Raw genomic sequence first — 56947 nt, 5'->3', positions numbered from 1 at the left:
GCTGTTCTTCGGTCGCGGCGACCGCAACGAGCTGTGGTCGCTGATCGGCGTCGGCGTGCTGGTGCTGGTGTCGCTGTGGCGCTATTTCACTTATCGCTACGGCATCGGCGGCGACAGCGTGGTGGTGCGCAGCGGCCTGTTGAACCGCAGCCTGCGGGTGATCCCGTTCGTGCGCATCCAGAACGTGGCCCTGCATCAGAACGTCCTGCATCGTTTGTTCGGCGTGGCCGAAGTGCGGCTGGAATCGGCCGGCAGCAAGGAGGCCGAAGCGCATATGCGCGTGCTCAAGCTCGACGACGCGCTGGCGCTGGAATCGCTGGTGCGCCGCCGCGGCGCGAGCGCGGCCGAAGCGATCGAGGAGCGCGCCGATGTCCTGTTGCGGCTCAGCACCGCCGACGTGCTGCGGCTCGGGCTGGTCTCCAACGGCGGGCTGGTGCTGGTCGGCGCGGGCCTGGCCGCGCTGTCGCAGATGGTGCCCGACGTCAACGGCCGCATTCCCGAACGCGCGCTGCGCCAGGGCCTGCGCTGGGTCTCGGGCCATGTCGACGTGCATCACTTCGACACGGCCGGTTATGCCTTGCTGGCGATCGGCGTGATCGGCGCGACCGCGGTCGCGCTGAAGACCTTGTCGATCGCGCTGGCGCTGCTGCGTTATCACGGTTTCGAACTGAGCGAACAAGGCCGGCGGCTGACCGCCGAACGCGGCCTGCTCGGGCGTTGGCGCACCACCGTGCCGCGCCGGCGGATACAGGCATGGACCTTGGAAGAAGGCCTGATGCATCGTCTGCTCGGCCGTCGCCGGCTGGCGGTGGACACGGTCGGCGCGGACGAGGGCGACGAGGGCCGCGCGCTCAAGGACCTGGCGCCGATCGCGACGCCGGCGGCCTGCGATGCGCTGGTCGAACACCTGCTGCCGCGCGCGCATTGGGATCGGCTGCAGTGGCAGGCGCTGCCCGGCGCGACCTGGTGGCGGCTGTTCCTGCCGGACGTGCCGTGGACCGTGCTGGCGACGGTCGCGTTGTACTGGCACCTGGGCGCGTGGGGCCTGCTCGCCCTACTGTGGCTGCCGTGGACTGCGTTCAAGGCGCGCCGGCGCGCGCAGCGGATCGGTTATGCCTACAGCGAGGATCTGATCGCGGTGCGCGAAGGCTGGTGGCATCGTTACTGGCGTTTCGCCGAACTCGACAAGCTGCAGGCGCTGCAGATCAAGCGCTCGCCGATCGACCGGCGCTGCGGCACCGCGACCTTGTGGCTGGACACCGCCGGCGCCGGCACCCTGGCGCCGCCGCTGCGGATTCGTTTTCTGCCGGAAGCCGACGCCCGGCGCCTCTACGAGACGCTGGCCGCGACGCTGTCGAAACGGCCGTTGCGCTGGTAACGCGCGGCCGGCACCAGTCCACGATGCCGCCCATCGCGGCGAGCGTGGATGCAGCAAACCCCCGCGCGAATTGCGCGGGCCGCCTACCCGATCAGCGCGCCGAACCCCAGTAACCGATGCGGCGGCGGAGCTTCAGCTTGCGCCACCAGTTGCGCGGCTTGCGCTTGCGGTTGACGCCGCCACGGGCGATGAACGCGTCGATCGCTTCGAGCACGCGTTCGCTGGAACGTCCGTCGTGATACGGATGAATCGCCTGACCGTATTCACGGATCGCCTGCATCAACTCCGCCGGCCGTGACAAGGCGCGCTCGATCGCCGGCTCGAACTGGTCGACTTCCTGGATGTCGATCAGCTGCGGGCCGGGACGGCGGTTGCGGAAGGTCACCACCGGTTTGCCGGTGAGCAGGAATTCGTTGAGCGCCGAGGAGGTGTCCGAACACATCATGTCGACCTGGGCGAACAGTTCGAAGATGTTGTCGTTCTCGGCGAAGGTCAGGTGTTCGTTCTGCAGCGCCTTGTAGCGCGCCACGGTGTCGGGATTCATTTTCGGATGGAAGGTCACGATCCAGCGTTTGCTGCCGTCGCGCGACATCCGCTTGACCTCTTCGTACAGCGTCTCGGCGGCGCTCCACGACGGCGAGAAGGTCGAGTGGTACAGGATCGTCGGCGGCTGGCGCAGCGGTTCGGGCTGGCCGGACAACTGATCGGCGAACGGGTCGAGCTTGGGCCAGCCGGTTTCGACAACGCTGAAGTGGCCGACGCGGTCGGCGATCTCGCCGAACTTGGCGGTGTCGCGCGGCCCGGTGGTGCAGTACAGGTCGAAGAAACCGCGGATGTAGATATGCCGCGGCTTGCCGGCATCGAAGCCGTGGAAGGTTTCGACCTTCACACCGGGAAAGAAATGCGGCACGGCGTTGCTGGAGGTGATGACCGCTTCGGGCCGCCAGCGCCGCACTTCGGCAACGCTGAGCAGGCGCTCGCCTTCGACCAGGTCTTCCGCGCCGGGGCCGTCGAAGAACCACGCGGCCTCGTCGCCGCGCGCGCGGATCGCGCGCTGCAGCGGCCGCAGGATCGCCAGCGCGTAACGCTCGGAACCGTAGAGCAGATAGTGTTTTGGCATGGTCAGCGATCAAGTCCGTGGCGCCGCAGCACCGTGCGCGCCTGTTCGATCGACGCGGGATTGCGCCGCATTTCGTAATAGCGGATGCGTTTGTACACCGCGTAGGCCGCGGCGACATGCGACACGATCAGGCCGCGCCATCCGTCGAGGATCGCCAGCCGCATCACGTAGTCGCGCAGGAACGCCGACAGATACACCAGCGGCGTCTGCCACATCCGCACCGGGCGGTTCTTGTCGTTCCAGTCCAGGCATTTGAGCTCGGCGTAGCGCAGCACCTTGAGGTGCTTGTGCGCCAGGGTCGGGTTGTGCGCGTGATCGAACGGCGCCTTGAAATCGACCGATTCGCCGTCCCAGCGCAGCGACTCGTGCACGCGCGCGTCGGTCCAGCGGGCGCGGCCGCGGTGATACAGCCGCGCCAGGCGCTCGCCGCGCATTGGCCGGTACCAGCGCATCGGCGCGCCCATGTAGGAGGTGCGTCGGCGCAGGATCGCGACCGCGGCCTGCGAGCTCAGCAACTCGGGCAGGCGCTCGCGCAGTTCTGCGCTCAACTCCGGCGTCAGCGATTCGTCGGCGTCGAGAAACAGGATCCAGTCGTGACGCGAATGCGAGGCGGCGGCGTTGCGTTGCGGGCCGAAGCCCAGCCAGTCCTGATGCACCACCCGCGCGCCGTGCGCCTGGGCGATGGCGACGGTGTCGTCGTCGCTGCCGCTGTCGATCACCAGCTTCTCGGCCGCGAACGGAACACTGTCGAGACAGGCCGCGATATTGGCCGCCTCGTTGTGAGTGATGACGATCAGGGAAAACGGCAGTTCAACCATGCCCGAATCATACCCGATGGGCGCAGGCCGCCAATCTCGACCCGGCCTCGTTACCGCGCCGGAATGCGCGGCGATTCAGGCCTGTGATCGCCTTTTGCAGCGGCCGATGCAGAACCGGGGCGCGGCGTTCAATGCAGCGCCAACGGCATGGCAGCGGCGGACTCACTCTCGATCGACACCGGCGAGGCAGGTCGGTAAAGCGTCACGCAAGCGCCGACTTGTGCCCCATCGCGACTTTGGCATCGCGGGCTTCGCGCAAGGCGAAACCGTACAGCGTGCCGATCGCCACCGCGTAGAACGACGCAATCAGCTGGTGCGCGAACATCGATTGAGTCAGGCCGCAGGCGAGATAGACCAGCACCAGCACCAGGCCGGCCAGCGCCGCGCTGCGCGCGCGTCCTGTCGGCAGCTCGCGCAGGCGCCGCGCGAACAAGAACAGCGGCAACAGATAAACGCCCAGGATCGCCAGCAGCCCCGGCACGCCCATGGTCGCCGCCCATTCGGGCACATCGCTGTGGGCATGACCGAGCCTGCACAGTCCGGGACGCGGCGTCGGCGGCTGGCATTGCGGCAGATCGCGCACCGCGCGGCCGAAACTGCCCACGCCGATGCCGGTGACCGGGTGCTCGGCGAAGGTTTCGCCGGCCAGCGACAGCAGCACCAGGCGTTCGCCCAGCGAAGATGCGGCGTCGCCTTCCATGTAGCGGTCGACGTCCGAGCGCAATTCCTCGATTCGGGTCTGCTCGGCCAGTGGCGGGATCCACCACGACGCGATCACCGCCAGCGCCAGCACCGCCAGCAAGCTCAGCAACAACTTGCGGGCGCGGCCGGCGCTGACCAGCAGGCCGATCACCAGCACCAGCGCCAGACCCGGCCAGATGCCGCGGCTGCCGCTCAGGGCCACCGCGCCGATACCGATCGCGCAGGCGACGGTCGTCCACAGCAACTCGCCCGGCGGACGGCAGAACACCGCCAGCACGATCAATGCGATCAAGGCGTCGGCGAACATGATCGCGTTGTCGGTCCAGCCCAGCGCGCGATCCACGCCGTTGCCCACCTGCCAGGCCGCGACCGCGAACGCGCCGACCAGCCCGGCCAGCGCCCCGGCCCACAGCCAGCGCCGCGAAGGCCGGTAGGCATAGACCATCAACGCGAAGAACGGCAGGGTCAGCAGGCGCAGCCGGTTGTCGACCTCGCGCCAGCGCACGTCGAAGACGAATTTCGAAAGCACCACCACCACCGTCACCGCCAGCACCAGCGCCAGCAACAGCCGCAGCGAACGGCCGATCTCGCGTTTGCCGCGCGCCAGCTGATCGGGCGCCATCAGCAGCGCGGCCAGGGCGAACGCGGTGAACGGGGTCAGCCCCCAGGGCGTGGAGATCAGCAGCGCCGGCAGGCAGAACAAGCCGATCTCGAGTACCCGCCGCGCCCTGCGCACGCGTGGCGATTCGGCGCTGGCGACAGCGGCCTCGGCGTGGGCGGTCGGATCGGGGCGCGATTCGGGCAAAGGCATTGGCGATGCGGGCACGGACTCAGTCCAGATCTGCTTTGTCTATCCCGCTGATCGCCGGCGCAGCGGAACAGGTGACCCGCGCCGAATACGGCACCAGCCACCAGTTGCGCCGGTTGGAAACGCCGACCTTGGCCTGGCTGCGATCGACGCAGTCGGGCACCGCCGGCTCCTGGATCAGCAGCCAGCGCCGCTGCGGCGACTGCGCCTGCCACGCCAGGCCCATCGCCAATTGCCGGTTCCACGGCACCGAGTAGCCGAAGTCCTTGGTCCCGGGCGGGCTCATCAGCATGTTCTGCACCCGCCACCCCACCAGGCCGAGCTCCGCGTCCGGCCCGATCGTGCGCGCGACCCGGGTCATCACGCCGCGAGCCGACGAGGCGTCGTTGAGAATCGGCGGAATCAGCAGGCCGTACAGCACCCACAGCCCGGCCAGGGTCGCGATCAGGCCGTGGTACGGCCGCTTCCAACCCGCCCACAGCAGGGCCGCCGTGCCCCACGCGCCGATCGCCAGCACCGCGACGGTCAGCTGGTGCGCGCCGTCGGTCAACTGACGCTCGACGATGAGACGCCGCTCGAAGCCCGGATCGCCGAACCACATCGCCAGGCCGACGCCGAGCGCGGTCAGGGTCAACGCGGCGGCGAAGGCGATCGCCAGCACCCGCAACGCGCGTCGGCGGATCAGCCCCGGCAACAGCGGCGCCAGCGCCAGGCACACCATCGGCAGCGCCGGCATGATGTAGACGTCGCGCTTGCCGGCGGGAATCGAGAAGAACACGATCACCAGCGCCCACCACACCAACGGCAGCAGATAGCGGCCGTCGAGCCGGCGCAGGCGCCTGCGCCAGGCCGGGATCGCCCACGGCAGCGCGAACATGGTCGGCAACCACATCGTCGCCATGACGCCGAAGTGGTACCAGACCGGCTGATGGTGGTCCCAGGAGCGCGAATAGCGTCCGGCGGTCTGCCGGAACAGGATGTCGTTGAGATAGGCCTGATGGGCCGGATCGCCGCTGGACAACACGCCCGCGACCATCGGCACGATCCACAGCGATACCGCCACCAGGAACGCCAGCGGGCCCAGCCAGAAACGCGGATTGCCGATGCCGGCGCGCACCGGCAAGCGCGTCCACGCCAACAGCCGCGCGCCGACGCCGCCCGGCGCCAGCGCGCCGTGCACCGGCCGCAGCACCGCCGCCAGCGCCACCGGCGCCAGCATCAGCAGTGCGATCACGCCGACGCCCTTGGTGATGGTGCCGATACCGGCGGCGAACCAGCCCACCACCCACCAGCGCCAGCTCGGGCCGGTCAGCAGATGCCGCAACAGGCCGTAATTGGCCAGGGTGATCCAGAACACCACCGACGGATCGATCTGCGCCTTCTTGCCCTGGAAGACGAACTGCACGGTGATCAGCAAGGCCCAGCCCGCGTACAGGCCGACCCGCGGCGTCCACAGGCGCCGGCCCAGATCGACCACGCACCACAGCGTGCCCAGCGCCGCCAGCAGCGACGGCAGCAGAAACGCGATGCGCCAGTTGCCGGTCAGCAGGTAAGAGACCGCCTGGGTCCACATGAACAACGGCGGCTTGTCCGAATACAGCTCGATGCCGCGATGCGGGAACAGCCACACCCCGGTGTCGACCATCTGCTTGGCGACCAGGGCGAAGCGCGGTTCGTCGGTGGGCCACGGATCGCGCAGGCCCAGACCGGCGACGAGCACCAGCGAGGCGACGACCCAGAACAACCACAGATGTCGCTGGGTGGCTCGATTGAATGCGGTGATAGGCATGGCGCGGATGATACCCAACGAACTCGAAACCAGTGCGGGGCGGCGCCATCGACGGCGCCGGCTGCTTACGGTGCACTCATCCTGGGCGCGCGGCGCGGTCGAGCGGCGAACGGCGAAGGCGCGCGTAGAAAAATCCGTCGCCGTCGTCCTCGCCGGGCAGGCGCTGGCGGCCGACCTCGCGATCATGGCCGTAGCGCGCGTCGAGCGCCTCGCTGCGCGCATCCGGGGTGCGGGCGAGGAACGCGCGCACCTGGGCCTCGTTCTCCTCCTGCAGAATCGAGCAGGTCGCATAGACCAGCACGCCGTCGGGCGCGACGGTGTGCCACAACGCATCCAGCAGGCGTGCCTGCAGCACAGTAAGCGCAGCAATGTCGGATTCGCGTCGGTGCAGGACCACGTCGGGCTGACGACGCACGATGCCGGTCGCCGAGCACGGCGCGTCCAGCAGAACCGCATCGAACGGCCGGCCGTCCCACCACGCGTCCAGCTCGGCCGCGTCGGCGGCGAGCAGTTCGACCCGATCGACGAACCCCTGCCGGACCAGACCGCTGCGCACCCGCTGCAAGCGCTGCGCGTCGATGTCGAGCGCGGTCAGCCGCAACGAGGCGTCGCGTTCGAGCAGGTGCGCGCTCTTGCCGCCGGGCGCGGCGCAGGCGTCGAGCACGCGTGCGCCCGGCGCGGGCGACAGGGCGTCGGCGACCAGTTGCGCGGACAGGTCCTGGATCGAGACCAGACCCTCTGCGAAGCCCGGCAGCGTCGAGACCGGCACCGCCGCATCCAGTCGCAGCGCTTCGGCCGGCGCGGCCGGCGCCATGCTCTGAATGCCCGCCTCGGCGAGCTGGGCGCGATAGTCCTCGCGTCCGACCCGTGCGGCGTTGACCCGCAGCCACATCGGCGGCGCGATCGCGCTGTTGGCCAGGATCGCGTCGAAGTGCTCGGGCCATTGCTTACGCAGCAGGCCGCGCAACCAGCTGGGCCAATGCGAATGGCGCGGGTCGGTGGCCGGCAGGCCATCGCGCTGGGCGCGGCGCAGCAGCGCGTTGACCAGTCCGGCCTGATGCTTGCGGCCGAGAACGCGGGTCGCTTCGACCGTCGCGGCGAGCGCGGCGTGCGCGGGCAATTGCAGCGGATCGAGCTGGGCCAGCCCGGCGAACAGCAAGGCGCGCAGTTCGCCGTCGCGGCGCGACAGCGCGCGCGGCATCCACGCCTCGAGCGCGGCCTCGTACCGCAACGGCTGGCGCAGCACCGCGAAACACATCGCCTCGACCAGGGCGCGATCGCGCGGGTCGGGCAAGGTCGGCAGCGCGGTGGCGAGTTCGGCCTTCAGCGAGCGGCCGCGATGCAGCACCGCATCGAGCACGCGCGCGGCGACCGCGCGCGGCTGCGCGCCGGGCAGCAACGGCGGCGGCGCGGGCCGGGCGGGAACAGGTTTGCCGGCGTCGCCTTGCGCGCGGCGCGGCGGCGCGCTACGAGGCCGATCGCCGGCACGCGGGGCGGCGCCATATGGCGACTTAGCCGCCGCCGGCTTTCCGACAGCCTGCTGTCCGCCAGCCGACTTCGCCCGATAGGCCTTGGTGCCGCCGGGCTTGGCCGCACCCGCCGTCGCATCGGCCTCGCCGCGCGGGCCACGCGCGTCCGCCGGTCCATCGACGCCACGCCCGCCTTGCGGCCCACGTGGACCTTTCGGCGGCGGAGTCGATTCGCTCATGCGCCGCGCGCCGCGATCAGATCGCGCCGGCCGTTCAAGTAATCGGCCGCGGTGATCGCCTTGCCGCCGTCGCGCTGCAGCACGCGCACGCGCAAGGCGCCGACGCCGCAGGCGATGTCGATGCCGTCGCGACCGGCCAGCAGCACCGTGCCGGGCTCGGCGCGATGCTCCAGCGGCAACGCGATCGCGCCGTGGATGCGCACGCGCTCTCCGGCGATCAATGCATCGGCCATCGGCCAGGGATTGAATGCGCGCACCTTGTTGGCCAACGCGGTCGCGCTGTGGCTCCAGTCCAGCCGCGCCTCGGCCTTGTCGAGTTTATGCGCGTAGGTCACGCCGGCCTCGGGTTGAATCCACGGCCGCGGGAACAGCTCCGCGCGCGCCAGGCCCAGGCCGTCGCCGAGCACTTCCGCGCCGAGTTCGCTGAGCCGGTCGTGCAACTGCCCGCCGGTCTCGTTGTCTCCGATCGACAGCTTGGCCTGCAGCAGCACCGGGCCGCTATCGAGGCCCTTCTCCATCTGCATCAGGCACACGCCGGTCTCGGCGTCGCCGGCCTCGATCGCGCGCTGGATCGGCGCGGCGCCGCGCCAACGCGGCAGCAGCGAGGCATGCACGTTCCAGCAACCGTAGGTCGGAATATCGAGCACCGACTGCGGCAGGATCAAACCGTAGGCGACCACGATCATCAGGTCCGGCTGCAACGCGCGCAACGCCTCGCGCGCGGCGCGGGTCTTGAAGTTTTCCGGCTGAAACACCGGTATCCCGCGCAGCAGCGCCTCGCGCTTGACCGGCGAAATCGACAACTCGCGGCCGCGTCCGGCCGGACGATCGGGCTGGGTGTACACGCCCACCACCTCGCCGCGTTGCGCGGCCGCGCGCAGGCTCGGTACGGCGAAGTCGGGGGTACCGGCGAAGATCAGGCGCATAGGGGCGGGGATTCGGGATTGGAGATTCGGGATTCGCAAAAGCGCTGCGCGCAGTTTGCGGTCTCACAGCACAGACGTGGTCACAACGGCGATCCGAAAGAGACGAAAACCGACGCCACGACCCGACCGCGCCGAAACGCTCTTTCGAATCCCGAATCCCGATTCCCGAATCCCGGCCGTTAAGCCGACTGCCGCCGCTGCTTGGCCAGCTTCTTGCGCACCATCTCGCGCTTGAGCGGCGAGAGGTAGTCGACGAACAGCTTGCCGTCGAGGTGATCCATCTCGTGCTGGATGCACACCGCGAGCAGGCCGTCGGTGCTCAGCTCGAACGGCTGGCCGTCGCGGCCGATCGCCTGCACGGTGATTTCGTTGGCGCGGGTCACGTCGGCGAAGATGCCCGGCACCGACAGGCAGCCTTCCTGGTAGACCTGCTCGCCGGATTTAGCGACGATCTGCGGGTTGACGAACACCAGCGGCCGGTCTTTCTCTTCCGACACGTCGATGACCATGAACCGCTGATGCACGTCGACCTGGCTCGCCGCGAGGCCGATGCCGGGGCATTCGTACATGGTCTGGAACATATCGTCGAGCAACTGCTGGAATGCAGGCGACGTTACGTGAGAGGCTTCCACCGGCACCGCTTTGGTCCGCAGGCGGGGGTCGGGAAATTCGAGGATGGGGAGCAGGGCCATGGGCGTCAAAAATGGGGGCGTGGGTCACATACGCAAGCTTTGGTTGCATTGTACCCCCGTTATAGGCTGTAAATGCCTGCTAGTGTTCGCAACTCTTGGGCTATAGTCCGGGTGCCCGCAGAGGGCAAACCTGGAAGGGGAATCAGGTAGATGGCCGCCATGTTTAAACCTATCCGTGCGGTTTTTACCGCAGCGTTGCTGACTGTTGCCACATACGCCCTCGCGGCGGAAATGCGTGGCGACCACCCCAACACCTATACGGTGAAACGGGGTGACACCCTGTGGGACATTTCCGCGCGCTTCTTGAAGAAGCCGTGGCTGTGGCCGGAAATCTGGCAAGCCAACCCGCAGATCAAGAATCCACACCTCATCTATCCCGGTGACGTGATCTCGCTGGCCTACCTCGACCGCGTCGCCGCGGCCCAGGTCCAGCCCGGTCCGCGCCAGGAAGCGCCGCTCACCGGCGTGCCGTTGTCGGAAATCGAGCCGTTCCTGAAGAACCTGCGCGTGGTCGACGACTTCGAACAGCTGCCCTATGTGGTCGGCCTCGAGGAAGACCGCCTGCGGGTGACCCAGGGCCAGGCCGCCTACGTCAAGGGCCTGACCGACCAGAGCCCGGGCACCCGTTACGCCGTGGTCCGTCCGACCCAGCGCTACACCCGCCTGGACCGCGTCGCCTGCTGCGACATCATGCGCGCGGCCGACCTCGACTACCGCGGCAAGCGCACGGTCGACTTCGACGCGATCTGGACCGACGTGGTGGTGCCCGACAAGGGCCGCGAACTGCTCGGCTACGAGCTGCTGCAGGTCGCCACCGGCACGCTCAGCCGCGGCGCCGTCGGCGGCATGCAGGCCTCGACCCTGGTGATCGACGACACCGGCCGCGAAATCCGCGTCGGCGACCGCCTGATTCCGGTCCAGGCCCAGCCCTACGACCTGCAGTTCTTCCCGCATCCGCCCAAGGCCCAGTTCGACTACGGTCGCGCCCAGGTGCTGTCGGTCGCCGATCTGGTCAAGAACGGCGGTCCGCGCGACGTAATCGCGCTGTCGGTCGGCTCCAAGGACGGCATCGACAACGGCACCGTGTTCTCGACCTGGCGCGTAGGCACCAGCCAGCCCGACCGGGTCAAGGTCGGTCCGGACCGCGCCGAGGACCTGTTCGGCAAGCATTCGCGGGTTCGCCTGCCCGACGAGTTCTCCGGCCACGCGATGGTGTTCCGCACCTTCGACAAGGTCAGCTACGCCTTGATCATGGACGGCGTGCGTCCGACCAAGGTCGGCTACGAGCTCAAGCACCCCGACTCGTCGTACTGAGTCCGGCGAAGTCGCGCGGCCACTGCCGCGGGCTTTTCCTACAGCACCACGCGACGGCGCCTTCGGGCGCCGTCGTCGTTTGCGGGCTAGGCTGGGGCATGAACCAGACCGATGCCGACATCACCGGCGAAAACGCCCTCGCCCTGCTGAGCCTGATCGACGCCGGCGGCGCGGCGGCGCCGCGACGGCTGCTGCTCGAGCAACACGGCAGCGCCGCGGCCGTGCTGGCGGCCGGGCCGCGCGCGTGGCGGGCGGCTGAACTGTCGGAAAAGCAGATCGACCGCCTGCGCACGCCGCAGGCCGAGACCCTGGACCGCGCCAGCCGCTGGCTGAGCGACCCCAATCACCACCTGATCGAGTGGAACCATCCCGACTACCCGCCGCTGCTGCGGCGCGTGTCCAGCCCACCGCTGGCGCTGTTCGTGGTCGGCGAACCGGCCTTGCTGTGGCATCCGTCGGTGGCCGTGGTCGGCAGCCGCTCGCCGACCCCGGCCGGCAGCGACAACGCCGCCGATTTCGCCCGCGCCCTGGCCCGCAGTGGCCTGGCGGTGATCAGCGGCCTGGCCGCGGGCATCGACACCGCCGCGCACCGCGCCGCCCTGGACGCCGGCGGGCTCACCGTGGCCGTGCTCGGCACCGGCCCCGATGTCGCCTACCCGCGCAGCAACGCCGAGTTGCTGGCGCGAATCGGCCAACTCGGCGCGGTGGTCAGCGAGCACCTGCCCGGCACTCAGGCCCGGCCCGAGCATTTCCCCAGCCGCAACCGGATCCTGGCCGGGCTCAGCCTGGGCACCCTGGTGATCGAGGCGGCCGAGCGCTCCGGCGCGCTGATCACCGCGCGCCTGGCCAGCGAATGCGGGCGCGAGGTGTTCGCGGTGCCCGGTTCGATCCACAACCCGCTCGCGCGCGGCTGCCACCGGCTGATCCGCGAGGGCGCCGGGCTGGTCGAAAGCGCCCACGAAGTGACCGCGGCCTTAGCGCCTTTGGCGGCCGAACTGGCCGACGGCTTGCGCAGGCGCCTGGGCGTCCCCACTACATCGGGCCATGCCAGCGACGAGGCGACGCCCCCGGCGGATTACGCCGGCCACGCGAGCGTCACACACGACGATCACGATGGCCGCGACAGCAGTTCCGGAGCGCCGCCGCACGCCGAATACGCCGATCCCGACTACCAGCGCTTGTGGAATGCGCTGGGTTACGACCCCACCGGTATGGATCGCCTGGTCGATCGCACCGGATTGACGATCGCCGAACTGTCCTCCATGCTGCTGGTCATGGAGCTTGAGGGTCGCGTCGCGGCGCTGCATGGCCGTTACTTCCGCAACCGCTGAATCCGAATCGGCATCGATCTGCCGGCGGGTCATTCGGTCAATCAGCAACTCCTGACCCACCGCGCCGCATGCGGCGCAGGCCGAGGGAAATGAAAGAGAGCATCCTGGACGTCCTGCTGTACCTGTTCGAGCATTACTTCACCGACGATGCGGACCTTGTCCGCGACCGCGATTCGCTCCGCAGCGGCCCCCTGTTCGATGAATTGGGTCAGGCCGGTTTCAGCCCCGCCGAGATCAACAAAGCCATCGAATGGCTCGATGCGCTGGCCCAGCAACGGCCCAGCGTCAACGCGCCGCGCGTGGGCGGACCGACCCGGATCTATTTCGGCCCGGAACTCGACAAGCTCGATGTCGAATGCCGCGGCTTCCTGCTGTTCCTGGAACAGCACGGCATCCTCGATGCCGATCAGCGCGAACTCGTGCTGGATCGGGCGATGGCGCTGGACCAGGAGGAACTCGACCTGGACGACCTGAAATGGGTCGTGCTGATGGTCCTGTTCAACCAGCCCGGCTCCGAGGCGGCGTACGCCTGGATGGAAACCCAGATGTTCGCCGACGAGCCCGAACCGGTGCATTGACCCCGCTCGCGCCGGCCGTCTGACGCCGGCGCGCAGCCCTCGCCGCGCCGGCCCTGCCGGCGTGGCGGCAGCGATCCGGCGCGCCTCGCGCCGCGCTTACCGAGCCTCCCAGACCTCCCCATCCGGCCCTCGCGTGCCGCCGTTCATCGCCGAGCGCGTACCGCCGCTGCGGTCTGCGTCACGTTTTCCCCTCTCCGTGCTAGTTTCTTGCGTCTCGCGCATGCCCCCGGGGCGGCGGCGCGGCAGCATGCCATCATCCGCGAGACCACCCCGCCGGGTCCGGTCCGCCGCCACGATGGCCTTCACCACACAGGGACGATCGCAAGATCAGGGGGAACGACATGACGAACTGGTACTACCACGACGCAGCCCAGGGCCGCGTCGGTCCGATCGACGCCGACGCGCTGCGCGGCCATTTCCGCGAAGGCCGCATCCAGCGCGACACCTTGCTGTGGCGCGAGGGCCTGCGCGAATGGCAGCCGCTGGAACGCTTGTCGGCCGAGTTGGGCCTGGACGGCGACCTGCTGTCCTCGACCCCGCGCCCGCCCGCGCCGCCGCCGTTGCCGCCCGGCGCCAACGACGCGCCGGCCTACTCGGCGCCCGCCTATTCGGCTGGCCCGGGCTCGAATGGCCCGGGGCCGTCCGTCGGCGCCAACCCCGCCGACGCCGCGGCCGCGGCCGCGCATTTCAACCGCCGCCCGGCCGCGCCGCCGCCGCGCAAGGGCCTGTCGGGCTGCATGATCGTGCTCATCGTGCTGGCCGTTCTGGCGATCCCGGTGATCGGCATACTGGCCGCGATCGCCCTGCCGGCCTACCAGGACTACACCTTCCGCACCAAGGTCGCTCAGGCCGTGGCGGTCGCCGGCAGCCACAAGATCGCGGTCGCCGAGTACGTGCAGTCCAACGAGGCCTGCCCGGGCAACGACAGCGAAGGCTTCCAGCCCGCCGCCGACTACGCCGACACCTACATCGCCGGGATCAGCTTCGGCCATCTCACCGAGAACGGTAATTGCGCGATCCAGGTCGAACTGCGCGGCATCGACGGCAGGATCGACGGCAAGCACATCGTGCAGTCGTACGACCCGTCCAGCCACGAATGGAGCTGCACTTCGGACATCGAAAAGCGCGCGGTCCTGCCGATGCAGTGCCGCGACTGAGCCCGGCGCCGGCGCGCGATCGCGCGCGCCGGCGCATCGCGACGGCAGTCGGTGGCATCATGCGGGGCATTGCGGCCCCGCAGCCGGGCCCACGACCGCCAGAGACTCGCGATGACCCAGTGGTACTACAGCGACAACGAACGTAACCGGCACGGACCGCTGGACGGCGCGCAGATGATCGAGCGCCACGGTCGCGGCGAGTTGGGTCCCGATACCCTGGTGTGGCGCGACGGCCTGCCGCAATGGCAGCCGTGGCGCGATCTGGCCGGCGAACTGGTCGCCGACCCCGGCTTCAACGCCGCGCCCGACCCGGCCCAGGTCCTGTCCGAGCGGGTCGACAGCGTGGTCGGTCATGCCGTCGCCGACGCCCATGAGCGCGCCGACGACGCGGTCGACGCGGCCGCTCCGCGCAACCCGGCCGGCACCGCCGCGCCGCTTCAGGACTCGCCCGCGGCGAGTTCCGCGCACGCTTTTCAGACCCAACCGACTTCGGCCAATCTCGGCGATAGCGCAGCGTTCACCCCGGTTTCGTCAGCGAAACTGAGCGACACCTACACCCCCGCGCGGGCCCTCGACGAACCCGATTCGCCGTACGCCGCGCCGCGCGCCGGCGTCGCCGAGGACATGTCGGTGGTGCTGGGCCATGAGGTGGTCTATGCCGGGTTCTGGAAGCGCCTGGCCGCGTACATGATCGACGGCCTGCTGGTCACCATCACTTATTACGCGGTCAACACCGTGCTGGTGCTCGGCGGCATGGTCGCGTTCGGCGCCGCCAGCGGGTTCGATTCGGCCAAGTGGCTGACCAGCGGCGCCGACAGCATGTTCATCCTGTACACGGTGCTGTCGTACGTGCTGATGGGCGCGATCAGCCTGAGCTACTACGCCGGGTTCGAGTCGTCCTCGATGCAGGCCACCCTGGGCAAGCTCGCGGTCGGGATCAAGGTGGTCGACGCGAACGGCCAGCGGCTCAGCCGCGGGCGCGCGATCGGCCGCTGGTTCGCGGCCATGCTGTCCTATCTGAGCCTGTACGTGGGCTACCTGATGATCGCCTTCACCGACCGCAAGCAGGGCCTGCACGACATGGTCGCCAAGACCCAGGTGGTCGACCGTTGGGCCTACACTGCGCGCCCGGAACTGCAGAACCGGACCCTGGGCACAGTGGCGCTGGTGATCCTGATCCTGGCCGGCCTGATCTGGGCCGCGGTGGTCGGCGTGCTGCTGGTCGCGGTGGGATTCGCTGCCTTCTCGAGCTGAGTCGCAACGCGCTGGCAGCTGAACAGGACACAATTCATCACACCTTCTTCAAGCAATTGAGTGCCACTTTATTGGCGGTTCCGAGGGGCCGAGCTTGACAGCTCCGCCCGGCTCGTGATTCCACTAGAAAGAGGAAACCTGAACGCCCGCCGCTGAACGCTGCGGGCGTCGCCTTCTTAAACCTTCGCAGCGCCGGGCCCGTTCCGACGCTGCCCGCCGCAACAGAACACGCTGTCGAGCAGGCGCCCCGCCCCGGGCCCTGCGGAGTACCAATGGCCAAGAACCTCCTCATCGTCGAGTCGCCCGCCAAGGCCAAGACGATCAACAAGTACCTCGGCAAGGACTTCACCGTCCTGGCCTCCTACGGCCATGTCCGCGACCTGGTGCCGAAAGAGGGCGCGGTCGATCCCGACAATCACTTCGCGATGGACTACGCCGTCATCGAGAAGAACGAAAAACACGTGGACGCGATCGCCAAGGCCGCCAAGAGCGCCGACAACGTGTTTCTGGCGACCGACCCGGACCGAGAGGGCGAAGCGATCAGCTGGCACATCGGCGAGATCCTGCGCGAGCGCGGCCTGCTGGAAGGCAAGCCGCTGCAGCGGGTGGTGTTCACCGAAATCACCCCGCGCGCGATCAAGGAGGCGATGAGCCATCCGCGCGAGATCGCCAGCGACCTGGTCGATGCGCAGCAGGCCCGCCGCGCGCTCGACTACCTGGTCGGCTTCAATCTGTCGCCGGTGTTGTGGCGCAAGGTCCAGCGCGGCCTGTCCGCCGGCCGCGTGCAGTCGCCGGCGCTGCGCATGATCGTCGAGCGCGAAGAGGAAATCGAAGCCTTCGTGGCCCGCGAGTACTGGTCGATCGAGGCCGAGTGCGCGCATCCGCAGCAGGCCTTCACCGCCAAGCTCAACAAGCTCGACGGCAAGAAGTTCGAGCAGTTCACCATCACCGAGGGCGACAGCGCCGAGGCCGCGCGCAAGCGCATCGTCGCCGCCGCCAACGGCGCGCTGCAGGTGACCGACGTCACCAGCAAGGAACGCAAGCGCCGCCCGGCCGCGCCGTTCACCACCTCGACCCTGCAGCAGGAAGCCTCGCGCAAGCTCGGCTTCACCACCTCGCGGACCATGCGCGTGGCGCAGAAGCTGTACGAGGGCATGGCGCTCGGCGACGAGGGCACGGTCGGCCTGATCAGCTACATGCGTACCGACTCGGTGAGCCTGTCGCAGGAAGCGGTGGCCGAAATCCGCGACGTGATCGCGCGCGACTTCGGCACCAAGGCGCTGCCGGACAAGCCCAACACCTACCAGACCAAGTCGAAGAACGCGCAGGAAGCGCACGAAGCGATCCGTCCGACCTCGGCGCTGCGCACGCCGGCGCAGGTCGCGCGTTTCCTCGACGACGACGGCCGCCGCCTGTACGAACTGATCTGGAAGCGCGCGGTCGCCTCGCAGATGGTGCCGGCCACGCTCAACACCGTCAGCGTCGATCTCGCCGCCGGTTCCGAACACAGCTTCCGCGCCTCGGGCACGACCGTGATCGATCCGGGCTTCCTCGCCGTGTACGAGGAAGGCAAGGACGCGAAGGCCGCCGAGGACGAAGACGAAGGCCGCAAGCTGCCGCTGATGAAGACCGGCGACCGCATCCCGGTCGACCGCATCCACGCCGACCAGCACTTCACCGAGCCGCCGCCGCGCTTCTCGGAAGCGTCCTTGGTCAAGACGCTCGAGGAATACGGCATCGGCCGTCCCTCGACCTACGCCTCGATCATCCAGACCTTGTTGTTCCGCAAGTACGTCGAACTCGACAGCCGCCGCTTCCGTCCCAGCGACGTCGGCCGCGCGGTGTCGAAGTTCCTGTCCGGCCATTTCACCCAGTACGTCGACTACGACTTCACCGCCAAGCTCGAGGACGAGCTCGATGCGGTGTCGCGCGGCGAAGAGGACTGGGTGCCGCTGATGGAGCGCTTCTGGGGCCCGTTCAAGCAATTGGTCGAGGACAAGAAGGAATCGGTCGATCGCAACGAAGCCACCGGCGCGCGCGAACTGGGCACCGATCCCAAGAGCGGCAAGCCGGTAAGCGTGCGCCTGGGCCGCTACGGGCCGTATGCGCAGATCGGCACCGCCGAGGACGAGGACAAGCCGACCTTCGCGTCGCTGCGTCCGGGCCAGAGCATGCACACGATTTCGCTCGAGGATTCGCTCGAGCTGTTCAAGCTGCCGCGCAAGCTGGGTCTGGACAAGGACGAGGAAGTCAGCGTCGGCGTCGGCCGTTTCGGCCCGTTCGCCAAGCGCGGCAGCGTGTACGCCTCGCTGAAGAAGGAAGACGATCCGTACACGATCGACCTGGCGCGCGCGGTGTTCCTGATCGAAGAGAAGGAAGAGATCGCGCGCAACCGGATCATCAAGGAATTCGACGGCAGCGACATCCAGGTGCTCAACGGCCGCTTCGGTCCGTACATCAGCGACGGCAAGCTCAACGGCCGCATCCCGAAGGATCGCGAACCCGCGTCGCTGACCCTGGAGGAAGTGGTCAAGCTGATGGAGGAAACCGGCAAGCCGATGCGCGGCCGTTTCGGCAAGAAGACCGCGGCCAAGAAAGAACCGGCCAAGAAGGCGGCGAAGAAAGCCGCCAAGAAGGTCGTGAGCGCCGACGGCGAGGCCAAGGCACCGGCGAAGAAGGCCGCGGCCAAGAAGGCGCCGGCGAAAAAGGCCACCAAGAAAGTCGCCAAGAAGACCGCGACCAAGAAAGCCGCGAAGAAGGTCGTCAAGAAGGCCGTGGCGAAAACCGCCTGATGGCTCGACCGCCGCGGTAAGCGGCGATAGAGGCCGACGAGTGAGGAACGGGCGCCGGTTTCGGCGCCCGTTTCGTTTGCGCGCAGGCCCGCGCGCCCGACGCGCCGCAGCAAACGCCAGCGACACGGTGTCGCAGCCACGCGGTCAAGCCGTGACGCCGCTTCCGCTTTCGCATCGCCGCCGCGACCACACGCCCGCGCATGTCGCCGCCAGCGACCGCTCGCACAGATTCAGCCTGCCCCGGCCACTAGGATCGGCCCACATCGCGGGCCGGTCCATGGATCGAAGCCCGACTCAGACGCGATCCAAATCGCGCGCGCATCACGACCAGCACGAAGACCTGTTCCCTGGGGGGTGTCTTTCACCTATCCCATCGACAGGAGTCGTCATGACCCGCGCCACTCGTATTTCCCTGCTCTCCGCCGCCGTCGCTTTGTGCGCGGCCGCCCTGCCGGTGTCCTCGGCCTTCGCCCACGGCACCTTCGTCAATCCGCAAAGCCGGATCTACAAGTGCTACCTGGGCAATAAAGAGAATCCCGCCGATCCGGCCTGCCGCGCCGCCTGGGCGGTCGCCGGTTCGCAGCTGTTCTACGACTGGAACGGCATCAACCAGGCCAACGCCAACAGCAACCATCGCGCCGTGGTGCCCGACGGCAAGCAGTGCAGCGGCAACAACCCGACTTTCCGCGGCCTGGATGTGATCCGCAGCGATTGGCAGACCAGCAACGTGCGTTCGGGATCGAGCTACACCTTCACCTTCTACGCGACCGCGCCGCACGCGACCAAGGACTGGACCTTCTTCGTCACCCCGCAGGGCTGGAACCCGAACACGGCGCTGCGCTGGAACGACCTGCAGCAGTTCTGCAAGACCGGCCCGGTGCCGCTGTCGAGCGGCAACAACTACCACATCACCTGCACCCTGCCGGCGCGCAGCGGCCGCCACGTGATCTACAACACCTGGCAGCGCTCGGATTCGACCGAAGCGTTCTACACCTGCATGGACGTCAACTTCACCAACTCGGTCGCCGATGCGAAGTCGCCGTGGCGCGAGTCGGGCAACGTCAACGTGGTCAACGACTACCCGGTCGGCACCGCGGTGACCCTGCGCGTGTTCAACCCCGACGGCAGCGACGCGGAGAAGATCGAAACCGTGCTGCGCGAAGGCGAAACCTCGATCGTCGCGTGGCCGCGGCGGGTCGCCGAACAGGTCAACGCGCGCGCCAGGTTCGCCCGCATCGGCGAGCAGCGCGGCGGCCAGGTGCAGGCGAAGGACGGCCCGGGCAATCGCGTGTACCTCAGCGGCAATCGTTCCTACGCCTTCGACGTGCGTCTGCCCGCGTCGGCCAAGCCGTTCGCCGACGAACACGCGCATCACGATCACTGAGATCGCGCTGAAGACCCATCGGCGTTGCGCGGCGGCTTGCCGTCTTGCAACGCTGAGTGGGTGAAACCGGTTCGCGGGCATGTCGATCTTGATCGTCATGCCCGCGTTCGGTGTGCGCGAGGTTCCTTGTCGATCCCGCGAGTTCGCCTTCGACCGCATCGATCAGTGCCGTCGAACGGAGCATTGCTGCCTGGCCCTGCAGCCGGCGGCATTCATCGAGCACGCACAATGCGTACTTGTCTGATTGTGCTCGCGCTGAGCGTGCCTACGCTGGCTTGTCCGGATGCCCCCGGACGCCATTCCCAGGAACGCTCATGACTCCGTTTCCCCCGATACGGTCCGCCCTCATCGCCCTCGCCGTGCTGACCGCGTTGCCGGTCGCGCACGTTCACGCCCACGGCTCGATGATCAAACCCAAGAGCCGCGTCGTCGCCTGCGCCGACGGCAACCGCGAAAACCCGACCGACCCGGCTTGCGCCGCCGCGCATCAGGTGTCGGGCTCGGCGATGTTCTACGACTGGATGAGCATCAATCAGGCCGCCGCCAACGGTAACCATCGCGCCGTGGTCGCCGACGGCAAGCTGTGCAGCGGCGGCAATCCCACCTTCGAGGGCCTGAACCTCGCCCGCGCCGACTGGCAGGCGCAGCCGATCGCCGCCGACGCCAACGGCCGCTACGAATTCCTGTTCAAGGGCACCGCGCCGCATGCCACCCGCGAGTGGACGTTCTATGTGACCCGCGACGGCTGGAACCCGAACCAGCCGCTGCGCTGGGCCGACCTGGAGCCGTTCTGCACGGTCGGCAATACCCCGCTCGCCGCCGACGGCAATTACCACTTGAACTGCCCGCTGCCCAAGCGCAGCGGCCGCCATGTGATCTACAACACCTGGCAACGCTCGGATTCGACCGAAGCGTTCTACACCTGCATGGACGTGGCGTTTTCCGGCGCGGGCACGCCGCCCTCGCCGACGACCTGGACCGACGCCGGCGCGCTGAGCGCGCCCACCGCGCTGCCGGTCGGCACCACCGTGAGCCTGCGGGTGTTCGAGGCCAACGGCAACGACGCCGAGCGCATCGAGGTCACGCTCAAGGCCGGCGAAACCGCGGCGACCGCCTGGCCGCTGCGCCTGGGCCGGCAGGTCAACGCGAGCGCCCGCTACGCCCGCATCGGCGTGCTCGGCAACGGCGTGATCACCCCGCAGCCTTCGGCCAGCGCCAACCGCGTGTTCCTCAGCGGCAGCGGTCGTCGCCATCAACTCGACATCAGGCAGCCCGCACCCAATCCGAACCCGAACCCGGGCACTCCGTCGGGTTACGACTACGTCTACCCAGACGGCATCGGCCGCTACGTGCCCGGCGTCACCGTGGTCAAGGGCAGCGACGGCAAGCGCTACGGCTGCCGGCCGTTCCCCGAAGGCGGCTGGTGCAACATCAACGCCGACGCCTACCGTCCCGGCACCGGCTACGCCTGGAAGGACGCCTGGGTGCCGTACTGAGTCCCGCCGTACCGCGTTCGAACCGGTCCCGGCTCGGGACCGGACCGGCCGATCCCGATGCCGCGACCGCCATGCGACACTGCGCCATCGCCCCCGCATCCGATCCGCATGCCTGAGCTGAGCCTCGAACACGCCGCCGCCGCGCTCATCCGCGGCGGCGTCGTCGTCTATCCGACCGAAGCGGTCTGGGGGATCGGCTGCGATCCGTTCGACCAGACCGCGGTGCTGCGCCTGCTGGCGATCAAGCAGCGGCCGGTCGACAAGGGCGTGATCCTGATCGCCGCCTCGGTCGAGCAGTTCGACGGCCTGATCGACTGGTCGGCATTGCCCGGCGAGCGCGCCGATGCGGTGCGCGCCAGCTGGCCCGGGCCGAACACCTGGGCGGTGCCCGCCACCGACGCGGTCCCCGCCTGGATCCGCGGCAGCCACGACAGCGTCGCCGTGCGCGTCACCGCGCATCCCCAGGCGCGCGCGCTGTGCCTGGCGCTCGGCCGCCCGCTCGTCTCCACCAGCGCCAACCTCGCCGGCCAACCGCCGGCGTTCCAGCGCGACCAGCTCGACCGCGCCCTGCTCGCGCTCGCCGACGGCGTGTGCGTCGGCGAAACCGGCGGCCTGTCCGCGCCAACCCCGATCCGCGTCGCCGCGACCGGCGAGGTGCTGCGGGGCTGACCGGGGTCCGACACGGCCGCGACCATGCTCGCGCGATCCCGCCCCTTGGTCCGGAGGTCCCGCCATGACCCTGCCCTCGCCCCATTCCCCGCCTGGGCGCTGTGGTCGGCTGTTGATGGTCGGCGGCGGCGTGCTGGTGCTGGTCTGGCGTCGCTGAACCGGCCGGCGCCACGCCGCGCTTGGCTAAACCCGCCCTCAACGCCCGCGATCCGCGCCCCGCTTCGACTTCCCCGTAACGCAGGCGAGGCGCAAGATGCGTGCATGAACGCCATCCACGCCCGCCGTCGAAGCCTGGTCCTGGCCGCCCTGCTGTCCACCGGCGCATCGCTGGGCACGGCGCAGGCCGCCGAGGTGCTCATCTACCGCTGCACCGACGATCGCGGTCAGCTCAGCCTGCGCGACACGCCCTGCGCCCAGGGCCAGCGTCAGCAGACCCTGAGCATGGCCCGTCCGGTCGATCCGCCGCCGCGGGTGATCGAAGCCTCGGCCGCGCCGGCCCCGGCCTCGCGTCCGGCGATCGACAGCAGGCCGCGTGTGCTGGTGGTGCGCAACCCGCAACCGATGTTCGACTGCGTGCGCCCCGACGGCAGCAGCTACACCAGCAGCAACGGCGACGGCAATCCGCGCATGGTGCCGATCGTCGACCTGGGCTACGGCGTGCCGGTCTACACCGGCAACCGCACCTCGCTGGGCGGCCGCATCGGCGCGCCGCGGCCGCGCCTGGGCGATCCGGCCGCCGTGCTCAATTCCCCGAGCGCCCGTTCCGCGGGCATCGGCTCGGCCGGCATCGCGGTGGCCGCCAACGGCCGCCACGGCAATGTCAGCTATGCGACCACCGCCTACTCGGGCGGGTATTATTCCGGCGGCTACAACTACGGCTCCGGCGTGTACTACGGCAGCCAGTTGATCCGCGACGAATGCGAGCAACTGCCCCAGGAAGAAGTGTGTTCGCGCCTGCGCGACAACTGCTACCAGGGCGATCGCCGCTACAACAGCGCGCTGCAGAGCGAGCGCGAACAGATCACCCGGGAACAGCGCATCATCGATGCGCGAATGAACGCCGATTGCGGAGCTTACTGATGCGTGTGTGGTGGTTGTCGGTTTTGTTGCTGGCCAGTGCCGGCACTCACGCGCAAGGCGGCAAGGTGGTGATCTACCGCTGCACCGATGCCCTCGGCCAGTTGACGGTGCAGAACAACACGCCGTGCCCGAAGGGTCAGCAGCAGGAAAAACGCGTGCTCGAAGGCGTGTCCAGCTCGTCCGCGCCGCCGACCTTCATCGGCTCGCCGGTGGCGCCGTACGCGCCGGCCAATGCCCCGCCGCCGCATCCGCCGGTGTCCTCGCAACTGCCGTCGGTCAAGACGCCCGCGGCGATCAAGCAAGCCCCCGTGCCGGCCGGCCCGCAGATCGCCGACGCCGACCGGCTGCCGCCGCCGGTGTTGTTCGAATGCCGCACCTACGACAACGGCCGCTACCTCAACGACGACGGCAACCCGCCGCAGCGTTGCGCGCAACTGCAGACCACCGGCCTGGGCGGCACCGCCAGCCCCGGGGTCGGCGTCGCCTGCCAGATGGTCACCGACCAATGCCAGCGCCTGCCCGACGAGGCCTTGTGCGAAAACTGGAAGCAGCGCCTGCGCGAAGCGCAATCGGCGCTGCGTTTCGGCCGCAGCGACAGCAAGGATGCGTCGGCCGCCGAGGTCGCGCGAATCCAGCGGATCGTGACCGAAAGCACCTGCGGCAAGAAATAGACCGCGGCGCGCTAGGCATCGCCCGCCGTCTCTCTCGTCAAGTGCTCACCGACATCACCATCGCCGCCACGCCTTGATGCGAGCAAGCGTCGCTCGCCTCTATCAACGCGGCGCGCGCGGCGCGGCGTCGTAATCCTCGACCGAGATACCGAAATACGAGCGCTTGCCGCGCAGTTCGATGCGTTCGCTGTCGCGCAAGGCGCCGAAGGTGTTGCGCGCAATACCGCACAGACGCCGGCGAAGCAGGAAACCGTCGTCGGGCAGCACCACCGAGGTGCGGCAACCGCGGAAGCCCGATTCGCGCAGGCGCACCGATTCGGTTTGCGTCGCCGGGCGCGGGCCGGCCAGGTGGTGCAACAGCACCGGCACGAAAAAACGCAGCCCGCTGTGCAGGAGGAAGAAGAACGCCACGCACAGCAGCACCTGGATGGCCCCGGCGCGCCGATCGGCCGACGGGTCCAGCCCCGGGGGCCAGCCGTAGAGCAACACGATCACGGCCATGGTCACCGCCGCGGTCAACGCCAGCACCGCCGGACCGAGCCAGGCGGCCTCCAGCGACGGCACGAACGGGTCCAGCAGGGTCGGGATTCCCATCGCCAACAAGGCCACACCGAACAAGATCCAGCCGGAACCCGACCTTCGCATATCGATGACGACCGGCGCTTTGTCGCGAGCGGGCATGGCGAGGCCCTCAGAATCCGTAACGCTGAAACCCGCCATCCACCGCGATGCATTCGCCGGTGATGTAGCCCGCCGCCGGCAGACACAAAAACGCGACCGCCGCGGCGACTTCCTCGGGTTCGCCGATGCGGCCGGCCGGCGTGCGCAGCAGCACCTCGTCTAGATAATCCGGATCGGCGAGTTTGTCGGAGGTGCGGCGGGTGCGGATGTACCACGGCGCGACCGCGTTGACGCGCACGCCGTCCTCGGCCCATTCCACCGCGAGGTTGCGGGTCATCTGGTGCATCGCCGCCTTGCTCATGCCGTAGGGCGAGCCGGTGCGCACGTGCAGATTGCCCGACACGCTGCCGACGTTGACGATGCTCGAGGCGGCGTGGCGGGTCAGCAATGCATGCGCGTAGCGCGACAGTTCGAACGCCGAGAACACGTTGATCTCGAAGATCTGCCGCCACTCGTCCTCGGTGTAGTCGTTGGTCGGCTTGCTCAGGTTGCCGCCGGCGTTGTTGACCAGGATGTGCAGGCCTTCACCGAAGTCCTCGACCCAGTCCAGCAGTTCGCGCCGCTGTTCGTCGTCGGCGACGTCGGCGACGAAGCCGTGGATGTCGCGGTCGGGGAAGTCTTCCAGCAGCTCGGCGCGCGCCGATTCCAGCGCGGTCGCGTCGCGCGCGGCCAGCAGCACGTCGGCGCCGAAGCCGAGCAGTTCGCGCGCGATCGCGCGGCCGATGCCGGCGCTGCCGCCGGTGACCAAGGCGAGCTGTCCGTCCAGTCGCCAGCGCTTGGGGTCCATGGCTTGTCTCCGGGTGTGCGGTGGATCGCCGCGCTGCGCGCGCGACCGGCGTAGCATAACGGCCGGACCGACCGAGGATGCCGCGATGAAACCACGCCGTATCGTATCGACCTTCGCCTGCGCCACGCTGCTGTGCGCGCTGGGCGCATGCTCCAAGCCCGAACCGCCGGAAAAAGAGCGACCGGTGGACCCGCAGGCGACGCAGATGCGCGACGCGATCCAACAACCGATCGAGCAGGCCAAGTCGGTCGAAGGCGCGGTCGATCAGGGCGCGGAGCAGACGCGCAATGCGATCGATGCCGCCGGCGGCTGAGTGATCGCGGTGCGATGCCGGACTGCGATGCGGCGCGGCCCGGTCACGTCGTTGCCGTCGTCGGCGTCGCTGCCCGAGTACTTTTCGTTGCCTCGGCACTTTTGTGGGAGGGGCTTCAGCCTCGACGCTGTTGTCTCAGTTCGCGCGGATGGTTCGTCGCGATCGGAATGAAAGGCGTCGGGGCTGAAGCCCCTTCCCCAAGAGCCGTCGCGCTGACGCCGCATCCACTCGCGGGCCGAAGTGCCTGCAGGGGATTGGGGCTTGGCACTCGACTCGCAGTAGCCCTCGGCTCCTGAAACGCCAACGGGCCGCGATGCGGCCCGTTGGCTTTTGATCCGTCGCCGGCGCTGCCTTCACCCCAACCCTCTCCCGCAAGCGGGAGAGGGAGCGGATCGTGGCGCTCTGCCGGGTTACGGCGGGCGCGTTACAACTCGCAGAAGCAATACGCCAGCGACTTCACCGGCACGCCGCTGGTCGGCTTGATCGAGCTTTCCAGGAAACGCAGGTCCGACGCGGTCTGCGGCAACGCCTTGGCCAGCAGGCCGCGGGCGAGGTCGGAACGGCCCAGCAGCGCGCTGCCGGCCTGGCTCTGGGCGATGCCGGCGAAGAAACGCTCGAACGGGGTCGGCATCTTCTCGACGTAACGCACGCGGTACTCGCCGGCCTTGCCGAGCTTGGCGCGCGCGGCGACGTCGGTGATCGCATCGGGCAGGCCGCCCAGCGCGTCGACCAGACCGCGTTCCTTGGCCTGCGCGCCGCTCCACACGCGACCGCGCGCGATCGCGTCGATCTCGGCGACCGGCTTCTTGCGCGCGTTGGCGACGCGGCCGGTGAAATCGGCATAGCCCTTGTTGATCACGGTCTGGATGACCTGGCCGACTTCCGGCGCCAGCGGCCGGGTGATGTCGAAGGAACCGGCGAAACGGGTGGTGCCCACGCCGTCGGTATGCACGCCGATCTTTTCCAGCGCGCGCGGCACGGTCGGGATCATGCCGAAGATGCCGATCGAACCGGTGATGGTCGAGGCGTCGGCGTAGATCTTGTCGGCGTTCATCGAGATCCAGTAGCCACCCGAAGCAGCCAGATCGCCCATCGACACCACCACCGGCTTGCCGGCGGCCTTCAGCGCGACGATCTCGCGACGGATCTGCTCGGAGGCGAACACTTCGCCGCCGGGCGAATCCACCCGCAGCACCACCGCCTTGACGTGCTCGTCGTCGCGCGCGTCGCGCAACAGCGCCGCGGTGCTGACGCCGCCGACCGAACCGGGCGGCTGCTCGCCGCCGGCGATTTCGCCCTCGGCGACCACGATCGCGACCTGCGGACGCTGATCGGCCGGATTGACCATGCGGTCCATGCCGGCGATGTAGGCGTCGAACGAAATCTGACGGAACCCGCCCTCGGCATCGGCATCGGCCGCGCCGCGCTTGGTCAGCAGGGTGTCGACTTCTTCGCGCGTCTTCAAACCATCGATCAGCTTGAGCTGCATCGCGTACTTGCCCAGGTCGCCCTGGACCGCGTCCAGGCGCTGCGGCAGTTCGTCGATCGCGGCGGTCAGGTCGGCGGCCTTGAGCTTGCGCGCCTTGGCCACGTCGTCGAGGTAGCGCGACCACAGGTCGTTCATCCAGAACAGATCGGCGGTCTTGGACTCTTCCGACGCGGCGTCGAGGATGTACGGCTCGGCCGCCGACTTGAACTCGCCGACGCGGAACAGGTGTACGTCCACGCCGAGCTTGTCCTGCAGGCCCTCACGATAGTATTGGCGGTAGCGGCCTAACCCTTCGAGCATCAACCCGCCCATTGGATCGAGGAAGATTTCGCTGGATTGCGAAGCGACCAGGTACTGCTTCTGATCCATGGTCTCGGCGAAGGTGATGACCTCCTTCTTGCTCGCGCGCACCCGCGCGACCGCCGCGGCGACTTCGCGCAGCGAGGCCATGCCCGCCGCCTGCAACTTGTCCAGACGCAGCACGACGCGCTCGATGCGCTTGTCGTCCTTGGCCGCGTCCAGCGCGCGGATCACGTCGCGCAGCTGCACTTCCGGGTTCTTGTCGCCGAACGCGCGGTTGAGCGCGCGCGAGGCCGGGTCGGAGCTGTACTGCTCGACCAGGTTGCCTTCCGGCGCGATCACCAGGGTGGTGCGCTCCTGCAACGGCTTGGCGCCGCCGCCGCTGAACAACAGCATGGCGAGGAACAGCAACAGGAAGCCGAAGAACAGCAGGTTGAAGATCAACCGGCGAGTGAAATTCATCGTGTCCCAGACGCCGACGAAGAATCGCATCAACGGCCCGCGACTTGGGGTGACTTGGTTCATTGCACAGACTCCATGTGTACCGGGTCAGACTAACCCGGCACGGGTTGCGGTTTCACCCGCCATTCGTACTGGGGCCGGGATCCGAGATTCGAGATGGGGGATTCGCAAAATCAAGGCAAGGGCCAGGGCCCTGGGCATTCACAAATCCCCAATCCCCAATCCCGAATCCCGGCGTTCAAGTACATCCGGTTTCGTGCGGATCGACCTCATGCGGCGACTCGGTCTGCATCCGCGCGGCCAGCCGCGCGGGTTCACTGGAACGCAGGAAACGCAGGCCCAGCAACACCGAGGCCACGGTCAGGCCGGCGATCAGGCCGATCCACATGCCCTTCGGCCCCCAGCCCAGGCCCAGGCCGAGCCCGGCGCCGACCGGCATGCCCACGCCCCAATAGGCCAGCGCGGCCAGGATCATCGGCATGCGGGTGTCCTTGAGGCCGCGCAGGGCGCCGGCCGACAGCACCTGAATGCCGTCGGGGAACTGGAACATCGCCGAATACAGCAGCAACGACGCGGCCAGGGTCGCGACCGCGGCGTCGGCGGTGTAGAAACTCACCAGCAGCTCGTTCGCGCTCAACAGCAGGATGCCCGAGCACAACTGGGTGGCGATCACGATCGCGTAGCCGGCGTAACCGGCCCGACGCACGCCGGCGTAGTCGCGCCGGCCCATCGCATGGCCGACCCGCACCGTGGTCGCTTCGGCCAGGCCCATCGGCACCATGAAGCACAGCGCCGACAGGTTGATCGCGATCTGATGCGCCGACGCCGGCACTTCGCCCAGGCGGCCGATCAGCAGCGCGGTGACGATGAACAGACTGCCCTCCATCAACACGGTCACGCCGATCGGCAGGCCGGTCGCGAGCAAACCGCGGATGGTCGGCCAATGCGGCTTGTCGAAGCGCTCGAACAGGCGCAGGTCGGCGAAGCGCTTGGCCCGGCTCAGCACCACGAAGAAACCGATCGCCTGCGCCCACAACATCGCCGCCGAGGCGATGCCCAGGCCGCCGGCGCCCATTTCCGGCAGGCCGAACTTGCCGAAGGTCAACACATAGCCCAGCGGCGCCAGGATCAGCAGGCCGCCGGCGCTGAGCAGCATCGTCGGCAAGGTCCAGTGCAGGCCCTCGCTGAGATAGCGCATGCAGAAGAACAGCGTCAGCGCCGGCACGCCCCAGCGGATGCCGTGCAGGAAATCGCGCGCGCCGGGAATGATGCCCGGCGCGATGCCCATCGCGCCCAGCGCATACGGGATCAGGGTCAGGAACGCGAACAGGAACACGCTCAGCAGCACCGCCATCCACAGCGCCTGGCGGAACAGCGCGCCGATTTCGCCGCGACGGCCGGCGCCTTCGAGTTGCGACACCGACGGCGGCACCGACAGCAACGTACCGATCGGCACCATCATCGGCAGCCACCACAGCGCGGTGCCGATGGTCACCGAGGCCAGCGTGGTGGTGCTGTGGTGACCGGCGAGGGTGTTGTCGACGAAGCCGATCAGGCCGGTGGACACGTGGCCGGCCACCAGGGGCGCGGCAAGAATCAAGGTGGTGCGGATCTCGCCCGCCAGGCCGGAACGGACGGCGGGGCGGGAATCGGTGGGGGATGACGCGGACATGGGAGAGGACCAACAGCACGACTGCGGCCGCGCATCCGGTCTAGGGCGCTGGCGCCGGGTCGCGGCGGACGGCTATCTTACCCGCTCGAAAGTGAAGGCCGGGGAGCCTCTTTTCTCGATTCCCAATGAGCGCAACCACTTCTTCAGGCGCCAGCCATGCTGGCGAGCACGAGCCAGGCCACGAGCAAGGCCATGCCCCCGACGATGGCCACGGCCATCCCAGTCATTGCGAAAACTGCAAGGCGCCGCTGCAGGGCCACTATTGCCACGTCTGCGGCCAGTCGGTCGTCAACCCGATCCGCCACGCCGGGCATGCGCTGGAGGAAGTGTTCGAGTCGTTCTGGCATCTCGACGGCCGCATTTTCCGGACTTTGCGCGATCTGCTGTCTCCCGGCCGGGTCGCCAAGAACTACATCGCCGGCCATCGCGTGCGCTACGTCGCGCCGCTGCGGCTGTTCGTGATCGTCTCGGTGCTGACCTTCTTCGTCGCCCAGTTCACCGTGCATTTCGACGAATCCAAGTCCGACGGATTCGAGGTCATCGACCTGCAAGGCACCACGGTGCGCATGGGCAACCGGCAGAAGCAGATCAAGAAAGCCAATTCGGTCGCCGAAGTCGAATCGCTGCGCGTGCAGACCATCAAGGAACTGCAGATTGCCCGCGCGGCGATACCGGCCTCCGCCCGCAGCGCCATCGACAAGTCGATCCAAGGCGTGCAGCTTCAGGCCGACTTGCGCATCGAGACCCTGCGCGGCGAGCAAAGCCTCGACGAAAGCGACATCGCCGAGGGCAAGGCCGAGGGCGCGCGCGAGGCCGCCGAAGCGCTGGTGCCGCCGAACAGCATCGCCGCGGCCAAGACCCTGGCCGAGGTCGAACAACGCCGCGACGCGCTGATCGCGCCGCTCAAGGCGCAACGCGCGGCCACGCCGGCCGGTTCCAAGCCGCGCGACGCGATCGATCGCGAAATCGCCGAGACCAATGCCGAAGCCGGTTGCCGCATCGCCGCGTTGCAGGTCGAACACGCCACCGTCAGCCAGGGCGCGCCGCCGCGTCCGCTCGACGCGCAGCGCTACGGCGAAACCGATTGCGACGACGGCAGCCCGCTGTCGTTCAACGGCCGGGCCTGGGACGCCAAGACCAATCCGCTGACGGTGAGCTGGTGGCCGCAATTCGCCAACGACTGGCTCAACCGCCAGGTCGGTCGCGGCGAAATCAACTTCAAGCGCGCCAGCAAGGAACCGTGGCTGTACATCCACTCGCTGATCGCCGCGGTGCCGTCGGCGCTGTTCCTGATGGTGCCGATCTTCGCGCTGCTGCTGAAGCTGACCTACCTGGGTTCGGGCCGCGGCTATCTCGAGCATCTGGTGGTGGCGTTGTACAGCCATGTCTACCTGTGCCTGTCGATCCTGGCGATGTTCGTGCTGGTCCTGCTCGGCAACGCGATCTCGCCGCACTGGGGCGGCTTCGCCTGGGTCAGCGGACTCGCCATGAGCGCGCTGTGGATATGGATGCCGATCTATCTGCTTCTGATGGAAAAACGCGTGTACGGCAACGGCTGGCTGCCGACCCTGGTGCGCTACGTGGTGATCGGCACGCTGTATTTCGTTCTACTGAGCTTCGTGGTGCTCGCGCTGGCGGTCGCCGCGCTGGTGCGCATGTGAGTGCGCCGCGCGCGGACGATGCCGACGCGGCGGCGGGCGTGATCTACGAGGTCAACCTCGACCTCGACGCCGCCATCGCCGACGACTACCTGGCCTGGCTGCGCGAACACATCGCGCAGATCTGCGCCCTGCCCGGGTTTCTCGGCGCGACGCTGCACGTCGTAGCCGATCCGGTCGCCGAATCCGGCCGTAGCGCGCTGTGCGTGCAATACCGATTGCGCGACCAGACCGCGCTGGACGATTACCTGTGCGATCACGCGCCGCGATTACGCGCCGACGGCATGGCCCGTTTCGGTGGAAAGTTCAATGCATCGCGGCGAATCCTGCATCCCATCGCAAACCGATCGCGGCCCCTGTAGGAGCGGCGCAAGCCGCGACCGCGACACTTCGCTTGCATCGAAACCCTCGCCGTAGCCGAAATACCGCGGTCGCGGCTCACGCCGCTCCTACACAGAGCATGCTCGACGATTACCTGAGCAACCCGCGCATCACGGCGAAACCTGCATCCCATCGCAAGCCGGTCGCAGCCCCTGTAGGAGCGGCGTGAGCCGCGACCGCGCCACTTCGCTCGCATCGAAACCCTCGCCGTAACCGAATGCCGCGGTCGCGGCTCGCGCCGCTCCTACAGGGGCTGCGGCGATATCGATCCTCAGAACAGCTGCGGGAATTCTTACGGATCGGCCTGGATATCGCGCAGCGATCGCGTCAGCAGATCAGCGAAATCCGTCGCGACATAAGCGATTTCGTCCGGATCGTGCACGTAGGCGATGATCTGCCCGATCCGGCCGCCCAGCGCCGGCGCGCAGTCCTGGATCAGCACCAAGCTCGCGCCGCCGAAGCTCGCGAACGGCAACCAGCCCTCGTGAAACCAGCCGGCCTGGATGCGCGGATCGCGCGGCTCCGGATCGGCACTGAGCGAAATCCGTATCGTGGCGTGCTTGGGTCTTGCAGGTTCAGTGCAGCAAAGCGTCCTGCAACCACGCGCCGCGTTGCGCCGCCGGCACCGCGAGCAGACCGCCGCGCAGACGCTCGCGATCCTGCGGCGCGGTGCGCTGCACCAGCACCGCGAGGTCCTTGCGCTGAGCCGGCGTCAGCGCGCGCAGCGCGCTCAACAGCGCGGCGTGCTGGGCCTGCGGCAGTTGCGCCAGCAACGGCTGCAGCCCGGGATAGTCCGCGCCGAGCGCGGGACCGAGCAGCCAGCCGCGCCGCTCGCTGCGATCGAGCGCGTCGAACTGCTCGCGCAAGGCCCGTTGCTGCTCCGGCGGCAAGGCGGCGTAGCGCGCGGCCGCGGCTTGCAGCTGCGCGCGTTCGTCCGCGCTCAGTGCCTGCCAGGCCTGAAAGCGTTCGCGGCGCTCGCCGCGCTGGGCGTCGCTGAGCTCGCCCCACTGCGCGGCGCGGCGGCCGAAGTCGCGGCGTTGATCTTCGTTCCAGCCGTCCCAGCGTCGGCCGTTGTCGCGCAGGCGGGCCTGGGCGTCGGCCGGCAGGCGCGACAAGGCCTGGTCCAGTTCCGGTGGCAATGCGCTGGCCGGAAGCAAAGCCGCGGCCAGCGCCAAAGCCAGTGCGACCGATCCAAGCGTCGCTCGGCGCGACCCAACGCGCGACGACGGTGCGGCATGACGACGCATCATTCGCCCTCCGAGGCGTCGGTTTCGGACGAGTGGGTTTCGCCACCCGGCGCGGCCGGCGCATCGGGCACGACCGGGGTCTCCAGCGGCACCGCGGCGACGGCCGTGATCGTGCCGGCATCGCGCGCGGCCAGCCAGCTGCGGAAATCCACGTCGGTCGCGGCGGCTTCGGCCTCGGGGTCGGCGAGCAGGGCGAAGTCGCGGTGGGCGATCAGCCCGGCCTCGCGGCCATAGCGCTCGGCCGGCGCGGACGCCTCCGGCAGCGCGCTGACCTGAACGCCGTCGGGCGCGCCGAGCCAGCCGCCGGCCAGACCGCCGCCGGGCCAGAACGTGGCCGCGAAGGCCAGCGCGCACAACGCCAGCAGGGTCCACAGCAACGGCATCAGCCAGCGCGGGCGCGACGGTACTGGCCGGTCCGCGCGTCCCGACGCGGACACCGGCGCGGTGTTCGCTGGTGCGCCGCTGAGCGCGAGTTCGCGCGCCTGGGCCAAGCGCTGCAGGCGCTCGGGCGGCAGGGTCTTGATCCGGCGATGGACCTGTTCGCGCAATTGCTGCCAGGCCTGCGGGTCGGCGCGGCCGTCGGCATGCCGCGGCAGGGCGCGCTGCAGGGCCAACCGGTAGGTCGCCGGGGCGACCCCGAGCACGGCCGCGGCCTCGCCTTCGCTGAGCCCGGCGGCCAACCGCAGCAATAGCGCCGCGCGCGGTCCGCTGCCCAGTTCGGCCAGTCGGTCGGTGGCCTCGACCGCGATCGCGACCGGGGTGCGATGGGCCAGACCGGGCTGGGTCAACAGCAGCGACCAGAACCGGCTTGGCCAGTCGCTGAGCGCGGCGTCGGCGGCGATCGCGCGGAAGGCGGCCATCGCCGCGGCCAGCGCGGCGTCGCCGGCGGCGGCGTCGCCGGCCTGTAATTCGGCCAGCACCGCGCCGCGTCGTTCGACGCCTCGCAGGAACGCGGACAGCGCCGCCGGAGCGGTCGAACGCAGTGCGGAAGGGCCCGTAGCGGGGGTCGTGGAACTCATCGGGACGGCTTCACCATACGGTGCATCATAGCGATGCAGGCGGCGCACAAAACCGCTTGACAAACCGTGCAGACGCGTTCGCACGAAGCAGGACGCGGCTTGCAGCCAAATCCGGTTGTGCACAGCAGTAATAGAACCGTCATCGGCCTCAGTTTAGGACCGCGCCGCGCCCGCATTACAACGATGTTTCACGAGCAAAGCCTTGATACGCAAGGGATTGGCGCGTCTGGCGATTTTTTCACCAACCTAACCCGAGGGCTTATTTCAACGCCCTCGCGCATAGCTGCGGACCCGCCATGCACAGATTTATCCACAGGCGGTGTGGATAAGGAGATTTTCCCTTCGAACTCGGCCACTTGCGTGAGTATTGTCACTTAACCCAGAGCAATGCCCCGCAACTGACGCGTCTGCCGCCGTTCGCTCCGGCTCGCTAGACTGAGGCATGCCCGAGGCCCTGTTTCCACCGCCGTCGACCGTCTGGCGGGTCGCTTTGCCGCTGCCGTTGCCGCGGCTGTTCGACTACCTGCCGCCCGCCGGACCGACCGCCGCGGGCGACCCGGTCGGCTGCCGGGTGCGGGTGCCGTTCGGGCGCCGCGAACTGATCGGAGTGGTGACCGAAGTCGGCCCGCCCGAGGCCGGCACCGACCCGGCCGCGCTCAAGGCGGTCGCCGCCCGGCTCGACCCCGAGCCGCTGCTGCAAGGCGAACTGCTCGACTCGTTGCGCTGGCTGGCCCGCTACACCCATGCCCCGCTCGGCGAAGTCCTGGCCACCGCCCTGCCCGGCCCGCTGCGCCACGGCGAGCCGCTGGCCGACACCCATGCCTGGGCCTGGCGCCTGACCGAAGCCGGCGCCACCGCCCGTGAGCGCCTGCGCGCCGGCAAGCCGCGCCGGCTCGCCGACCTGCTGGCCGAACACGGCACACTCGACGAGGACCGCCTCGACGACCTGTTCGAGGACTGGCGCAGCGCAGCGCGCGCCCTGGCCAAGCGCGAACACGCCGAACGGATCGCGGTGCCGGCCGCGCAGCGCGCGCCGGCGCCGCAGCCCGGCCCGGCGCTCAACGACGAACAGCAGGCGGCGACCGATTCGGTGCTGGCCGCGCGCGGCCGCTTCGCCGCGTTCCTGCTCGACGGGGTCACCGGCAGCGGCAAGACCGAGGTCTACCTGCACGCGATCGCCGACTGCCTGGCGCGCGGCAAGCAGGCGCTGATCCTGGTCCCCGAGATCGGCCTGACCCCGCAGACCCTGGCCCGCTTCCGCGCCCGCCTCGGCGTGCCGGTGCATGCGCTGCACTCGGGCCTGAGCGACGGCGAACGCGCGCGCACCTGGGCCGCGTTCGCGCGCGGGCAGGCGCGGGTCGCGGTCGGCACCCGCTCGGCGGTGTTTCTGCCGCTGCGCGAGCCGGGCCTGATCGTGATCGACGAAGAACACGACGGCAGCTTCAAGCAGCTCGACGGCATCCGTTACCACGCCCGCGATTTCGCCCTGGTCCGGGCCAAGGCGCTGGACGTGCCGGTGCTGCTCGGCAGCGCCACGCCGTCGCTGGAATCGCTGCGCAACGCCCAGGCCGGGCGCTACGGCCATCTGCAACTCAAGCGCCGCGCCGGCCAGGCGCAGCCGCCGCGGGTGCGGGTGCTGGACGTGCGCAAGCGCCCGCTCGAGGCCGGCCTGTCGCCGGAACTGATCGAGCGCATCGGCGGCGAACTGCGCGCCGGCGGCCAGGTGCTGGTGTTCAAGAACCGGCGCGGTTACGCCCCGGTGCTGCTGTGCCACGACTGCGGCTGGACCGCGCACTGCCCGCGCTGCTCGACCCCGCTCAAGGGCACGCCGATGACCGTGCACGGCGGCGGCCGGCGCCTGCAATGCCACCACTGCGGCACTCGCCGGCCGGCGCCGGACGCGTGTCCGGATTGCGGCGGGCTCGCGCTGCAATCGCAGGGCGCGGGCACCGAGCGGATCGAGGAATCGCTGGCCGCGCGGTTTCCGGATTTCCCGGTCATGCGCATCGATCGCGGCAGCACCCAGAAGCGCGATGCGCTGGAACAGATGCTGGGCGAGTTCGGCACCACGCCGGGCGTCCTGGTCGGCACGCAGATGCTGGCCAAGGGCCACGACCTGCCGAATCTGACTTTGGTCGCGGTGGTCGGCATCGACGAAGGCTTGTTCAGCGCCGACTTCCGCGCGCCGGAAAAACTCGCCCAGTTGCTGATCCAGGTCGCCGGCCGCGCCGGCCGCGCCGACAAACCCGGCGAGGTGATGCTGCAGACCCATCACCCCGATCACGAACTGCTGCACACCTTGCTGTCCGGCGGCTATCCGGCGTTCGCCGAAGTCGAACTGGCGCAGCGCGAGGCCGCCGGGTTTCCGCCGTTCGCGCACATGGCATTGATCCGCGCCGAGGCGCAGGAAGTCGAAGCGGCGAACGCGTTCCTGGCGATGGCGCGGCGCGAATTCGAACGCGTCGCCGGCCCGCGCGCGCGCGACGCCGCCGATCCGGCCACGTCGCTGGAAGTCAACGGACCGGTGCCCGCGCCGATGCCGCGCCGCGCCGGTTACCTGCGCGCGCAGCTGATCCTGTCCGCGCCCGAACGCCGCCCGCTGCACGCCGCGCTCGATGCCGCATTGCCGGCAATCCATGCCGCGCCGGAAGCGCGCAAGGTGCGCTGGTCGCTGGATGTCGATCCGGCCGATCTGTACTGATCGTCCAACCTCACCACCCAATTCGCGCGGATGCTCCGTCACTCCCCTGTAGGAGCGGCGTGAGCCGCGACCGCGCTATCTCGCTTGCGTCGTAGGTGAGGTGTCGCGGTCGCGGCTTACGCCGCTCCTACAGACGAGAATTTCAGCTCTTGCCAAAAGATCGTGGCTTCGCGCGCCGCGATCGCATGCGCACCGCCCTCAACGCACCTCGATCTTCAGCGAATACTTCACCACCGCGCCGCGACGCGCGCTGGCGCGCGGCTGGTACATCTGGATGCGATACACACCATCGGCCGGCAGGCGCGCGCTGCGGGTGTCGTCGCCTTCCAGCGGCAAGGCGAGCTGTTGCGGATCGGGCAGTACGTAGTCGGCCGGCGGAAACACGTTGAGGTTGGCGTTGCTGCTGCCGCTCACCTTCAGGCTCAACCGCTGGCCGGCCTTGGCGGTGAGCAGATACTCAACGGTGTCGTAGCCCTTGAACGAGCCTTTGAGTGTGGTCGCGCTCTGGCCCTTGGCGAAATGCACCGGCACCTGGCTGACCTTGTCGGCGGCCGAAGCGATCGCCGAGGACATCAGCAAGGACAGTGCGAGCAAAGCGGCCGATAAGGGGCGAGCGATCATGTGCGAATTCCATGGGGGATGGGCGATGACCTTAGCCCAACCCACGCTGCCGAATCGTGAACCGTGCCGATGCGGTTACATCGAGCGCCGATGTGCCCGCTCATCGCACGAAAAACGGCACGCGGCAACAAAGCGGCAACGCCGAAGCAACGCAAACCCGCGTCCGCCGAGACCATGCTTGCATCGTCGCAAAACGCGCCGACAGCGACACGGTAGCGCGTGAATTGACTAATCGCCGATAGCCCACCGCGATCGCCGCCTGCCTGCTCTGCGCCCCACGCCGACACCGATGCGATTCGCGGCGACCAGACCGGCGGTATTCACCGCCGCGTGCGACATAACGCAGCCCATCCCGTCATCCGATCCACACGCCGGTCGATATCGCCGAAACGCTGATCGACGTTGCGAACGAACACGGATCAGGACTTCGACTTGTCTGCGGGCTTCGCGGCCGCGGCCGGCTTGGATGGGGCTTGTTGCTTGGCTTGTTGCTTCGGTTGCTGCTTCGGTTGTTGTTTGGGTTGTTGTTTGGGTTGTTGCTTAGGCTGTTTCCTGGCTTGTTTCTGCGGTTGCGGTTGCGGCTTGGACTGTTCCGCGGATTGCGGCTTCGGCTGTGGCTTAGGCTGTTCCGCGAGTTGCGACGTCGCCTGTGGCTTGGCCTGCACCGCGGGCGCTTGCTCACTTTTCTGCGCAGGCTCCGCCACCGATTTCACCGGCTTGGTCACGCTCTTATTCTTATCGCGTATCCACACGCTGAGCGGATCGCGCCGAATCTCGAACAGCCCCATCGCCTCGATCAGGTCGCTGAGCTTGGGATAGCCGTAATTGCGCGGATCGAACGAGGCCTGATTGCCGACCTGCTGACCGACGCTCGCCAATCGCGACCAGCCATCGTCGCCGCTGGCCGAATCGGTCGCACGCCGCAGCATTTGCACCAGGCGGGTATCGCCGCGCAGGTCCTTGGCGCTGCGCGGCGGCGTGGTCGCCACCTCGTCGGGCGGCGCGTCCTCGCTGGCCGGCTGGCCCAGGCCTTCGACATAGGTGAATTTCGAACACGCGTTGACGAACGGCTCGGGGGTTTTCTTTTCGCCAAAGCCATAGACCTTGACCCCGTCGGTGAGCAGACGCATCACCAGCGGGGTGAAGTCGGCATCGCTGGAAACGATCGCGAAGCCGTCGAGGTTGCGCGCGTACAACAGGTCCATCGCGTCGATCACCATCGCCATGTCGGACGCGTTCTTGCCCTTGCTGTAGGCGAACTGCTGGATCGGCCGGATCGCGAACTCGTGCAGCACCGCTTCCCAACTCTTGAGGTTCGGGCTTTTCCAGTCGCCGTAGGCGCGGCGCACGTTGGCCACGCCATAGCGCGCCACCTCGGCCAGGATCACTTCGATCTTCGCCGCCGGCGCGTTGTCGGCATCGATCAGCAGCGCGATGCGTTTTTCTTCCGAGGCCAGGCCCATGCGCTCATTCTCCCTGCCGCCGGCCCGGACACGGGCGGGCGTTGTCGCGGCCAGCCTAGCGCAACCGCCGCCGCGGCGCGTGGCACTGAAGATCGACGCACTGAAGATAGGCCGGCTTCATGACGGCCTAACCCCGATGCGGGACAATGAGCGCGAATCCGACGACAAGACACTCCCCCATGAGCAATCAACTCGAACAACTGCGCGCGCTGTCCACGGTCGTCGCCGACACCGGCGACATCGACGCGATCGCCCGCTTCCATCCGCAGGACGCCACCACCAACCCCTCGCTGCTGCTCAAGGCCGCCGGCCTGCCGAACTACGCGCCGTTGATCGACGCGGCCCTCGGCGGCGCCCAGGGCGATGACGAGGCCGCGCGCGTGAGCGATGCCGGCCTGCGCCTGGCGGTGGCGATCGGCGGCGAAATCCTCAAGCTGATCCCCGGCCGCGTCTCGACCGAAGTCGATGCGCGCCTGAGCTTCGACACCCAGGCCAGCCTGGCCCAGGCGCACCGCATCGTCGAACTGTACGAGCAGGCCGGCATCGGCCGCGACCGCCTGCTGATCAAGCTCGCCTCGACCTGGGAAGGCATCCGCGCCGCCGAGCAGCTCGAGCGCGAAGGCATCCACTGCAATCTGACCCTGCTGTTCTCGTTCGCCCAGGCGGTGGCCTGCGCCGAAGCCGGCGTGTACCTGATCTCGCCCTTCGTCGGCCGTATCCTCGACTGGCACCTCGCCAACGGCATGGCCAAGCCAGCGACGCCGCAGGACGATCCGGGCGTGCAGTCGGTCACCCGCATCTGGGAGTACTACAAGCGCAACGGCTACCCGACCGTGGTGATGGGCGCGAGCTTCCGCAACACCGGGCAGGTGCTGGCGCTGGCCGGTTGCGACCGGTTGACGATTTCGCCCGAACTGCTCGGCGAACTCGAATCCACCCAGGCCGACGTTCAACGCGCTCTGTCCGAAGACGGTCAACGCACCCAACCGGCCGAACCGCTCAGCGAAGCCGCATTCCGCTGGCAGCACAACGAGGACGCGATGGCGACCGACAAGCTCGCCGACGGCATCCGCCGCTTCGCCGCCGACCAGCGCAAGCTCGAACAACAACTCGCCCAGCGTCTGCGCGGCTGAGCGCATGGCGATGAGCAACGATCCGCGCAAGCACGTCGTCATCGTCGGCGGCGGTTTCGGCGGTCTGTGGACGACGCGCGCGCTGGACTCGGCCGACGTGCGCATCACCCTGATCGATCGCCGCAACCACCATCTGTTCCAGCCGTTGCTGTACCAGGTCGCGACCGCCGGCCTGTCGGCACCGGACATCGCCGCGCCGCTGCGCCACATCCTGCGCAAGCAGGCCAACGTCGAAGTGCGGCTGGGCGAAGTGGTCGGCCTGGATGCGGTCGCGCGCAACGTCACGCTCGCCGACGGCGAGGTGATCGGTTACGACTACCTGCTGCTGGCCAGCGGCGCGACCCACGCCTATTTCGGTCACGACGAATGGGCGCAGCACGCGCCGGGCCTGAAGACCCTCGACGACGCGCTGCACATCCGCCGCCGCGTGCTGACCGCGTTCGAACGCGCCGAAGCGACCGACGACGAAGCCGAACGCGCGGCGTGGCTGCATTTCGCTGTGGTCGGCGGCGGCCCGACCGGGGTCGAACTCGCCGGCACCCTGGCTGAGATCGCACACAAGACCCTGCGCCGCGAATTCCGCCGCATCGATCCGTCGCAAGCGAAGGTCCGCCTGATCGAAGCCGGGCCGCGCGTGCTCTCCAGCTTTCCCGAGTCGCTGTCGGAGAAAGCGCGCGCGCAGTTGCAGCGGTTGGGCGTGGAAGTCGTCACCGGTACGCCGGTCGGCGCGATCGGACGCGACGGCTACAGCCTCGGCGCCGAGTTCGTGCCCGCGCGTACGGTGCTGTGGGCGGCCGGCGTCGCCGCCTCGCCGCTGGGCGCGCTGCTCGACGCGCCGCGCGACCGCGCCGGCCGGGTGCGGGTCGAACCCGACCTGACCGTGCCCGGCTATCCGGACGTCTTCGTCGCCGGCGACCTGGCGAGCATCCAGCAAGCCAACGGCCAACCGGTGCCGGGGGTCGCGCCGGGCGCCAAGCAGATGGGCAGCTACGTCGCCCGCGCGATCCGTGCCCGCCTGAGCGGCCGCACCATCGAGCCGTTCCGCTATGTCGACTACGGCAACCTGGCCACCATCGGCCGCCGCGCCGCGGTGGTCGACCTGCGCGGTTTCAAGTTCTCCGGCTTCCTGGCCTGGGCGTTCTGGCTGGCCGCGCACGTGTTCTTCCTGATCGGCTTTCGCAACCGCCTGATCGTGATGCTCAACTGGTCGTGGGCGTATTTCACCTACCAGCGCCACGCGCGGATCATTTTCGGCGGCGCCGGAGAAGACGGCGATGGCAAGGACGACGACGCCGGCTGAGCCATGCGGACCTCACCGCAACAAAGAAGGGCGCCTCGCGGCGCCCTTCTTTGTTCGAACGAATCGAACGCGGCGATCTATCAGGTGTAACCATCGTAGTAGAACGCGGTGGCCTGCACGTTCTTGGTCGCGCCGGTATCGAGATCGGTGATGGTCACGCGCAAGGTGGCCTCGCCGTCGCCCTGGGTTTCGGTACTGATCGACTTCTCGCAATAAGACTGATTGCCGCAACCGGCCGGCACGGTGTTGGTCTCCAGGTCGCGCCAGGCATAGGAATAATTGCCCGCGCCCAGGCCGGCGACCTGGAACAGCGCGGTGGTCGGATTGGTCGCGCCGCCCGGCCGCCACACCGAGACGCAGCTGAAAGCCTCGGGCACGTCCAGTGCATAGGTGTCGACGAAGCAGGTCACCACCGCATTGCTCATGTCGCCCGCTCGTGCCGGCTGGCTGTGCGCCAGCCCCAAAACCGCAATCAACGCGCCCACCGCCCATAGCTTGATGCCTTGCATACACCCTCCATTGGTCTGCGTGACGCGGGCCGCGATCGGCCCGCGCGATTCGGGAAACCGCCGGTCCCGGCGGCTTCGAGCGCGAGTCTAGACAGGCCCGAGGGCGCGCATGCGCCTGACGCGGCAAGCGCATGCGGGAGTGCGATGCCGCTTCCACTTTATCCCGATGCGCGGCACATCTCGGCGCGCTGCCATCGCAAGTGCAGCATGCCGGCCATCGTCGGGCGCGCATCGATTGCGCCGGTCGATGCCGGTCCAACGCGGCTCAGTGCCGATCGATCCGGCACAGGAAGCAGCCGAAGCGCGCGTTGTGCGCCATCACGCTGACGACGCCGTCGATCGCGAACAGTGACTGCAGTTCGTCCTGTGCCGCCGCGCCGTCGACCGCGCGCGCATCGCGCATCCAGCCGTCGCGGTCGTAGGCGCGCAGCGACAGATACCGGGTCGCCAGGATCGGCGGCAGTTCGTTGCGATACGTCGGCGCCTGCAGCGCGGCCTCGCGCACGAAGATCGGGCCGCTCGCACGATACGGCCCAAGCGCATGGTGTTCGTACGGCAGCAGCAACAAGGTCTCGCCGATCGCGGCATCGGTCAGCGACACCCGGCAGGGATAACCGCGCGGCGAATCGGCGACGACCCGGCGCATGTCGTGGGCGCGCAGGCGATCGTCGTCGAGCGCGAACAAGGGACGGAACGGTTCGGGCGACAGGCCGCTGATGCGATAGGCGTTCATGGGCGACTCCAGGCGATGGCTTGAGCTCACGATAGCCATCGCCTGACGCAGTCGATATCCGGATCTTGTCGCGGCCGCGCGCGCCCCAGCTCCGCGTGTCGCGGTGGTCGATCGGACAATAAAAAACGGCCCGGTTTCCCGGGCCGTTGCATTGCATCGCGTTATTCGAAGCTGGTTACGCCGCGAACAGACCGCGCATCTTCTTCAGCGCGTTGGCTTCGATCTGGCGGATACGCTCGGCGCTGACGCCGTATTCGTCGGCCAGTTCCTGCAGGGTGATCTTGCTGTCGTCGTCGAGCCAGCGGCGCTTGATGATGTCGCGCGAACGCGCATCCAGGCCGGACAGGCCTTCGCGCAGCAGACCCAGCTTGCTGTCTTCTTCGTCTTCGCGCTCGTAGGACTGCGACGGGTCTTCCTCGGCGGCGCGCAGGTACGCGGCCGGCGACGGCGGCGCGTGATCGTCGTCCTCGTCGGACGGCGCGTCGAAGCCGATGTCGCGACCCGACAGGCGCGATTCCATCTCGAGCACTTCGCGCTCGGAGACGTTCAGGTCCTTGGCGACCTGGCTCACCTCTTCGGCGTTCATCCAGCCCAGGCGCTTCTTGCTCTTGCGCAGGTTGAAGAACAGCTTGCGCTGCGCCTTGGTCGTGGCGACCTTGACGATGCGCCAGTTCTTGAGGATGAACTCGTGCATCTCGGCGCGGATCCAATGCACCGCGAACGAGACCAGGCGAACGCCCTGGTCGGGGTCGAAGCGCTTGACCGCCTTCATCAGGCCGATGTTGCCTTCCTGGATGAGGTCGCCGATCTGCAGGCCATAGCCGTTGTAGCCGCGGGCCACATGGACCACGAAGCGCAGATGCGAATGGACGAGTTCACGGGCCGCGTCGAGGTCTTCGCCGTCGCGGAAGCGGCGGGCCAGGGCCTGCTCGTCTTCGGCGGTCAGCACCGGGATCTGATGCACCGCGCCGATATACGCGTCCAGCGAACCGAGCGCGCTGGGCACAGGCAGGTTGTTGGTGACGAGAGCAGCGGATTGGGCAATAGAGGTCATGGGGGTCATCTTAGCAGTCGGCATATAGGACTGCTAAAGGGGGAAAAGGTTCCGCTGTGTTGCGGGATTGGAACGCACGAACGCGGTCTTGGGGTGTCGGTCGCATTCGCTATGACGGGCCTTGGCCGAAATTCCGGTCAAAACCATGAGGCCGAGTCGAAAGCTCAACAACATCAATATGTTACAAAATACAGCCGGTAAGCCCTTGTGAATCTTTCCGCGCGCCGGCCGAATCTGGCCTGCGTTATTCGGCACTGCCGGGCATCCAATTCGGCGGTTTGTCGCCATTTCCCGCCGAATCCCTTTATCCGCGGTTACGCCAGCGGTTTTTCGCGGCGTGGCGGCGAGCGGGATAACTATTTGAACCTTATGAATTAAAAGATTATTAAGAGCAGGCGCCGCAGCCGCTCTACCAGACCTTCGCAGGGCCGGGACCCTCGTCGATCACGGCCAAGATCGACCGCCAAAGCGAGCCGTTTACGGCATCTTCCAGGCCGCTCGATCGACGCCAAAGGCAGCAATTAGCCTGCAGTTGCCAACATTTCGCCGACAAAGCGCGCCGTTATGCTCTGCGGCCGGGTAATGGCACTGCCTATGACCACGAAATCCGCGCCAAGTTGCAGTGCGCGGGCAGCCTGCTGCGGGGTGTCGATACCGCCTTCAGCCACCAGCAGGCAACTGTCGACGGCCCGGCGCATGCGCCGGAACGCGGCGAAGTCGTCGTCGGTCAGGCGCTGCCCCCGGGTGGCCTCGGTATGGCCGAGCGCCGCGCTGGACACGCAGTCGAAGCCCAGCGCCTGCGCCCGCAGGGCCTCGGCCGTGGTCGCCACCTCGGCCATCAACCGCAGGCCCGGATGCCGCTTGCGGATCGCGGCGTAAAAGTCGGCCAGACGCTGCCCGCCCGGACGACGACGCTCGCTGGCGTCCAGGCCGGCCATATCGGCGCCGGCCTGCGCCACCTGATCGATCTCGACCAGGGTCGGGGTCAGCGCGATCTCGCAATCCGGATAGACCTGGGTGAGCACGCCGATCAACGGCGCGTCGACGGCCGCGCGGATCCGGGCGATGTCGTTCGCGCCGTTGGCCAGCACCCCGCAGGCGCCGCCCTCGATCGCCGCGCGCGCCATCGCCGGCATGCAGCCGTGCATGGGTTCGTCGGGCAAGGCCTGGCAAGAGACCACCAAGCCGCCACGCAAGCGTTCGAACAAACGGCTGGTCGCCACGCGGCTCATCGCCCGGCGTCGCCGCGCGCGGTCGGCAGCGGCGCGTCGTTGAGCAGGCGCGCGTCGAGGATGTCCCACCAGCGATCCTGCTCGATCCGTCGTTGCTCCCAGGCCGGGTTCGCCGAACGACGCGACACCTCGCGGCGGTAATCGCCCCAACCGGCTTCGTCCGCGAACGAAATCCAGTGCTCCAGGCTGTGCACGCCCGGCCCGACCGTGCACACGTACCAGCGCGGATCGTGGGCCATGGCCAAGCCGTCGTAGAACCAACGTTCGCGTTCGCCAACCCAACGCCAGAACGCGGGCAGATCGGCGCGCGCGGCGGCGCTCGGGCGGAAGGTGTAGATCAGATGCAGCATGGCGACTCCGCGTGCATGGATCAAAGGAACGCTTGCCAGGCCGGGCTCAGGTGCGCGCCCAGTTCGCGACGATGGCGCTCGGCGAAGCGCCGGTTGTGTCGGCGCACCGCGATCGGATCGAGCGAGCGATCGCTCAGCAGCACCGCCGCGGCCAGCGGCTCGATGCGGGCGCCGCGGCTGGCTTTCGCGTGCAGAGCCGAGATCGACAAGCGCAGTTCATCGAATCCTCCGCGGGCGGCGTAGTTGATCGGCTCATAGCAGGTCAGGACGAAGTAGCGGAAATCGCGATCGTCCAGGCTGTAATCGCAACCGTAGTAGCGCGCGTGCAGCGCGCGGCCGAAGCGATACAGCAGGCACAACGCGACGATGCGCTCATCGCGTCGCGCCACGACCGCGATCGGCGACAGCCCCGCCTGGCGTTGCGCCTCAAGCATCCGCTGCATCCAGGCCGCGCCCTGGGTGCTGCCGTAGCGGGCGCGGTTGCAGGCGATCAGTTCCGCCGCGCGCGCCTGCTCGGAAGGATCGATGAGGCCCCATTCGACCCGGTTGCCGCAACGCGCGAACGCGGCGATTTCAGCGCGGACTTCGTAGCGATGGTGCCGGTTCCAAGCCGCCATCAGCCCGGCCAGACCGTCAGGTGGAACCTCGATGTTCGCTTCGGCCGAGTGCAGCAGCACGCTGGCGCCACAGACCTCGGCGAGTTCCCGCGCGGCCGTCAGCGGCATATACGGCAAGACCACGCCGACGTCGCCGCGCTCGCGCGCGATGCCGGCCATCGCCTGCAGCATGCGCCTCAATGCTTGCACGCGCCGGCGTCCGCTCACGCACGGCACTTGGTTATGGGTCGAACGGCGTCCACCGCCCCAGACGAAGCCGCGCGTCCACGGGCCGCGAACGTCGTTGAAGAAAGCGCCGAGTTCGAACAATCCGTCATCGCGTTCGCCGCTCCACAGCGTGCAGGCAGCGAGCAAGCCGGCCGAACTCCAGACCGCAAGCACCTCGCACGCGCCCAGGGCGCGATCCAGGCCGGCCAGCCAGGCGTGGCTGTTGTAGAAATTCTGATCGTTGACCAACGCATCCCACGCGTGCTCGTCGATGGCGGCGACGCCGCGACCGAGCGACACCGCCAGCGCCTCATCCGCATCGCCGCTGCGTTCGGCCCGTGGCTGCAACAGACACGCGCGCATGGCATCAGGCTTTGCGCGCGAGAATCAACGCCGCGTGCGGACGATCGAGATAAGCGCGCAGCAACGGCGCCGCCGCGGACGGATCGGACGCGGTACTCGGATCGCGCCAAACCAGATCGGTCATGCCGGCCTCGCGCAACGCCGCCTGCAGCGCCGCGCGCGACCAGTACCAGGCATGCACGCTCGCCTGATAGCGGCCGTGGCACAGCTCCAGGCGGATGCGCGCGCCGTTGGTGCGCGGCGGGCGACCGTTGTCGTCGTCGGGAATCAGGCGAAAGCCATAGGCCTGGTAGTAGTCGGGATCGGGCTGGTAGTCCGGATGGATCGGCAGCGCGACCAATCGCCCGCCCGGACGCAGCAGACCGGCGAGCGCGTCGCACATCTGGCCCAGCTCGTGCGCGCTGGTGGCGTACGGCAGCACATAGACGCTGAGCACCACATCGAAACGGCCGGCGAATCGCGGCTGCAGTTCGGATACGAACTCGATGTCCAGGCCTTCTTTTTCGGCCCTGCGCCGCGCGTACCCGAGCATGCCGTCGGCCAGGTCGTAGCCGACCACCGAGCGTGCGCCGCTGCGTTTGAGCAGCCGCGAATACAGACCGCTGCCGCAACCGAAGTCGAGCACGTCCAGGCCATGCAGATCGCCGAGCGCCGCGATCACGCTCGGCGTCTCGATATCGTGCCGGAACGGCCAACTCGCCATGTCCTCGTACAACCCGGCCAGCTCATCGAACTGCGCGGCGACTTGCTTGCTCATCGGACTCTCCCGGCGATCGAGCGATCGTCTTGTTCGAGTCGCGAGTTAGGCAAATCTGAGCGCGCGCGGTCGCGCCGGCAATCACGTTTCCAAAGCGATGCGGCTAACCGACGCTCACACTGGGACGGCGATCGTGCATGGCGCCGCGGCTGTCGTCGGGGGCGTTCAAATCTGCAACAACGCATGCGATCGCGCGCGCCGGAAAACGAACAGGCCGACTTGCGCCGGCCTGTTCGTGGATAGCCATCGTTGTCGCGCGAGCGATCAGAAATTGAACAGGTAGCTGAACTTCATGAAAAGCTGCTTGCCGGTGTGCAGGTCGAGATCGCGCGTGGGAACGACGATGTTCGGGTTCTGGTTGATGCGCAGGTTCTTCTGCTGGTCGGTATAGCCCAGGTAGAACGAGGTGCCCGGGTTCGGCGAATAGCTGACCAGCAAGTCGGTGACCAGGGTCTTGTCGCGCGGAATCAGGAACAGGTCGGTGTCGCTGTCGAGTGCGCGGTAGTCGAAGATCACGTGCGCGGCCCAGAAGCGGCTGAACTGGTATTTGACCTTGGTGCGCGACTGGATGCCGCGGAACACCTTGGCGTCCGATTCGCTGCCTGCGATCGAATACTGCGTGCGCAATTCATCCCAGATGAAGGACTGGTCGATGCGAAGCTGAGCGAACGGGCTCACCGTCAGCTTGATGATCGCCTGGCGCTGATCGCCCAGGAACGGCTCCACGCCCGCGGCCGGCAGGTAGTTGATCTTGTCGCGGACGATGATCTTGGCCTCGGCGGTCAGCCAGCGCCACCACTCGGTGCTGGCGCCTAGGGTGAAGCCGTCCATGTAGAACTTCTTGCCGCCGAAGTATTCGAAGCCGCGGATCAGGCTGCCTTCGAACTTGGTCTGCAGCAGGCCGTTGACCACGAAGCCGGGTTCGAAATTCCAGTCCTGCACTTCGCCGTCCTGGTCCCAGGTGTGCTGGGCGAGCAGGGTCGGCCCCATGTTGATGAGCCACGGCGCATCGGGGAACTGCTTGAGGTAGGACGACTTCTGATAGAACTGGCGAATGTTCACCCGCGGCACGAAGCCGAGCTGGGATTCGAAGTTGTCGGTGGCGTCGAAGTACTGGCCGTCGAAGTTGAAATCGCGGCCGCCGCGGATTGCCTGCAGAAACACCATGCGTCCGTCGTAATCGAGATTGTTGGCGCCTTCGGACTCGCTGCGGGCCAGCTGACCGTTGACGCTCCAGTTGTCGTTCAACTTGACTCGCGAATCCACGCCGAGCACGCGGTTGAACTGATCGCCGACGCTGCGGTCGGTCAGCATGACGCCGACGTTGGACTGCTGGCCGATGTCGCGCTGCACGCGCGCCACGCCGATGTTGCCGGTCTTGCCGAAGTCGTCGCCGACCACGGTCAGGCCGGCGGACTCGTCGTCCATCAGCAGGCCGCCGATCGCCCAACGGCCCAGGCGTCCGGACACGCGCGCGCCGTACTGCGGGTTGACGATCCGGCGCGAATAGAACAACGGCACCGGCAGACCGAAGATGCCGCTGTTCTCGAGGAAGAACGGCCGCTTCTCGAGGAAGTTCTGTTCGTAGCGCTCGTTGACGATGACCTGCGGCTCGTCGGTCTCGACTTCGCTGAAGTCGGGGTTGACGGTGAGGTCGACCGCGATCGAATCCTTGATCACGAACTTGGCGTCGACGCCGAGTTCGGTGCGCTCATGCCGGCGCATCGACGGGTCGCCGGCCGAATTCACGCCCAAGGTGCGCGCGTCGCGGTAGGTCAGGTGCGGAATGACCTGGATGTTGCGGCCCGGCTGGATCGAATCGTCGATGCGCGCGTGCGCGAACTGGGCGACGAAACCTTCCTTGCGCTCGGTGATGTAGGGCCAGTAGACGAATTCGTTGGTGCGCGGAATGATCCGGTTGACCGCGATGCCCCAGTCCTGCACGTTGCCGCGCTCGAACCGCAGGCTCTTGAACGGGATCTGCATGGTCACCACGTAGCCGTCGTCGGTCAGGCGGCCGTCGGAGGTCCACTGGGTGTCGAAGTTGAAGTCGTAGCTCAGGCCCTCGGTGTAGCGGCTGTCCATCTGCGCGCCGTAGGGATTGACCGTGAACACGAACGCGCGCTGCTTGTCGTGGTAGGTGTCGAGCATCAGCTGTACACCGTCGTCGCCGAACACCGCGTCGCGCCGCGCGATGCGCGCGCGCACCTGCTTGGGATCGTCCTTGCACACGAACACCACGTACAGGTTGTGGTCGTCGTAGGACAGGTAGGCGCGGGTTTCCAGGGTCGCCGGATTGCCGTCGCCGGGTTTGTTCTGGACGAAGTCCTTGACCTCGATGCCGGCGTCGGCGGGGACGCCGCCGACGTAGTCCTCGAGCCTGGGCGCGTGATCCGCGCGCGGAATGTTCAGAGTGTCCTGGGCCTGCGCCGAAAACGCGCTGCCCAACAGCGCGAGCATGACCGCCCACAAAGTATTACGCCGCATCACGTTGCCACCTTCGTGTTATCGAGAGAAAAGGAATCGTCGTCGGCCGCCGCGGCGGCCGTGGAATCGTCGTTGTGCCAGGAATGAGCCGTGGCTCCCGCGCGCAGCGCGCGCGGCTTGCGCAGCACCGCCCACACGCACAGCGCCAGCGCGATCACCTGGATCGCCAGGGCCAGCACGATGCGCGTGTGCACTTCGGGCAGCTCGATGCCGCCGACCGGAATCACCGCGGTGCAGACCAGCCAGCCCAGCACCAGCAACACGGTGTTGCGCGGGGTGAGCACGGTCGCCGCGGCGATCAGGCTCCACAGCCACATCGGCGCGATCAGACCGCTGTGATCGGGCAGGAACGGGCTGCGCATGGTCGCAAGGCCCAGCACCGCGACCCACACCGCGGCGCGTTCCAGGCGCGTCATCGACGCGTTGCGCAGGGCCGCGACAATCGTCAGCACCACCGCGATCGCGGTCCACACCCAGGCGACCGTGCCCATGGTCGCGCGGGTCATGCCGTCGAGGCCGAGGATCTTGGCTTTCAGCACCAGACCCGGCACCGATTGATTGAGCGCGCTGACCCATTCCAGCCCGGGGATCTCCAGGAACGCCCAGGCGTCGCCGCTGGCGATGCGCGGCGCCTGATAGTGGAAGAACGCTTCGAACGGATGCGCGCCGAGCCACAGCCAGGCGATCGCGGTGTACAGCGCCGAGAACGCGAAGGTCCAGATCGCCGCGCGCCAGCGCCTGGTCACCAGCAGATAAATGCCGAGCAGGCCCGGAAACAATTTGAAGATCGCGAACCCGAGCATCGCCCCGCCCAGCGCATTGCGGCCGCGCTCGAACTGGATCATCGCCAGCACCGACATCGCGATCGCGGCGAGCTGGAAATTGCCGACCTGCAAGGTCACCAGGATCGGGCTCGACAGCATCACCGCCGGAATCAGCAGCCATGCGCGGCGACCGACGCCGGCGCCGATCCAGCGCGCCAGCGACCACAGCGCGGCCATCGTGATCGCCGCTTCCAGGCCGAACCACACCGCGCGCATGCTGTAGAAATCGCCGCCGAGCAACAGCCCCAGTTCCGGCAGCAGCACGAACTGCGGCAGATACATGAACTCGTCGAGCTTGATGTGGTCGACCGAGCCGGTGTACAGCGCGGTGTCGTAGAGATTGGCCACGCCTTCGCGCGCCAGTTCGGCTGCCTGCCAATACGCCGAATAGCAGCTATGGCCGATGTAGAACGGATCGAACCAGAACGCGGAGAATTCCGGGTGCTTGGGGTCGGCCATGTACCAGGCCACGCCGAGGGTTCGCGCGATCGCCAGCAAGCCGACCACCAGCAACGCCGCGCTCGCCAGTGCATGCTTGCGACGTTGCCCGTCCCATTGCGCCGGCAAACGCCGCGCCAACGGCAACCAAGCCGCCGCGACCGGCAGCGCGGCGACGATCAGCGCGACCGCGAACGACAGGCCGAATCCGGCCAGCGCGGACGCCAGCATCGGCCAGCCCAGCGCCAGCACCAGCGCCGCGGCGGCATGGCGTTCCAGGGAAATCTTTCCGACTGCGGTGTTCATCGTGGCGCGGACTCCTTGCGCTGATCGCCGCGATTCGCGGCGCGGTCGCGGGCCGGGCCCGCAAGCGGCGAGGGCATGGCTACCGCGGCGTCACGCGCCCGCGGGCGCTCAACGTTTCTGGATGCCATCGACCTTCCCCGAGAAAAAGTAGTGATGCAGTTCTGTGAAATCGTCGAATTCGACATCGCAGCCGGTGCCCTTGGCCTCATGGCTGCGGTCCACCCGCAACAACGTGCTGATGCCGAACGGACGCGCGCCGGCGATGTCGTTGACCGGGTGATCGCCGATCATCCAGATCTGCTCCGGGTCGATGCCGAGCTTGTCGATCGCCAGCCGGAACGGCGCTTCCTGCGGCTTGTCGGCACCGGCCTCCTCCGAGGTCACGACGTAGTCGAAGCAATCGTCCAGGCCGAAGTAGATGATCTTGCGGAACTGAATCTGCGAGGTCAGGTCGGTGATGATCGCCGTGCCGATGCCGCTGCTGCGCAAGGCCAGCAGGAACTCGCGCACCCCGGGAAACAACTCGCAATGGGCCAGGAAGGTGCGCCAGTAGGTCTGCTCGAGATCCAGCGTGATCACCAACTGGGTCTTGCGCCCGAGGATCTCGATGCCGCGCTGGAAATACAGCAGGCGGCTGTGCGAACTGGCGGTCTTGCCGAGCTGGCGCTTGACGTCCTCGCGCGCTTGCGCGAATGCGTTGCGTACCTCGCCCGGGTCGACCCCGAGCAACCGCACCGCCTTGCTTTCCGCCGCCGCCAGCGCCTGCGTGTGCGGATGGTCGTAGGCATACAAGGTGTTGTCGGTGTCGAAAATAATCGCCTGCGGCGCGCGCAGGACCTTGTCCGAGTTGTGAATTCTCAGGGTCATTTGATCCGGCTCTTCAACGATTCTTCGATCTGGATCAGGACCAGCAATTGCATGATCCCGCTCATGCCGTCCTCCCATTGAGGGTGGATATCGAGCATTTCCTGCAAGCCCGGCACCAACTGCCGCGCGGCCATGGCGATGTCTTCGGCGGCGACTTCGCCTTCGATGGTCATTTCGACTTCGCGCCCGTCCTCCGAGGGCTGCACATCCAGGTGCAGGCCGCAGATACCGATCAGGATCCGCGCCATGCGCTCGTGCGAGGTGCCGTTGCGGATCAGCGCGACCAGCTTGAGCCGCACCTGACCCATCGCGGTGCTGGACTCGAGCTGATGCGCGTTGACCGGCGCAAGCCTGAGCACCAGGCCGGCGTCGCGCCGCTGAGGATGGATGTGCAGGCGCGAATCGGCCATGCGTTTCTCGATCGACGCCAGCACCGTGGCCAGCGCATGACCGCGCTGATGCACGTCGCGCTCGATCTTCCAGGCCCGGCGCAGCTCTTCGTCCACATCCAGGAAGATGCTGACGTCGAAACGCTCGCGCAGCCGCTGCATGTGCAGCGCGTGCAGGCCCGAGGCGATCACCACGTCGTTCTTGTCGAGCAGGGTCGGCGGGGTGAAACGGCCAGCGCCGTGATCATAGCGGCGGCACATGATCGCCTTGCCGTCCATCAGCGCCAGCACATCGTTGTTGAAGCGTTGCAGATCGTTGGCGCGCGGATTCAGATGGGTCAGGCCCTTCCACATCGGCGCGTAGCGGTCCCAGACGTGGTAGTCGTCGCCGGACACATGCACCACCGAGTGCTCGCCGAAGATCCCGGCGAGCGCGCGGCTCAAGGTGTCCTTGCCCGAGCCCGAATCGCCGGCGATGCCGAGCGTCACCGGCTTCTGGCCGATGCGGTAGTAATCGTTGCGCGACACCCGCTCGCGCAGCATCTGCACCAGCAGCACCAGCCCGGCGGCGACCAGCAAGGTGTAGCCGAGCGAATGCAGGTGCGGACTCATCAACGCGCCAAGCCGCGCAATGGCCGGCGCCGGATCCAGACCGAGCATCGGCAGCGACGCGCCGCTGGAATAGATCAGGTGCATGCCGATCAGCAGCGCCGAGAACATGCCGGTCAGCAGGCGCGCGCTGCGATCGCTGTACAGCTGATGCGCGACCAGGAACGGCACCAGCCACAGATACCAACCCGGCGGCGCCGGCGTGGCCAGCACCACCAGGAAGAACGACAGGCCGATCGCGGCGATCAGCAGTTCGAAACTGATCCGGCGCAGCCGCCACAACCCGTACACCGCCAGCAAGTACAGCAGCGGGGTCAGATACAGGCGCAGGCCGTTGCCGAGCGGCAAGGCCAGATCGAACAGGCGCAGCGATTCGGGCGTCCCGAACACCATGCGCACGAAGCCCGGCGAGGCCAGCCACGGCACCACCGAAATCAATGCCGTCGCGCCGCAGGCGATCGCAAACGGCTGCATCAATCCGCGCAGGCGCTTGTTGCGCCACAGATAGATCGCCACGAACGGCGCGGCGAGCAGCATGCTGAACTTCGCCGCCAAGGCCAGCCCGAGCGCGACGCCGCCCAGACGTACCCGATATTCGCGCAGCAGCAGCAGCGACCACAGCACCAGCGCGACCGGCACGATGTCGGTCTGACCGTTCCAGTAGGTCACGTACAGCGCGATCGGCGACCACCAGTACAGCCACAGCAACAGCCGCGGGCGCTCCGGCCACAGCCGCGACAGCAGGTACAAGGTCGCGATGTCGGCGCCGAGCAGGCCGAGGCGGAAGCCCATCGCGGTGAAATAGTCCGATCCGCTCAACGCCGCGGCGAGCATGCCCAGCGCGGTGCCGGGAAGATGCGCCAGCAGCATCGCCGGCCCGTACGGATACGCCATCGGATCGCCGCCGGCGCCGAGGAAACTCGACCACGGGTCCAGCGACGGATGCGCGATCGCGTGCTGCACGAACGGCACGAACCAGGCCTGCTGGATCTGCGGCACGAGCAAGACCACCAACGCGACCTTGAACAACAAGCCGAGTCGGAATACGGGATCGCGCCAGATCCGGTTCGCGTTCATCGCCAAAGCGCGGGCTCCTTGGTGCAGACCGCTTCGGCGGCGATGCCCTCGCGCGCCAGCAGCGCGCGCAGTTCGGCTATTTCCTCGGTGCCGCGTCCCTGCAGTTCCGGCGATACCAGACACAGCTTGAAACCGGCGTCCTGCAGGCGTCGCGCCTGCGCGCCGTCGAGCGGGAAGCGGGTGAAGCAATCGACCCACACCCAATCGATCTGCCCGGCCAGGCTCAGCGCGGTGTCGATCGACTCGAATTCCGACACCCGCACCGCGCAGCGCGATTCGCCGCGCTTGGCGGTTCGCACCAGGAACGGGAACGACTGGTCGAGGAAGAAATAGTCTTCGATGCCACGTTCGCGCATCAGCGCGATCAGCCGGTCCTCCAGCCCCTCTTCCTTGACGTTGAGGATCAGCAGGCCGTGGCGATAGCCGCCGAGCCAATCCTCGAAGCGTTCGCCGTCGACGAAGGCGTCGTGGTGGATGATCAGATCCTCGCCGCGGCTGCGCAGGTCCAGCTCGATACCCAGGTCCTGCGGCGTGGCGCGCAGTTCCTCCAGGGTGTTGCGGCGGTGGCGGACGATGATCATGCGCGCTCCTGCAGGCCCTGACGCAGGCGTAGACTGAAATCGACGGTGCGCTTGATGAAGCGCAGCTTGGCTTGCCAGTTCACGTTCCAGTGCGAGCTGCCGTGCGCGCGCTCGCCGAAGCGGACCGCGAAGCGCTGCACGCGCAGGCCGTCGCGCAGCGCCTGGTAATAGGCGTACAGATCCAGGGCGAAATCGTGCGGCGGCTCGCGCCAGCGTTCGAAGAACGCGCGCGCAAACAACGTGGGCTGCGCGTTGATGTCCCACATGCGCCGGCTCATCAGCACGGTCTCGAACACCGACATGCCGACGGTGAAGGCGACATCGGCGGCCGGGCGACCGTAGCGGCGGCCCTTGACGAACAGACGCGCCGGATCGGCGGCCTGGTCATATAGCGCCAACCCGCGCAAGGCATCCTGCGGATCGGTCTGCATGTCGGCGTGGGTCCAGCCGAGCACGTCGCCGCGCGCCGCGCGCAAGCCGGTCAAAATGCCGTAACCATAGCCCTGGTTGACCTCGACCCGCACGCTGCGGATACGTTCCTGCCCGGCCAGCAGCCGCGCCAACACCGCCGGCGAGTCGTCGGTCGAGCCGTTGTCGACCAGCACCACTTCGGCGCGATCGTCGAGGAAGGTTTCGCGCAGTCGCGCGACCAGCAGCGGCAGATTGGCCGCTTCGTTGTAGCAAGGGATCACCAGCGACAGGCTCAGCCGCGCCGCGCCATCGGCGCGCGCGGGCGTCGCCATGGTCGCCTGCACCGGAGCGTGCGCGCTGGCATCGCTCGCGCCGAACACGAACAACTTCAAGCCGACGAAATTCATCGCCGCCGACACCCCGGTCGCGGCCACGAAGGCCGACTCCAGCGCGATCTCGCCGCGTCCGAGCACCGCCAGCACCAACGAGTTCACCACCACGTTCGCGACCAGCGCGATCAGGTACACGGCGATGAAGCTCAGCAGTTCGCGCTGACGCCATTGCGCGCCTACGCGGAAGGTGAAGCTGCGATTGGCGAAGTAGCCGAACACCGCGCCGGCGATGTAGCCCGCGGTCTTGGCCGGATGCACCGCGATCGCCAGCGCCAGCAGCCCGCGATAGACCGCGAAATCGATCACCACCGAGGTGACGCCGACCAGCACGAAGCGCGCGAGTTCGCCGCGCAGCCTGCCCGATGCGGCGGTGGACAGCGCATTCACCACGTCGCGCGCTCCGGTTGACGCATGCGGAAACGTTCGGCCAACGCCGCGCGCGCCGGCTCGGCGATGCGCGGGTCGTGCTCGATCCGGTACGGATGCACCGGCCATTTGTGGAAACACGATTGCCAGTATTCGTAGGTGCGCAGATCGTCCGGCGTGCCCCAACACAGGTAGTGCGAGACCTCGAACACCCGCACCTTCAGGCCCAGCGCGAGCGCGTCGTTGATGCAGGTGTCGACGTAGAACTCGCCGTTGACCCGGCCGTCGCGGGCGATCATCGCCTCGGCGGCGGCGGCGAAATCGCCGGCGCGGCGGAAGGTGAAAGTGCCCAGCACGATCGGATCGCGCGCCGGATCGGCCAACGGCTGCTTGACCGAGACCGAGCGCACCGCGCCGTCGGCTTCATCGACCCAGCCGTAATGCGTCGGCCGCCGCGCCGCGCCGGGATAGCCTCGCGCGACCCACACCAGCACGTCGGTGTCCGCATCGTCGAGCAGCAGCGACAGCGCCTGCGCATCGAACACCGCGCCGTTGTCGCAGGCGCCGATGGTCAACGGCTGTTGCGGATCGATCCCGTCCAGGCCGAGCAGGCAGGTGCGCGCCTGGCCGTCGGTGACCCGCTCCAGATCGATCAACACGCAATCAGGAAACCGGCTGCGCAGCGCTTCGGCGATGCGGCCGCGGCCGGGAATGTCGCGGCGCTGCACGAACACGCGTTGCGCCGGCTCGGGCAGATCGCGCGCGGCCTGCACCACCATCGGCTCGCCTGATACGTCGATCAACGGCTTCGGATCGGCATAGCCTTCGGCGCTGAAACGCGAGCCCAGTCCGGCCATCGGCACCATCACCGCGCCGCGTTGGCGCGGCGGCGGCTGCGCGCGCGCCGGATCGGCCAGACCGCGGAATGCGCCGGACCAGTAGCGGTATTCCTCCAGGTCCTGCGGCGTGCCCCACTGCATGAAGTGGTTGAGTTCGTAGACCGCGATGCGGCGGCCGTCTTCGAGCATCGGCTTGTAGGCCAGGCTGACGTAGCGCTCGCCGCCGACGATCAGGTCCGGCCGCGCCATCGTGCGTTCGAACGCGTCGCGCATCAGCGCGCCGGAACCGAAGTAATAGGTGCCGCTGGAAGCGAATTCGCTGCGCGGCTGATCGGTGTAGGGCTGCTTTTCCTGGATGTCGAGCACTCGCCCGCGATCGCTGCGCACGTAGGCGTAGTTGGTCGAACCCATCATGTGCGGGTGGAAGCCGGTGTAGCACGGGATCGCGCCGTCGCAGCCGCTGCTCAGCACGAAATCCTTGAAATCCGCGTAATCCCAGCTGCAAGTGAAATCGCAGTAATTGACCACCGTCGGCTCGGCCGGATCGATGTGCTCGATCGCCTGCAACACCGCGTTGACCGGCCCGAGTTTGTGCGGCGCGATGCCGACGACGCGGCCGGTCGGGCAGTAGCGCGCGAGTTGTTC

The 56947-nt window shown here is 68.1% G+C and carries 48 protein-coding genes and 1 pseudogene (2 of these 49 only partly in view); 19 read left to right on the top strand and 30 right to left on the bottom strand.

Annotated features, from left to right (window positions below; all coding sequences use genetic code 11):
• On the top strand, nt 1-1378 hold the 3' portion of the coding sequence (locus AC3A4T_RS19840; protein WP_487677101.1) for a PH domain-containing protein. It extends 62 nt beyond the left edge of the window; only the last 1378 of its 1440 coding nucleotides appear in the window; its start codon lies off the left edge, out of view; its stop codon occupies nt 1376-1378.
• 91 nt (nt 1379-1469) lie between these two features.
• On the opposite strand, the gene AC3A4T_RS19835 is transcribed toward AC3A4T_RS19840, so the two are convergent.
• The 7 genes from AC3A4T_RS19835 to def form a co-directional block, all read right to left on the bottom strand.
• Nucleotides 1470-2498 carry a UDP-N-acetylglucosamine 2-epimerase gene (locus AC3A4T_RS19835; RefSeq protein ID WP_487676959.1) on the bottom strand — a complete coding sequence of 343 codons (1029 nt, stop codon included), beginning with the start codon at nt 2496-2498 and terminating at the stop codon, nt 1470-1472.
• A 2-nt stretch (nt 2499-2500) separates the two neighbouring features.
• Nucleotides 2501-3316 carry a glycosyltransferase family 2 protein gene (locus AC3A4T_RS19830; RefSeq protein ID WP_487676958.1) on the bottom strand — a complete coding sequence of 272 codons (816 nt, stop codon included), beginning with the start codon at nt 3314-3316 and terminating at the stop codon, nt 2501-2503.
• A 202-nt stretch (nt 3317-3518) separates the two neighbouring features.
• Nucleotides 3519-4829: an O-antigen ligase family protein gene (locus tag AC3A4T_RS19825; RefSeq protein ID WP_487676957.1), complete on the bottom strand. Its 1311-nt coding sequence runs from the start codon at nt 4827-4829 to the stop codon at nt 3519-3521.
• A gap of 19 nt (nt 4830-4848) precedes the next feature.
• Nucleotides 4849-6615: an ArnT family glycosyltransferase gene (locus AC3A4T_RS19820; protein ID WP_487676956.1), complete on the bottom strand. Its 1767-nt coding sequence runs from the start codon at nt 6613-6615 to the stop codon at nt 4849-4851.
• Between the two features lie 76 nt (nt 6616-6691).
• Complete coding sequence (gene rsmB, locus AC3A4T_RS19815) at nt 6692-8323, bottom strand: 16S rRNA (cytosine(967)-C(5))-methyltransferase RsmB (RefSeq protein ID WP_487676955.1); 1632 nt, start codon at nt 8321-8323, stop codon at nt 6692-6694.
• Nucleotides 8320-9249: a methionyl-tRNA formyltransferase gene (gene fmt / locus AC3A4T_RS19810; protein ID WP_487676954.1), complete on the bottom strand. Its 930-nt coding sequence runs from the start codon at nt 9247-9249 to the stop codon at nt 8320-8322. The genes rsmB and fmt overlap by 4 nt, the downstream gene beginning before the upstream one ends.
• 179 nt (nt 9250-9428) lie before the next feature.
• Nucleotides 9429-9941, bottom strand: coding sequence for a peptide deformylase (gene def, locus AC3A4T_RS19805; RefSeq protein ID WP_036105800.1), 513 nt, complete (start codon nt 9939-9941; stop codon nt 9429-9431).
• 159 nt (nt 9942-10100) lie between these two features.
• Here def and AC3A4T_RS19800 point away from each other — a divergent pair, with 159 nt between their 5' ends.
• From AC3A4T_RS19800 to AC3A4T_RS19745, 12 genes are all read left to right on the top strand, one after another.
• Entirely contained in the window at nt 10101-11255 is a 1155-nt protein-coding gene (locus AC3A4T_RS19800; protein ID WP_487676953.1) for a LysM peptidoglycan-binding domain-containing protein, read from the top strand.
• 98 nt (nt 11256-11353) lie between these two features.
• Nucleotides 11354-12586: a DNA-processing protein DprA gene (gene dprA / locus AC3A4T_RS19795; RefSeq protein ID WP_487676952.1), complete on the top strand. Its 1233-nt coding sequence runs from the start codon at nt 11354-11356 to the stop codon at nt 12584-12586.
• Nucleotides 12587-12675: 89 nt separating this feature from the next.
• Nucleotides 12676-13164: a DUF494 family protein gene (locus tag AC3A4T_RS19790; protein WP_036105793.1), complete on the top strand. Its 489-nt coding sequence runs from the start codon at nt 12676-12678 to the stop codon at nt 13162-13164.
• Between the two features lie 341 nt (nt 13165-13505).
• Nucleotides 13506-14321, top strand: coding sequence for a pilin (locus AC3A4T_RS19785; RefSeq protein WP_487676951.1), 816 nt, complete (start codon nt 13506-13508; stop codon nt 14319-14321).
• A gap of 111 nt (nt 14322-14432) precedes the next feature.
• Complete coding sequence (locus tag AC3A4T_RS19780; protein WP_487676950.1) at nt 14433-15575, top strand: RDD family protein; 1143 nt, start codon at nt 14433-14435, stop codon at nt 15573-15575.
• A 272-nt stretch (nt 15576-15847) separates the two neighbouring features.
• Nucleotides 15848-18367, top strand: a complete 2520-nt coding sequence (locus AC3A4T_RS19775) for a DNA topoisomerase I (RefSeq protein ID WP_487676949.1) — start codon at nt 15848-15850, stop codon at nt 18365-18367.
• A gap of 388 nt (nt 18368-18755) precedes the next feature.
• Nucleotides 18756-19751, top strand: coding sequence for a lytic polysaccharide monooxygenase (locus AC3A4T_RS19770; RefSeq protein ID WP_487676948.1), 996 nt, complete (start codon nt 18756-18758; stop codon nt 19749-19751).
• A 79-nt stretch (nt 19752-19830) separates the two neighbouring features.
• Nucleotides 19831-19995 carry a hypothetical protein gene (locus tag AC3A4T_RS19765; RefSeq protein WP_487676947.1) on the top strand — a complete coding sequence of 55 codons (165 nt, stop codon included), beginning with the start codon at nt 19831-19833 and terminating at the stop codon, nt 19993-19995.
• 70 nt (nt 19996-20065) lie between these two features.
• Entirely contained in the window at nt 20066-21247 is a 1182-nt protein-coding gene (locus AC3A4T_RS19760) for a lytic polysaccharide monooxygenase (RefSeq protein WP_487676946.1), read from the top strand.
• A 108-nt stretch (nt 21248-21355) separates the two neighbouring features.
• Nucleotides 21356-21916 carry an L-threonylcarbamoyladenylate synthase type 1 TsaC gene (tsaC, locus tag AC3A4T_RS19755; protein WP_487676945.1) on the top strand — a complete coding sequence of 187 codons (561 nt, stop codon included), beginning with the start codon at nt 21356-21358 and terminating at the stop codon, nt 21914-21916.
• A gap of 261 nt (nt 21917-22177) precedes the next feature.
• Nucleotides 22178-22996, top strand: a complete 819-nt coding sequence (locus tag AC3A4T_RS19750; RefSeq protein WP_487676944.1) for a DUF4124 domain-containing protein — start codon at nt 22178-22180, stop codon at nt 22994-22996.
• Nucleotides 22996-23667, top strand: coding sequence for a DUF4124 domain-containing protein (locus AC3A4T_RS19745; protein WP_487676943.1), 672 nt, complete (start codon nt 22996-22998; stop codon nt 23665-23667). Before AC3A4T_RS19750 ends, AC3A4T_RS19745 begins: the two co-directional genes overlap by 1 nt.
• Before the next feature lie 102 nt (nt 23668-23769).
• On the opposite strand, the gene AC3A4T_RS19740 is transcribed toward AC3A4T_RS19745, so the two are convergent.
• Nucleotides 23770-24348: a hypothetical protein gene (locus AC3A4T_RS19740; RefSeq protein WP_487676942.1), complete on the bottom strand. Its 579-nt coding sequence runs from the start codon at nt 24346-24348 to the stop codon at nt 23770-23772.
• A gap of 10 nt (nt 24349-24358) precedes the next feature.
• Nucleotides 24359-25135 (bottom strand): SDR family oxidoreductase, encoded by a 777-nt coding sequence (locus AC3A4T_RS19735; RefSeq protein ID WP_036105763.1) that lies wholly within the window; start codon nt 25133-25135, stop codon nt 24359-24361.
• An 85-nt stretch (nt 25136-25220) separates the two neighbouring features.
• Here AC3A4T_RS19735 and AC3A4T_RS19730 point away from each other — a divergent pair, with 85 nt between their 5' ends.
• Complete coding sequence (locus AC3A4T_RS19730) at nt 25221-25448, top strand: hypothetical protein (protein WP_487676941.1); 228 nt, start codon at nt 25221-25223, stop codon at nt 25446-25448.
• Nucleotides 25449-25872: 424 nt separating this feature from the next.
• On the opposite strand, the gene sppA is transcribed toward AC3A4T_RS19730, so the two are convergent.
• Together sppA and AC3A4T_RS19720 are read right to left on the bottom strand one after the other, a co-directional pair.
• The gene (gene sppA / locus AC3A4T_RS19725) at nt 25873-27762 is read right to left on the bottom strand and encodes a signal peptide peptidase SppA (RefSeq protein WP_487676940.1); all 1890 of its coding nucleotides are present in this window, start codon (nt 27760-27762) and stop codon (nt 25873-25875) included.
• 175 nt (nt 27763-27937) lie between these two features.
• A complete protein-coding gene (locus tag AC3A4T_RS19720; protein ID WP_487676939.1) occupies nt 27938-29371 on the bottom strand; it encodes an MATE family efflux transporter in 1434 nt (477 codons plus the stop codon).
• 125 nt (nt 29372-29496) lie between these two features.
• On the opposite strand from AC3A4T_RS19720, the gene AC3A4T_RS19715 reads away from it, so the two are divergent.
• Nucleotides 29497-31032, top strand: a complete 1536-nt coding sequence (locus tag AC3A4T_RS19715) for a DUF3667 domain-containing protein (protein WP_487676938.1) — start codon at nt 29497-29499, stop codon at nt 31030-31032.
• Nucleotides 31029-31391 carry a DUF4286 family protein gene (locus tag AC3A4T_RS19710; protein WP_487676937.1) on the top strand — a complete coding sequence of 121 codons (363 nt, stop codon included), beginning with the start codon at nt 31029-31031 and terminating at the stop codon, nt 31389-31391. Before AC3A4T_RS19715 ends, AC3A4T_RS19710 begins: the two co-directional genes overlap by 4 nt.
• A 311-nt stretch (nt 31392-31702) precedes the next feature.
• Here AC3A4T_RS19710 and AC3A4T_RS19705 read toward each other — a convergent pair whose 3' ends face one another.
• From AC3A4T_RS19705 to AC3A4T_RS19695, 3 genes are all read right to left on the bottom strand, one after another.
• A complete protein-coding gene (locus AC3A4T_RS19705; RefSeq protein WP_487677100.1) occupies nt 31703-31915 on the bottom strand; it encodes an SMI1/KNR4 family protein in 213 nt (70 codons plus the stop codon).
• A gap of 70 nt (nt 31916-31985) precedes the next feature.
• Nucleotides 31986-32549, bottom strand: a complete 564-nt coding sequence (locus AC3A4T_RS19700) for a DUF3106 domain-containing protein (RefSeq protein WP_487676936.1) — start codon at nt 32547-32549, stop codon at nt 31986-31988.
• 107 nt (nt 32550-32656) lie between these two features.
• Complete coding sequence (locus tag AC3A4T_RS19695; protein WP_487676935.1) at nt 32657-33676, bottom strand: sigma factor-like helix-turn-helix DNA-binding protein; 1020 nt, start codon at nt 33674-33676, stop codon at nt 32657-32659.
• A gap of 442 nt (nt 33677-34118) precedes the next feature.
• On the opposite strand from AC3A4T_RS19695, the gene AC3A4T_RS19690 reads away from it, so the two are divergent.
• The gene (locus tag AC3A4T_RS19690; RefSeq protein WP_487676934.1) at nt 34119-36377 is read left to right on the top strand and encodes a primosomal protein N'; all 2259 of its coding nucleotides are present in this window, start codon (nt 34119-34121) and stop codon (nt 36375-36377) included.
• A gap of 198 nt (nt 36378-36575) precedes the next feature.
• On the opposite strand, the gene AC3A4T_RS19685 is transcribed toward AC3A4T_RS19690, so the two are convergent.
• A complete protein-coding gene (locus tag AC3A4T_RS19685) occupies nt 36576-36998 on the bottom strand; it encodes a g-type lysozyme inhibitor (RefSeq protein WP_487676933.1) in 423 nt (140 codons plus the stop codon).
• Nucleotides 36999-37642: 644 nt separating this feature from the next.
• A pseudogene (locus AC3A4T_RS19680) lies at nt 37643-38461 on the bottom strand (NYN domain-containing protein); the annotation flags it as partial.
• A gap of 179 nt (nt 38462-38640) precedes the next feature.
• On the opposite strand from AC3A4T_RS19680, the gene tal reads away from it, so the two are divergent.
• Both tal and AC3A4T_RS19670 read left to right on the top strand, forming a co-directional pair.
• A complete protein-coding gene (gene tal, locus AC3A4T_RS19675) occupies nt 38641-39594 on the top strand; it encodes a transaldolase (protein ID WP_487676932.1) in 954 nt (317 codons plus the stop codon).
• A gap of 10 nt (nt 39595-39604) precedes the next feature.
• Nucleotides 39605-40894, top strand: a complete 1290-nt coding sequence (locus AC3A4T_RS19670) for an NAD(P)/FAD-dependent oxidoreductase (protein ID WP_487676931.1) — start codon at nt 39605-39607, stop codon at nt 40892-40894.
• 80 nt (nt 40895-40974) lie between these two features.
• Here the strand turns inward: AC3A4T_RS19670 and AC3A4T_RS19665 are convergent, their stop codons facing one another.
• The 14 genes from AC3A4T_RS19665 to AC3A4T_RS19600 all read right to left on the bottom strand — a co-directional run.
• Nucleotides 40975-41403: a hypothetical protein gene (locus tag AC3A4T_RS19665; protein ID WP_487676930.1), complete on the bottom strand. Its 429-nt coding sequence runs from the start codon at nt 41401-41403 to the stop codon at nt 40975-40977.
• A gap of 265 nt (nt 41404-41668) precedes the next feature.
• Nucleotides 41669-42136 (bottom strand): DUF1203 domain-containing protein, encoded by a 468-nt coding sequence (locus tag AC3A4T_RS19660; RefSeq protein WP_487676929.1) that lies wholly within the window; start codon nt 42134-42136, stop codon nt 41669-41671.
• Between the two features lie 175 nt (nt 42137-42311).
• On the bottom strand, nt 42312-43190 hold the full coding sequence (gene rpoH / locus AC3A4T_RS19655) for an RNA polymerase sigma factor RpoH (RefSeq protein WP_487676928.1): 879 nt from the start codon (nt 43188-43190) through the stop codon (nt 42312-42314).
• Between the two features lie 521 nt (nt 43191-43711).
• Nucleotides 43712-44422, bottom strand: a complete 711-nt coding sequence (locus AC3A4T_RS19650) for an N-acetylmannosamine-6-phosphate 2-epimerase (RefSeq protein WP_487676927.1) — start codon at nt 44420-44422, stop codon at nt 43712-43714.
• On the bottom strand, nt 44419-44772 hold the full coding sequence (locus AC3A4T_RS19645) for a hypothetical protein (RefSeq protein ID WP_487676926.1): 354 nt from the start codon (nt 44770-44772) through the stop codon (nt 44419-44421). The genes AC3A4T_RS19650 and AC3A4T_RS19645 overlap by 4 nt, the downstream gene beginning before the upstream one ends.
• A 20-nt stretch (nt 44773-44792) precedes the next feature.
• On the bottom strand, nt 44793-45959 hold the full coding sequence (locus tag AC3A4T_RS19640) for a peptidogalycan biosysnthesis protein (RefSeq protein ID WP_487676925.1): 1167 nt from the start codon (nt 45957-45959) through the stop codon (nt 44793-44795).
• Between the two features lie 4 nt (nt 45960-45963).
• The gene (locus AC3A4T_RS19635; RefSeq protein ID WP_487676924.1) at nt 45964-46716 is read right to left on the bottom strand and encodes a class I SAM-dependent methyltransferase; all 753 of its coding nucleotides are present in this window, start codon (nt 46714-46716) and stop codon (nt 45964-45966) included.
• 264 nt (nt 46717-46980) lie between these two features.
• A complete protein-coding gene (locus tag AC3A4T_RS19630) occupies nt 46981-49203 on the bottom strand; it encodes a carbohydrate binding family 9 domain-containing protein (protein WP_487676923.1) in 2223 nt (740 codons plus the stop codon).
• Nucleotides 49203-50771: a glycosyltransferase family 87 protein gene (locus AC3A4T_RS19625; RefSeq protein ID WP_487676922.1), complete on the bottom strand. Its 1569-nt coding sequence runs from the start codon at nt 50769-50771 to the stop codon at nt 49203-49205. Before AC3A4T_RS19625 ends, AC3A4T_RS19630 begins: the two co-directional genes overlap by 1 nt.
• Before the next feature lie 108 nt (nt 50772-50879).
• A complete protein-coding gene (locus AC3A4T_RS19620; RefSeq protein WP_487676921.1) occupies nt 50880-51638 on the bottom strand; it encodes an HAD family hydrolase in 759 nt (252 codons plus the stop codon).
• The gene (locus tag AC3A4T_RS19615) at nt 51635-53713 is read right to left on the bottom strand and encodes a hypothetical protein (RefSeq protein WP_487676920.1); all 2079 of its coding nucleotides are present in this window, start codon (nt 53711-53713) and stop codon (nt 51635-51637) included. The genes AC3A4T_RS19620 and AC3A4T_RS19615 overlap by 4 nt, the downstream gene beginning before the upstream one ends.
• Entirely contained in the window at nt 53710-54294 is a 585-nt protein-coding gene (locus AC3A4T_RS19610; RefSeq protein WP_487676919.1) for a phosphatidylinositol-specific phospholipase C/glycerophosphodiester phosphodiesterase family protein, read from the bottom strand. Before AC3A4T_RS19610 ends, AC3A4T_RS19615 begins: the two co-directional genes overlap by 4 nt.
• The gene (locus AC3A4T_RS19605) at nt 54291-55484 is read right to left on the bottom strand and encodes a glycosyltransferase (RefSeq protein ID WP_487676918.1); all 1194 of its coding nucleotides are present in this window, start codon (nt 55482-55484) and stop codon (nt 54291-54293) included. Before AC3A4T_RS19605 ends, AC3A4T_RS19610 begins: the two co-directional genes overlap by 4 nt.
• On the bottom strand, nt 55481-56947 hold the 3' portion of the coding sequence (locus AC3A4T_RS19600) for an NTP transferase domain-containing protein (protein ID WP_487676917.1). 192 nt of this gene lie beyond the right edge of the window; 1467 of the gene's 1659 nt are visible here — the last part of the coding sequence; its start codon lies beyond the right edge, outside the window; its stop codon occupies nt 55481-55483. Before AC3A4T_RS19600 ends, AC3A4T_RS19605 begins: the two co-directional genes overlap by 4 nt.

The sequence above is a fragment of the Lysobacter sp. Soil_N_51 genome (assembly GCF_057655755.1).
The sequence above is the reverse complement of the archived record's forward strand: the minus strand, read 5'-3'. Positions and strand labels throughout refer to the sequence as shown.

What these genes read in the sequence shown, in the direction of transcription:
- AC3A4T_RS19835 (WP_487676959.1), bottom strand. Translation starts at nt 2,498, where the DNA reads ATGCCAAAACACTATCTGCTCTACGGTTCCGAGCGTTACGCGCTGGCG.
- AC3A4T_RS19830 (WP_487676958.1), bottom strand. Translation starts at nt 3,316, where the DNA reads ATGGTTGAACTGCCGTTTTCCCTGATCGTCATCACTCACAACGAGGCG.
- AC3A4T_RS19825 (WP_487676957.1), bottom strand. Translation starts at nt 4,829, where the DNA reads ATGCCTTTGCCCGAATCGCGCCCCGATCCGACCGCCCACGCCGAGGCC.
- AC3A4T_RS19820 (WP_487676956.1), bottom strand. Translation starts at nt 6,615, where the DNA reads ATGCCTATCACCGCATTCAATCGAGCCACCCAGCGACATCTGTGGTTG.
- rsmB (WP_487676955.1), bottom strand. Translation starts at nt 8,323, where the DNA reads ATGAGCGAATCGACTCCGCCGCCGAAAGGTCCACGTGGGCCGCAAGGC.
- fmt (WP_487676954.1), bottom strand. Translation starts at nt 9,249, where the DNA reads ATGCGCCTGATCTTCGCCGGTACCCCCGACTTCGCCGTACCGAGCCTG.
- def (WP_036105800.1), bottom strand. Translation starts at nt 9,941, where the DNA reads ATGGCCCTGCTCCCCATCCTCGAATTTCCCGACCCCCGCCTGCGGACC.
- AC3A4T_RS19800 (WP_487676953.1), top strand. Translation starts at nt 10,101, where the DNA reads ATGTTTAAACCTATCCGTGCGGTTTTTACCGCAGCGTTGCTGACTGTT.
- dprA (WP_487676952.1), top strand. Translation starts at nt 11,354, where the DNA reads ATGAACCAGACCGATGCCGACATCACCGGCGAAAACGCCCTCGCCCTG.
- AC3A4T_RS19790 (WP_036105793.1), top strand. Translation starts at nt 12,676, where the DNA reads ATGAAAGAGAGCATCCTGGACGTCCTGCTGTACCTGTTCGAGCATTAC.
- AC3A4T_RS19785 (WP_487676951.1), top strand. Translation starts at nt 13,506, where the DNA reads ATGACGAACTGGTACTACCACGACGCAGCCCAGGGCCGCGTCGGTCCG.
- AC3A4T_RS19780 (WP_487676950.1), top strand. Translation starts at nt 14,433, where the DNA reads ATGACCCAGTGGTACTACAGCGACAACGAACGTAACCGGCACGGACCG.
- AC3A4T_RS19775 (WP_487676949.1), top strand. Translation starts at nt 15,848, where the DNA reads ATGGCCAAGAACCTCCTCATCGTCGAGTCGCCCGCCAAGGCCAAGACG.
- AC3A4T_RS19770 (WP_487676948.1), top strand. Translation starts at nt 18,756, where the DNA reads ATGACCCGCGCCACTCGTATTTCCCTGCTCTCCGCCGCCGTCGCTTTG.
- AC3A4T_RS19765 (WP_487676947.1), top strand. Translation starts at nt 19,831, where the DNA reads ATGTCGATCTTGATCGTCATGCCCGCGTTCGGTGTGCGCGAGGTTCCT.
- AC3A4T_RS19760 (WP_487676946.1), top strand. Translation starts at nt 20,066, where the DNA reads ATGACTCCGTTTCCCCCGATACGGTCCGCCCTCATCGCCCTCGCCGTG.
- tsaC (WP_487676945.1), top strand. Translation starts at nt 21,356, where the DNA reads ATGCCTGAGCTGAGCCTCGAACACGCCGCCGCCGCGCTCATCCGCGGC.
- AC3A4T_RS19750 (WP_487676944.1), top strand. Translation starts at nt 22,178, where the DNA reads ATGAACGCCATCCACGCCCGCCGTCGAAGCCTGGTCCTGGCCGCCCTG.
- AC3A4T_RS19745 (WP_487676943.1), top strand. Translation starts at nt 22,996, where the DNA reads ATGCGTGTGTGGTGGTTGTCGGTTTTGTTGCTGGCCAGTGCCGGCACT.
- AC3A4T_RS19740 (WP_487676942.1), bottom strand. Translation starts at nt 24,348, where the DNA reads ATGCCCGCTCGCGACAAAGCGCCGGTCGTCATCGATATGCGAAGGTCG.
- AC3A4T_RS19735 (WP_036105763.1), bottom strand. Translation starts at nt 25,135, where the DNA reads ATGGACCCCAAGCGCTGGCGACTGGACGGACAGCTCGCCTTGGTCACC.
- AC3A4T_RS19730 (WP_487676941.1), top strand. Translation starts at nt 25,221, where the DNA reads ATGAAACCACGCCGTATCGTATCGACCTTCGCCTGCGCCACGCTGCTG.
- sppA (WP_487676940.1), bottom strand. Translation starts at nt 27,762, where the DNA reads ATGAACCAAGTCACCCCAAGTCGCGGGCCGTTGATGCGATTCTTCGTC.
- AC3A4T_RS19720 (WP_487676939.1), bottom strand. Translation starts at nt 29,371, where the DNA reads ATGTCCGCGTCATCCCCCACCGATTCCCGCCCCGCCGTCCGTTCCGGC.
- AC3A4T_RS19715 (WP_487676938.1), top strand. Translation starts at nt 29,497, where the DNA reads ATGAGCGCAACCACTTCTTCAGGCGCCAGCCATGCTGGCGAGCACGAG.
- AC3A4T_RS19695 (WP_487676935.1), bottom strand. Translation starts at nt 33,676, where the DNA reads ATGAGTTCCACGACCCCCGCTACGGGCCCTTCCGCACTGCGTTCGACC.
- AC3A4T_RS19690 (WP_487676934.1), top strand. Translation starts at nt 34,119, where the DNA reads ATGCCCGAGGCCCTGTTTCCACCGCCGTCGACCGTCTGGCGGGTCGCT.
- AC3A4T_RS19685 (WP_487676933.1), bottom strand. Translation starts at nt 36,998, where the DNA reads ATGATCGCTCGCCCCTTATCGGCCGCTTTGCTCGCACTGTCCTTGCTG.
- tal (WP_487676932.1), top strand. Translation starts at nt 38,641, where the DNA reads ATGAGCAATCAACTCGAACAACTGCGCGCGCTGTCCACGGTCGTCGCC.
- AC3A4T_RS19670 (WP_487676931.1), top strand. Translation starts at nt 39,605, where the DNA reads ATGAGCAACGATCCGCGCAAGCACGTCGTCATCGTCGGCGGCGGTTTC.
- AC3A4T_RS19665 (WP_487676930.1), bottom strand. Translation starts at nt 41,403, where the DNA reads ATGCAAGGCATCAAGCTATGGGCGGTGGGCGCGTTGATTGCGGTTTTG.
- AC3A4T_RS19660 (WP_487676929.1), bottom strand. Translation starts at nt 42,136, where the DNA reads ATGAACGCCTATCGCATCAGCGGCCTGTCGCCCGAACCGTTCCGTCCC.
- rpoH (WP_487676928.1), bottom strand. Translation starts at nt 43,190, where the DNA reads ATGACCTCTATTGCCCAATCCGCTGCTCTCGTCACCAACAACCTGCCT.
- AC3A4T_RS19650 (WP_487676927.1), bottom strand. Translation starts at nt 44,422, where the DNA reads ATGAGCCGCGTGGCGACCAGCCGTTTGTTCGAACGCTTGCGTGGCGGC.
- AC3A4T_RS19645 (WP_487676926.1), bottom strand. Translation starts at nt 44,772, where the DNA reads ATGCTGCATCTGATCTACACCTTCCGCCCGAGCGCCGCCGCGCGCGCC.
- AC3A4T_RS19640 (WP_487676925.1), bottom strand. Translation starts at nt 45,959, where the DNA reads ATGCGCGCGTGTCTGTTGCAGCCACGGGCCGAACGCAGCGGCGATGCG.
- AC3A4T_RS19635 (WP_487676924.1), bottom strand. Translation starts at nt 46,716, where the DNA reads ATGAGCAAGCAAGTCGCCGCGCAGTTCGATGAGCTGGCCGGGTTGTAC.
- AC3A4T_RS19630 (WP_487676923.1), bottom strand. Translation starts at nt 49,203, where the DNA reads ATGCGGCGTAATACTTTGTGGGCGGTCATGCTCGCGCTGTTGGGCAGC.
- AC3A4T_RS19625 (WP_487676922.1), bottom strand. Translation starts at nt 50,771, where the DNA reads ATGAACACCGCAGTCGGAAAGATTTCCCTGGAACGCCATGCCGCCGCG.
- AC3A4T_RS19620 (WP_487676921.1), bottom strand. Translation starts at nt 51,638, where the DNA reads ATGACCCTGAGAATTCACAACTCGGACAAGGTCCTGCGCGCGCCGCAG.
- AC3A4T_RS19615 (WP_487676920.1), bottom strand. Translation starts at nt 53,713, where the DNA reads ATGAACGCGAACCGGATCTGGCGCGATCCCGTATTCCGACTCGGCTTG.
- AC3A4T_RS19610 (WP_487676919.1), bottom strand. Translation starts at nt 54,294, where the DNA reads ATGATCATCGTCCGCCACCGCCGCAACACCCTGGAGGAACTGCGCGCC.